This is a genomic window from Nocardiopsis sp. CNT312 (genome assembly GCF_000515115.1).
Lineage (GTDB): Bacteria > Actinomycetota > Actinomycetes > Streptosporangiales > Streptosporangiaceae > Nocardiopsis.
The window spans coordinates 1-55001 of record NZ_AZXF01000017.1 but is presented as its reverse complement, the minus strand read 5'-3'; the positions used below and the strand labels follow the sequence as shown (position 1 = coordinate 55001).

General features: G+C 70.9%; 55 protein-coding genes, 1 tRNA gene, 1 other RNA gene and 5 pseudogenes. 36 read left to right on the top strand and 26 right to left on the bottom strand.

What is annotated here, in order from left to right; all coding sequences use genetic code 11:
* Nucleotides 1-149: 149 nt before the first annotated feature.
* The 14 genes from B042_RS22375 to B042_RS0108095 all read left to right on the top strand — a co-directional run bounded on the left by B042_RS22375 (nt 150) and on the right by B042_RS0108095 (nt 9825).
* Nucleotides 150-452, top strand: a complete 303-nt coding sequence (locus tag B042_RS22375) for a WhiB family transcriptional regulator (RefSeq protein WP_051415543.1) — start codon at nt 150-152, stop codon at nt 450-452.
* A gap of 1 nt (nt 453) precedes the next feature.
* The gene (locus tag B042_RS0108155; RefSeq protein ID WP_028647881.1) at nt 454-804 is read left to right on the top strand and encodes a hypothetical protein; all 351 of its coding nucleotides are present in this window, start codon (nt 454-456) and stop codon (nt 802-804) included.
* Nucleotides 801-1019 (top strand): hypothetical protein, encoded by a 219-nt coding sequence (locus B042_RS0108150; protein WP_028647880.1) that lies wholly within the window; start codon nt 801-803, stop codon nt 1017-1019. The genes B042_RS0108155 and B042_RS0108150 overlap by 4 nt, the downstream gene beginning before the upstream one ends.
* Complete coding sequence (locus tag B042_RS25590; RefSeq protein WP_155988948.1) at nt 1012-1185, top strand: hypothetical protein; 174 nt, start codon at nt 1012-1014, stop codon at nt 1183-1185. Before B042_RS0108150 ends, B042_RS25590 begins: the two co-directional genes overlap by 8 nt.
* Nucleotides 1185-1322: a hypothetical protein gene (locus B042_RS26025; RefSeq protein WP_197024201.1), complete on the top strand. Its 138-nt coding sequence runs from the start codon at nt 1185-1187 to the stop codon at nt 1320-1322. Before B042_RS25590 ends, B042_RS26025 begins: the two co-directional genes overlap by 1 nt.
* Complete coding sequence (locus B042_RS0108135; RefSeq protein ID WP_028647879.1) at nt 1319-2521, top strand: hypothetical protein; 1203 nt, start codon at nt 1319-1321, stop codon at nt 2519-2521. Before B042_RS26025 ends, B042_RS0108135 begins: the two co-directional genes overlap by 4 nt.
* Nucleotides 2521-2787, top strand: a complete 267-nt coding sequence (locus B042_RS0108130) for a hypothetical protein (protein ID WP_028647878.1) — start codon at nt 2521-2523, stop codon at nt 2785-2787. Before B042_RS0108135 ends, B042_RS0108130 begins: the two co-directional genes overlap by 1 nt.
* A complete protein-coding gene (locus tag B042_RS0108125; protein WP_028647877.1) occupies nt 2777-3145 on the top strand; it encodes a hypothetical protein in 369 nt (122 codons plus the stop codon). Before B042_RS0108130 ends, B042_RS0108125 begins: the two co-directional genes overlap by 11 nt.
* Before the next feature lie 59 nt (nt 3146-3204).
* Nucleotides 3205-5214, top strand: a complete 2010-nt coding sequence (locus B042_RS0108120; protein WP_028647876.1) for a hypothetical protein — start codon at nt 3205-3207, stop codon at nt 5212-5214.
* Nucleotides 5215-5437: 223 nt separating this feature from the next.
* A complete protein-coding gene (locus tag B042_RS0108115) occupies nt 5438-5845 on the top strand; it encodes an RRQRL motif-containing zinc-binding protein (protein ID WP_028647875.1) in 408 nt (135 codons plus the stop codon).
* Nucleotides 5842-6759, top strand: a complete 918-nt coding sequence (locus B042_RS0108110) for a bifunctional DNA primase/polymerase (protein WP_028647874.1) — start codon at nt 5842-5844, stop codon at nt 6757-6759. Before B042_RS0108115 ends, B042_RS0108110 begins: the two co-directional genes overlap by 4 nt.
* A complete protein-coding gene (locus B042_RS22370) occupies nt 6756-8261 on the top strand; it encodes a YfjI family protein (RefSeq protein WP_051415541.1) in 1506 nt (501 codons plus the stop codon). Before B042_RS0108110 ends, B042_RS22370 begins: the two co-directional genes overlap by 4 nt.
* A 48-nt stretch (nt 8262-8309) precedes the next feature.
* A complete protein-coding gene (locus B042_RS0108100) occupies nt 8310-8510 on the top strand; it encodes an excisionase family DNA-binding protein (protein WP_036554291.1) in 201 nt (66 codons plus the stop codon).
* Nucleotides 8511-8568: 58 nt separating this feature from the next.
* Complete coding sequence (locus B042_RS0108095) at nt 8569-9825, top strand: site-specific integrase (RefSeq protein WP_028647872.1); 1257 nt, start codon at nt 8569-8571, stop codon at nt 9823-9825.
* A 77-nt stretch (nt 9826-9902) separates the two neighbouring features.
* Here B042_RS0108095 and B042_RS0108090 read toward each other — a convergent pair.
* Nucleotides 9903-9990: transfer RNA gene (locus B042_RS0108090), tRNA-Ser, on the bottom strand.
* A gap of 65 nt (nt 9991-10055) precedes the next feature.
* Complete coding sequence (locus B042_RS0108085) at nt 10056-11405, bottom strand: DUF2252 domain-containing protein (protein WP_036554289.1); 1350 nt, start codon at nt 11403-11405, stop codon at nt 10056-10058.
* 123 nt (nt 11406-11528) lie between these two features.
* On the opposite strand from B042_RS0108085, the gene ffs reads away from it, so the two are divergent.
* Together ffs and B042_RS0108080 are read left to right on the top strand one after the other, a co-directional pair.
* Nucleotides 11529-11624, top strand: an RNA gene (gene ffs / locus B042_RS24830) — signal recognition particle sRNA small type.
* 115 nt (nt 11625-11739) lie between these two features.
* A complete protein-coding gene (locus tag B042_RS0108080; protein ID WP_028647870.1) occupies nt 11740-13791 on the top strand; it encodes a DNA polymerase III subunit gamma and tau in 2052 nt (683 codons plus the stop codon).
* Nucleotides 13792-13819: 28 nt separating this feature from the next.
* Here B042_RS0108080 and B042_RS0108075 read toward each other — a convergent pair whose 3' ends face one another.
* Nucleotides 13820-14998, bottom strand: a complete 1179-nt coding sequence (locus B042_RS0108075) for an rRNA adenine N-6-methyltransferase family protein (RefSeq protein ID WP_028647869.1) — start codon at nt 14996-14998, stop codon at nt 13820-13822.
* A gap of 247 nt (nt 14999-15245) precedes the next feature.
* On the opposite strand from B042_RS0108075, the gene B042_RS0108070 reads away from it, so the two are divergent.
* The 4 genes from B042_RS0108070 to B042_RS0108055 all read left to right on the top strand — a co-directional run bounded on the left by B042_RS0108070 (nt 15246) and on the right by B042_RS0108055 (nt 18873).
* Nucleotides 15246-15590: a YbaB/EbfC family nucleoid-associated protein gene (locus B042_RS0108070; protein ID WP_028647868.1), complete on the top strand. Its 345-nt coding sequence runs from the start codon at nt 15246-15248 to the stop codon at nt 15588-15590.
* Between the two features lie 171 nt (nt 15591-15761).
* Nucleotides 15762-16361, top strand: a complete 600-nt coding sequence (gene recR / locus B042_RS0108065; RefSeq protein ID WP_028647867.1) for a recombination mediator RecR — start codon at nt 15762-15764, stop codon at nt 16359-16361.
* 182 nt (nt 16362-16543) lie between these two features.
* A complete protein-coding gene (locus tag B042_RS0108060) occupies nt 16544-17815 on the top strand; it encodes an aspartate kinase (RefSeq protein ID WP_028647866.1) in 1272 nt (423 codons plus the stop codon).
* Nucleotides 17812-18873: an aspartate-semialdehyde dehydrogenase gene (locus B042_RS0108055; RefSeq protein ID WP_028647865.1), complete on the top strand. Its 1062-nt coding sequence runs from the start codon at nt 17812-17814 to the stop codon at nt 18871-18873. Before B042_RS0108060 ends, B042_RS0108055 begins: the two co-directional genes overlap by 4 nt.
* 75 nt (nt 18874-18948) lie before the next feature.
* On the opposite strand, the gene B042_RS0108050 is transcribed toward B042_RS0108055, so the two are convergent.
* Nucleotides 18949-19692, bottom strand: coding sequence for a GntR family transcriptional regulator (locus B042_RS0108050; RefSeq protein WP_028647864.1), 744 nt, complete (start codon nt 19690-19692; stop codon nt 18949-18951).
* 335 nt (nt 19693-20027) lie between these two features.
* On the opposite strand from B042_RS0108050, the gene B042_RS0108045 reads away from it, so the two are divergent.
* Nucleotides 20028-20372: a PLD nuclease N-terminal domain-containing protein gene (locus tag B042_RS0108045; protein WP_051415540.1), complete on the top strand. Its 345-nt coding sequence runs from the start codon at nt 20028-20030 to the stop codon at nt 20370-20372.
* A gap of 144 nt (nt 20373-20516) precedes the next feature.
* Here the strand turns inward: B042_RS0108045 and B042_RS0108040 are convergent, their stop codons facing one another.
* The 5 genes from B042_RS0108040 to B042_RS24825 form a co-directional block, all read right to left on the bottom strand.
* On the bottom strand, nt 20517-21812 hold the full coding sequence (locus tag B042_RS0108040) for a dihydrolipoamide acetyltransferase family protein (RefSeq protein WP_028647862.1): 1296 nt from the start codon (nt 21810-21812) through the stop codon (nt 20517-20519).
* Between the two features lie 15 nt (nt 21813-21827).
* Nucleotides 21828-22841, bottom strand: coding sequence for an alpha-ketoacid dehydrogenase subunit beta (locus B042_RS0108035; protein WP_028647861.1), 1014 nt, complete (start codon nt 22839-22841; stop codon nt 21828-21830).
* Nucleotides 22842-22857: 16 nt separating this feature from the next.
* Nucleotides 22858-23964 (bottom strand): pyruvate dehydrogenase (acetyl-transferring) E1 component subunit alpha, encoded by a 1107-nt coding sequence (pdhA, locus tag B042_RS0108030; protein ID WP_028647860.1) that lies wholly within the window; start codon nt 23962-23964, stop codon nt 22858-22860.
* Between the two features lie 450 nt (nt 23965-24414).
* On the bottom strand, nt 24415-25098 hold the full coding sequence (locus tag B042_RS0108025) for a GntR family transcriptional regulator (protein ID WP_028647859.1): 684 nt from the start codon (nt 25096-25098) through the stop codon (nt 24415-24417).
* A gap of 159 nt (nt 25099-25257) precedes the next feature.
* On the bottom strand, nt 25258-25452 hold the full coding sequence (locus B042_RS24825) for a zinc ribbon domain-containing protein (RefSeq protein WP_369797686.1): 195 nt from the start codon (nt 25450-25452) through the stop codon (nt 25258-25260).
* A gap of 1207 nt (nt 25453-26659) precedes the next feature.
* Here B042_RS24825 and B042_RS22365 point away from each other — a divergent pair.
* Nucleotides 26660-27391 carry a phosphatase PAP2 family protein gene (locus B042_RS22365; RefSeq protein WP_369797685.1) on the top strand — a complete coding sequence of 244 codons (732 nt, stop codon included), beginning with the start codon at nt 26660-26662 and terminating at the stop codon, nt 27389-27391.
* On the opposite strand, the gene B042_RS0108015 is transcribed toward B042_RS22365, so the two are convergent.
* Nucleotides 27343-28482, bottom strand: a complete 1140-nt coding sequence (locus tag B042_RS0108015) for an FAD-dependent monooxygenase (protein ID WP_028647858.1) — start codon at nt 28480-28482, stop codon at nt 27343-27345. The two genes, B042_RS22365 and B042_RS0108015, sit on opposite strands and share 49 nt — an antisense overlap.
* 74 nt (nt 28483-28556) lie before the next feature.
* Between B042_RS0108015 and B042_RS0108010 the strand changes: the two genes are divergently transcribed.
* The gene (locus B042_RS0108010; RefSeq protein ID WP_028647857.1) at nt 28557-29165 is read left to right on the top strand and encodes a TetR/AcrR family transcriptional regulator; all 609 of its coding nucleotides are present in this window, start codon (nt 28557-28559) and stop codon (nt 29163-29165) included.
* Here the strand turns inward: B042_RS0108010 and B042_RS22360 are convergent.
* The 9 genes from B042_RS22360 to B042_RS26445 form a co-directional block, all read right to left on the bottom strand.
* Nucleotides 29153-30022 (bottom strand): VTC domain-containing protein, encoded by an 870-nt coding sequence (locus B042_RS22360; protein WP_369797684.1) that lies wholly within the window; start codon nt 30020-30022, stop codon nt 29153-29155. The genes B042_RS0108010 and B042_RS22360 overlap by 13 nt on opposite strands.
* The gene (locus B042_RS0108000; RefSeq protein ID WP_028647856.1) at nt 30019-30621 is read right to left on the bottom strand and encodes a DUF4956 domain-containing protein; all 603 of its coding nucleotides are present in this window, start codon (nt 30619-30621) and stop codon (nt 30019-30021) included. The genes B042_RS22360 and B042_RS0108000 overlap by 4 nt, the downstream gene beginning before the upstream one ends.
* A gap of 74 nt (nt 30622-30695) precedes the next feature.
* Nucleotides 30696-31355, bottom strand: coding sequence for a response regulator transcription factor (locus B042_RS0107995; RefSeq protein ID WP_028647855.1), 660 nt, complete (start codon nt 31353-31355; stop codon nt 30696-30698).
* Nucleotides 31352-32908 carry a HAMP domain-containing sensor histidine kinase gene (locus B042_RS0107990; RefSeq protein WP_028647854.1) on the bottom strand — a complete coding sequence of 519 codons (1557 nt, stop codon included), beginning with the start codon at nt 32906-32908 and terminating at the stop codon, nt 31352-31354. The genes B042_RS0107995 and B042_RS0107990 overlap by 4 nt, the downstream gene beginning before the upstream one ends.
* Nucleotides 32898-33221: a hypothetical protein gene (locus B042_RS26020; RefSeq protein WP_197024200.1), complete on the bottom strand. Its 324-nt coding sequence runs from the start codon at nt 33219-33221 to the stop codon at nt 32898-32900. The genes B042_RS0107990 and B042_RS26020 overlap by 11 nt, the downstream gene beginning before the upstream one ends.
* 72 nt (nt 33222-33293) lie before the next feature.
* Entirely contained in the window at nt 33294-34163 is an 870-nt protein-coding gene (locus B042_RS0107980) for a DMT family transporter (RefSeq protein WP_051415549.1), read from the bottom strand.
* Nucleotides 34164-34218: 55 nt separating this feature from the next.
* Nucleotides 34219-35190 (bottom strand): ATP-binding cassette domain-containing protein, encoded by a 972-nt coding sequence (locus B042_RS0107975; protein ID WP_028647852.1) that lies wholly within the window; start codon nt 35188-35190, stop codon nt 34219-34221.
* Between the two features lie 3 nt (nt 35191-35193).
* A complete protein-coding gene (locus B042_RS0107970) occupies nt 35194-36030 on the bottom strand; it encodes an ABC transporter permease (RefSeq protein WP_028647851.1) in 837 nt (278 codons plus the stop codon).
* Nucleotides 36023-36823 carry an ABC-2 family transporter protein gene (locus B042_RS26445; RefSeq protein WP_028647850.1) on the bottom strand — a complete coding sequence of 267 codons (801 nt, stop codon included), beginning with the start codon at nt 36821-36823 and terminating at the stop codon, nt 36023-36025. The genes B042_RS0107970 and B042_RS26445 overlap by 8 nt, the downstream gene beginning before the upstream one ends.
* A 125-nt stretch (nt 36824-36948) precedes the next feature.
* Here B042_RS26445 and B042_RS0107960 point away from each other — a divergent pair, with 125 nt between their 5' ends.
* From B042_RS0107960 to B042_RS0107940, 5 genes are all read left to right on the top strand, one after another.
* The gene (locus B042_RS0107960; protein ID WP_028647849.1) at nt 36949-37713 is read left to right on the top strand and encodes an SDR family oxidoreductase; all 765 of its coding nucleotides are present in this window, start codon (nt 36949-36951) and stop codon (nt 37711-37713) included.
* 113 nt (nt 37714-37826) lie between these two features.
* A complete protein-coding gene (locus B042_RS0107955) occupies nt 37827-38666 on the top strand; it encodes an ACT domain-containing protein (RefSeq protein WP_036554282.1) in 840 nt (279 codons plus the stop codon).
* Nucleotides 38667-38958: 292 nt separating this feature from the next.
* A complete protein-coding gene (locus B042_RS24295) occupies nt 38959-39252 on the top strand; it encodes a hypothetical protein (RefSeq protein WP_028647847.1) in 294 nt (97 codons plus the stop codon).
* Nucleotides 39253-39383: 131 nt separating this feature from the next.
* Nucleotides 39384-40139 carry a protein phosphatase 2C domain-containing protein gene (locus B042_RS0107945; RefSeq protein ID WP_028647846.1) on the top strand — a complete coding sequence of 252 codons (756 nt, stop codon included), beginning with the start codon at nt 39384-39386 and terminating at the stop codon, nt 40137-40139.
* Between the two features lie 421 nt (nt 40140-40560).
* A complete protein-coding gene (locus B042_RS0107940; protein ID WP_028647845.1) occupies nt 40561-40977 on the top strand; it encodes a hypothetical protein in 417 nt (138 codons plus the stop codon).
* Nucleotides 40978-41040: 63 nt separating this feature from the next.
* Here B042_RS0107940 and B042_RS22345 read toward each other — a convergent pair.
* The 3 genes and pseudogenes from B042_RS22345 to B042_RS0107925 all read right to left on the bottom strand — a co-directional run bounded on the left by B042_RS22345 (nt 41041) and on the right by B042_RS0107925 (nt 43751).
* Nucleotides 41041-41902, bottom strand: a pseudogene (locus tag B042_RS22345) (hypothetical protein).
* Between the two features lie 49 nt (nt 41903-41951).
* Nucleotides 41952-42479: a hypothetical protein gene (locus tag B042_RS24820; RefSeq protein WP_155988962.1), complete on the bottom strand. Its 528-nt coding sequence runs from the start codon at nt 42477-42479 to the stop codon at nt 41952-41954.
* Between the two features lie 276 nt (nt 42480-42755).
* Nucleotides 42756-43751, bottom strand: a complete 996-nt coding sequence (locus B042_RS0107925) for a DUF389 domain-containing protein (RefSeq protein WP_028647844.1) — start codon at nt 43749-43751, stop codon at nt 42756-42758.
* 122 nt (nt 43752-43873) lie between these two features.
* Between B042_RS0107925 and B042_RS26440 the strand changes: the two are divergent.
* Together B042_RS26440 and B042_RS26435 are read left to right on the top strand one after the other, a co-directional pair.
* Nucleotides 43874-44217: pseudogene (locus B042_RS26440) on the top strand (PadR family transcriptional regulator); the annotation flags it as partial.
* Nucleotides 44210-44477: pseudogene (locus B042_RS26435) on the top strand (ATP-binding cassette domain-containing protein); the annotation flags it as partial. The pseudogenes B042_RS26440 and B042_RS26435, both read left to right, overlap by 8 nt.
* Before the next feature lie 188 nt (nt 44478-44665).
* Here the strand turns inward: B042_RS26435 and B042_RS0107910 are convergent.
* The gene (locus tag B042_RS0107910) at nt 44666-45400 is read right to left on the bottom strand and encodes an NAD(P)-dependent oxidoreductase (RefSeq protein WP_028647842.1); all 735 of its coding nucleotides are present in this window, start codon (nt 45398-45400) and stop codon (nt 44666-44668) included.
* Between the two features lie 87 nt (nt 45401-45487).
* Between B042_RS0107910 and B042_RS0107905 the strand changes: the two genes are divergently transcribed.
* The 4 genes from B042_RS0107905 to B042_RS25580 all read left to right on the top strand — a co-directional run bounded on the left by B042_RS0107905 (nt 45488) and on the right by B042_RS25580 (nt 48061).
* A complete protein-coding gene (locus tag B042_RS0107905) occupies nt 45488-46156 on the top strand; it encodes a TetR/AcrR family transcriptional regulator (protein WP_028647841.1) in 669 nt (222 codons plus the stop codon).
* 316 nt (nt 46157-46472) lie between these two features.
* Nucleotides 46473-46604, top strand: coding sequence for a hypothetical protein (locus B042_RS26865; RefSeq protein ID WP_255342315.1), 132 nt, complete (start codon nt 46473-46475; stop codon nt 46602-46604).
* A 51-nt stretch (nt 46605-46655) separates the two neighbouring features.
* Nucleotides 46656-47309, top strand: a complete 654-nt coding sequence (locus B042_RS0107895) for a TetR/AcrR family transcriptional regulator (RefSeq protein ID WP_051415537.1) — start codon at nt 46656-46658, stop codon at nt 47307-47309.
* A 392-nt stretch (nt 47310-47701) separates the two neighbouring features.
* Complete coding sequence (locus tag B042_RS25580; protein ID WP_155988942.1) at nt 47702-48061, top strand: hypothetical protein; 360 nt, start codon at nt 47702-47704, stop codon at nt 48059-48061.
* On the opposite strand, the gene B042_RS0107885 is transcribed toward B042_RS25580, so the two are convergent.
* Nucleotides 48048-49580: a tyrosinase family protein gene (locus B042_RS0107885; RefSeq protein ID WP_028647838.1), complete on the bottom strand. Its 1533-nt coding sequence runs from the start codon at nt 49578-49580 to the stop codon at nt 48048-48050. The two genes, B042_RS25580 and B042_RS0107885, sit on opposite strands and share 14 nt — an antisense overlap.
* 256 nt (nt 49581-49836) lie before the next feature.
* Complete coding sequence (locus B042_RS22330) at nt 49837-50436, bottom strand: TetR/AcrR family transcriptional regulator (protein ID WP_051415536.1); 600 nt, start codon at nt 50434-50436, stop codon at nt 49837-49839.
* Nucleotides 50437-50570: 134 nt separating this feature from the next.
* On the opposite strand from B042_RS22330, the gene B042_RS0107875 reads away from it, so the two are divergent.
* Nucleotides 50571-51494, top strand: coding sequence for an SDR family oxidoreductase (locus tag B042_RS0107875; protein ID WP_028647837.1), 924 nt, complete (start codon nt 50571-50573; stop codon nt 51492-51494).
* Between the two features lie 44 nt (nt 51495-51538).
* On the opposite strand, the pseudogene B042_RS24810 reads toward B042_RS0107875, so the two are convergent.
* Nucleotides 51539-52541, bottom strand: a pseudogene (locus tag B042_RS24810) (IS5 family transposase).
* A 220-nt stretch (nt 52542-52761) separates the two neighbouring features.
* On the opposite strand from B042_RS24810, the pseudogene B042_RS22315 reads away from it, so the two are divergent.
* Nucleotides 52762-54130: pseudogene (locus B042_RS22315) on the top strand (IS1380 family transposase).
* Nucleotides 54131-55001: the final 871 nt, after the last annotated feature.

Genomic DNA, 55001 nt, shown 5'->3' with positions numbered 1-55001 from the left:
CCTCTCGTGGGATGACACTCGCAAGAACTTATTGCATATGTCTTGACGCTTATGACATAAGTCCGTACTGTCGAAGACGCATCAGCCCAAGTCCCTGCTTCATAGCCGCCAGCAGGAACCGGGCTTCGCTTCCGATCCGAGGAGGTTCTGTGAGCCCCGACCCGAAGTCCCAGACCACGGCGCGACTCCGCGCCGGTCTGGCCGAACACACGCTCCCGTGCGCCGCACGGCCGGAGCTGTTCTTCGAGCCCGACACCACCGACCTGTTCGGCGAGAAGCCCGCCGCCAAGGAGCTGCGGGAGAACGCCGCCCGGACGCTGTGCGAGTCCTGCCCCGCCCGGGCCCTGTGCCTGGAGCTGGCCCTGCGCGAGTCCCCCGCCGCCGGGGTGTGGGCCGGATACATCGCCAACGAGCTGACCGACATGGGCGACTACCTGCGAGAGGTGGCCTGACATGACCGCCGACCTCACCACGACCACGCCCCCACGTATGACCGCGCCCGAGCTGCTCACGATCGCCTCGGTGATCGTCGGTCAGCTCTCCGGCGACTACCCGGAGCTGACGGTCTCCACCGACCACATCAACGGCCCCAGCGTCGACCTGTGGATGAGCCACGACCACAGCACCGCCAAGGAGCGTCGCCAGCTCATCACCGATGTCTCCCGGACCTTCGACGCCAAGGTCAACGGCTGGGACGACAAGGTGGCCTCGGTCTACGCCTACGACTGGAACGGCACCGGGGTGCGGATCTCGTGCCTGTGCCAGATCACCGACGACACCGAGCGTTCGGAGTCGGACCGATGACCCCCCACGACGTCGTCCGCATGGGCGCCTGGATCACCGCTGGCCTGGACATTCTGCTGTTCGTGCTGGGGACGTGGGCGCTGTGGACCTACCTGACCGACCCTGACCCCTCGTGGGCGCTTCTGGTCATCGCTGCCATTGCCGCGCTGATGACCGTCAAGTCCGTCCTGGGCTACGTCTTCCCCTCCTCTGAGAAGGGAGGCCGCGATGTCTGAGGACCTCCTCGCCGGACTCGTCTTCGGCGCCACCGTCGCCGTCATCACCGTTCTGGCTCTGCTGAAGGTCGCTGAGCTTGTCCGCAAGGTCAAGCGCACCGCCCGCCGCTGGGGCCGTACCCGCCTGGTGTTCAGCCAGACCTCTCGCAGGAGGAGGCGCTCCTGATGGCCGTTCTGATCTCCCTGTTCGCCCTGCTGCTGGTGGGAGCCGTCGTGTGGTTCCTCACTGGTGGCCTGTGGCCCGACCGCCGTGCCGACCTCGACACCATCCGCCGCCTCTCCAAGCTGGGAGACCGCCGATGAACCTCCGCCGTAAGACCAAGAAGACCCAGACCCGCGACGTGGTCACTGCCCTCCAGGAACAGGTCCGGCAGGCTCAGGCCCTCGCGAGCATCCCGCGACAGGACTTGCTGTCCGACCCGCGGCTCAACCCCGCCACCCGGGGTAAGGCCGACGCGTTGGCGGCCGAACGGCTGAGCACCCGCCTGGAGTTGGAGCACCGCCGGGTGCTGCGCTCTGAGCGTGAGACCGACCGCCGCGCGGAGGAGGCGATCCGGGCGGCTCAGGCCGTGGACGCGGCCCGTGCCGCGACCGACCCGGCGTACACGGTTCTGGCCCTGGTGCGGAACCGGGGCCGGTTCGCTGCCCTGTCGCTGGGAGCCTCCATCGTGCTCTCGGTCGGGTCCGCGATCGGGCTGGAGGCGGCTGTGTCCGCCTACCATCTGACCGCCCCGACCGGGATCGGCTACCTCGGAGAGGTCGCCCTGACCGGGATGTCCACCTCCGCGATCATCTGGGCTGGACTGCTCGCCCGCTCGGGTGCGTTTCCGACGGGTGGCCGCCGCGCCGCTCTGATCGCGCTCATCGCGGCTCCGCTCATGGTCAGCATCTTCGGGTCCGCCCTCGGGTCCGGGCCAGTCGGTGCCGTGTGCAGTCTGGGGGCCGCCGCGTTCAGCGCGTTCGCGTACCTGACTGCGGTCACCTCCGCCGACGCCATCGCCACCACCATGGGCCGGATCACCACCACGGCGACCCCGGTCGACGACCCTCCCCATGGGGAGTTGACCCAGCACCACACCGCCGGACAGGCCCTGGAGGTCGTCGGGGAGGAGCTCGCGGAGGAGGCTGCCGACTACCTCCGTGAGCGCAACCGCTCACACGGGCGGCCGTCTGAGCGGGTCCGCTCATCCGAGGACGACCAGACCCGCTCACACGGGAGCACCGCCCCCGATGACAACGGCGACGACACCGACTCTGCACAGGTCAACCACCCTGAGCGGCCGTCTGAGCGGTTCCGCTCACACGGGGAGAACGAAGCGTCCGAGCGGGTGCTGACCGCGCAGGAGCGGCAGCGCTTGGAGAAGCGGCAGCGCGTCCGGAGGATCGCTGAGTACCTCCGCGCTCACCCGGGCGCTCAGACGGGCGAGATCGCCGAAGCGCTCCGTCTGGGTGAGTCCACGGTTCGCCGCCTGCGCCGCGAGATCGAGGACGGGGGCGTCTGATGGCCCGCGCCCTCTGGAGGGTCCGTCTGTCGGCTGCCCTCGCCTTCACTGACCACCTGCTCGCACACGTGGACTCCTACGTCGCCGCGTGCCTGGACATCCGCCCCGTCCGCGTCTGGGGGGCCGAACTGGCCACCTGGCTCGGACAGACCTGGCGGGCACACCTGCACACCGCCCACGTGCGCCGCTACGGCCCCGGAAGGGGCGTCATCGCCGTCGTCATCAACCGCCCGACCAACGAGACCGAGGAGACCCATGAGCGCTGAGTCCCGCTACGCCCAGCAGATCATCACCGAGTTGGAAGGGATCGAGTTCGAGACCGGCAGCGACATCCGCAAGTACACCGAGCGTGTCCGCCGTCTGTCCCGCGCCCTGGCCATGGAGCTGGAGTACTCCGCCCAGGAGCTGGAGGCCTCGCTCAAGGACCTCCCGCCCGCCGACGGCGAGTCCCACATGGCGGTGCGCCGCAAGGCCCGCAGCATCGCCCGCCACCTGCGCCGGTCCGCCGAGGCCCAGAGGACTGTCGGAATCGAGGCCGTCCGCACGTGGGGGTCGATGGTCAAGCACTTCGAGCACCTGATCAAGCCCAAGAAGCGCCGCAAGACCATCGACCTGGAGTCCTGACCACCACTGATCCGGGGGCCGCACCGTGCGGCCCCCGGCCACCCAGAAGGGAGACGAAGATGGCTCGTGACGAACTGGTGGTGCGCCGGGACGGCCGAGAGGTCGCCGTCCGGCGCGGCCCCGGCGCGATGGCCTACGTGCGTCCGTGGCTGACCACCTCGCTCATGGTGCCCGCCGGGTGGGCGGCCCACATGATGTGGGGCGACGCCGGAGGATGGACGGTCGCCGCCGCGGCTGGCGTCACCGCCGCCGGCGGTGTGGTGACCTACTTCGCCCACCGCCTGACCACCGCGCGTACCTGGTACGCGCACGTGATCTCAACCGCTTCCACCGGCATGGGCACGCTCTGGCTGGCGACCGCCACCATCGCGGGAACGGGTCGTCCCATGCTCGACCTACTCATCCTGACCGGCGGCACACTGGCCGCGGCCTCGAACGTGCACACCTGGTCGGCCGGACAGGGCAACGCCTCCTCCGAAGGAGGGCCGATCGCGCTGCCCTCCTGGGAAGAGATCGCCGAGAAGCTGCACATCAAGGGCGTGACCATGCGCGTCACCAAGCAGACCGACGTGCAGACCAAGGGGCGTCTGACCCTGGCGCCCGGTAAGACCGTGGACGACCTCCAGGACCGCCGCAAGGAACTGGCGTCCGCCTACGGTGTCGCCCCGGGGGCGATCACGATCGCTGAGGACCCCACGCACGCCGGACGCGGTGAGATCACCATCGTGACCAAGGATCTCCTCGGACAGCTCGTGCCGTGGCCGGGGTTGGACCCGGCCACCGTGGGGGTGTCCATCGCCGATGCTCCGTTGGAGCTGGGGGTCTACACCGATGGCGAACCGTACCGGGACATGCTCCCTGGCAAGCACACCCTGACCGTGGGCATGTCCGGTGCGGGCAAGTCCGTGCACGGCAAGATCAAGCTCGTGCAGGTCGCCGCCCGGTCGGACACGTTCGTGTGCGCGATCGACCTGGCCAAGGGCAAGCAGACCCTCGGGCCGGTGGAACGCGCGATCGGGTGGCCCGCCTACGACAAGAAGGCCTCCCGTGCGCTGCTGGACGCACTCAAGAGGGCCGTGCGTGCCCGTGCGGACTACCTGGGAGAGCGCGGTCAGGCTCAGTGGACGGCCGGTTGCGGGCTCACGTTCCTCCACGTGCTCATCGAGGAGGCGGCCGAGGCCGCCGACTTCGACGAACTGGTGGAACTGCTGCGGGTGGCCCGGTCCGTGGGTATCCACATCGAGGTCAGCCTCCAGCGCGCCACCTACGGCAACCTCGACACGGACGCGAGGGCGAACCTCGGTGACGGTGTCTGCTTCGGTGTCAGGGACGACGCGGACGCCTCCTACGTCCTGCCGGACTACGTGATTGCTGCCGGGGCCGAACCGGCTCGGTGGCGCAAGTCCAAGCCGGGAGCCGCCTTCGCCGCGATCGAGTACGCCGACTCCGAGCGGCACGTGGTGCCCGTGAAGATGTTCGGCCCGCCCTCGACCAACCCGGCTGAGGAGAACACGGTTCTGACTCCGGCCGCTGAGTCGCTGACCGACCAGGACGCCAAGCTCGACACGGTCACCCGCGCGGCGTTCGGTAAGGCCTACTCCGACTACCGGGCCGCTCAGGACGGCACCACAGCACCGGACACCGCCGCCGAGCCCGCTCCAGTCTCCCGATCGGTGGACGTCCTCGAGGACCAGGACGAGCCCGCAAGTGACCACGTGGAGCCGATCGTGCTGACCACTCCCGACGACGACCCCGACATCACGGGCGACCTCGACCAGGAGATCACGCCGGTGGAGGGGGAGAACTTCTCCCTGGCTCCGCGTCGGCGCTCCAAGGAGTCGGCTGAGGAGGCTCGCGCGGCGCTCGACGCCATGTTCCAAACCTGGCTCGACCGAGGCCTGACCACCTTCCGCGCTCCGGAGGTCGGTGACGGCTTGCGAGAGATCGGCGTTGATCGCAAGCGCGCGTGGGTCTACCGACAGCTCAACCGACTGGAGGAGGAGGGGCGTATCCGCCACGAGGACGACGGCTCGTGGTCGATCGTCTCGGGGCACCTCGTGGCTGCCTGAGACCGTCTCGACTGTGTCTCCACTGGCTGTCTCCACCCCTGTCTCCACAAGGTGGAGACAGCCGCTGACCTGTAACACCGCGCCGGGGTGTCTCCACCGGCCCGGACACCAAAAAGCGGCTCCGGTGCATAGCCGCCAAGCAACCACCGGAGCCGCGCTCTCAGAAAGAGCACTCCCAAAGGAGCACTTCCATGATGCAGCACTGCGGATCGGGGGTCACGTCGTGACCAACCTCCGCTTCCTCGACCCCGATGGCTCCCGTTACGGACTGCCGACCTACCCATGGGGTACGGCATGGGTCGCCGACGACGACCTGGCCACCCGCAAGCAACTGTCCGCCATGGGGTTGCGCCCCGGCACCTCTGAGCCCGTCGCTCAGCTGATGTGGCGCTCCCGCAAGGCCAAGAACGGTGTCCGCACCGCCGCCCTCTACCGCATCAGCGAGGCCCGACCGAAGGAGGAGTTCACCGAGGCCCGCGCCCGGGGACTGGCCGCCGCGATGCGTGCCCGCCGCACCTGCCCGACCTGCCGCCTGGTGTTCGTCTACGTCATTCCCACCTCGCTGGGTGAGTGTCCGGCCTGCCACGAAGGCGGCACCCCCGAGGACTGGGAGCTGGAGGCAGCGGCATGACCCCGACGAACGTTCTGCCGCACGCCATTGCTGCCGCCCGTCGAGGCTGGTCGGTGTTCCCGCTGCGCACCCGTGCCAAGCGGCCTGTGCGGACCTTCACCGACTGGGAGCGGCACGCCACCCGCGACGAGAACGCCATCCGCTCCTACTGGGGAGCCCACCCCTGCCACAACGTCGCCGTCGCGTGCGGACCCAGCGGCCTGGTGGTGGTCGACCTCGACACTCCCAAGGACGACGACACCCCGCCGCCGGAATGGGAGCGTCCCGACATCACCAACGGCATGGACGTGTTCGTGGCCCTCGCGCATGAGCACGCCAGAGGCGACGCCGCGTTCCTGAACACGTTCGACACGTTCACTGTGACTACACGCCGAGGCGGCACTCACCTGTACTACGCCGCTCCGGAGAACGTGCCCTACCGCAACACCTCCGGTCGGTTGGGGTGGCTGATCGACACTCGCGCCACGGGCGGGTACGTCGTCGGCCCCGGATCCTACGTGGCCAACCCCGACGGGCGCGGCCCCTACACCGTGACCAACCCCGCCGACGTGGCACCGCTCCCCGGATGGCTGGCGACGCTGCTGGAACCGGCCCGGCGTCGCCCGGTCACCTCCGGACAGGTCCACCAGGCGCTCGCGCACCGGCCGGGGATGGCCCGGTACGTCACGCAGGCGCTGCGAGGCGAGGTGGACAAGGTCCTGTCCGCGCGGAAGGGGCAACGCAACCACACGCTGAACCGGGCCGCGTTCGCCGTCGGCACCCTGGTCGGTGCGGGGATGCTCCCCAAGCACCTGGCAGAGGACACCCTCGAACAGGCCGGACTCCGCATCGGGTTGGAACCCTCCGAGGTGGACGCCACGGTTCGCAGCGGCATCCAAGCAGGTATCCGCCGTCCGCGGGGAGCTGCCGCGTGATCCCCGCCGACGGCCACCAGGGCACCGAACGGGGATGGGAGGCCCCCACCCCGCTCGGTGCCCGGGGCACCCCTCCAGCCTTCCCCGCCGACTGCCTGCCCGACTGGGTAGCCGCCTTCGTCAAGGCGGTCGCGGAGGAGACCCAGACGCCTGTGGACGCCGCCGGGTGCGTCGCACTGGCCGCGTTGTCCACCGCCGCCGGGGGACGTGCCATCGTCCAAGTCCGGGGCACCTACACCGAACCGGTCAACCTGTTCACGGTCGTGGCTCTTCCGCCCGCCTCGCGCAAGTCGGCGGTGTTCCGGGCGATGACCGGGCCGATCCTCAAAGTCGAGGCCGAACTCACCGACCGGACCCGTCCACAGATCGTGGAAGCCGAGCTGGCGCGCGAGGTGGCCGCCGGGGTAGCGGAGAAGGCCAAGGCCAAGGCCGTTTCGTCCAAGGGAGCCCCGGACGCACTCGCGGATGCCTCGGACGCCGCTGCCGCGATCGATGGCATCGATATCCCGGTCATCCCGCAGTTGGTCGCCGACGATGTCACCCCGGAGCGGGCCGCGTCCATCCTGTGCGACCAGGGCGGCAGGCTCGCCGTGCTGTCGGCGGAGGGAGGGATCTTCCAGATCCTCGCTGGCCGCTACTCCGGCATGCCGAACTTCGACCTGTTCCTTAAAGGCCACGCCGGGGACATGCTGCGCGTCGACCGCAACGGCCGGAGTGAACACGTCGAATCCGCCATCCTCACGCTCGGACTGGCCGTGCAACCGGACGTGATCAAGGAGATCGCGACCGGCCCCGGCTTCCGAGGCAAGGGACTCCTCGGGCGGTTCCTGTACGCCCTGCCCGAGTCCAACATCGGCACCCGCAACGTCGACCCGGACCCGGTTCCCGCCGACGTCGCCGCCACCTATGAGGAACGGCTGATGCGGATGGTGGTGCACCTGTTCGACTGGACCGACCCCATCCGTCTCCAGCTCTCACCGGAGGCCGACGCGCTTCGGCTCGACTACGCCCGCAAGCTGGAGCCGCGGCTTCACCCGCGCACCGGGGACCTCGGGCACATGTCGGACTGGGCTGGCAAGTCTGTCGGCGCGATCGTGCGCATCGCCGCTCTGCTGCATCTGGCGGATAACCCGGTCGACGGTTACCGGCTCCCCATCGGGGGCGAGACCATGGCCGCCGCGATCCGGATCGGGGAGTACTTCACCCGCCACGCCGAAGCCGCGTTCGACCACATGGGTGCCGACCCCGAGACCGAGCGCGCCCGACTGGTCCTGGACTGGCTCCGCCGTAAGAAGCCCGCCCGGTTCACCGTTCGCGAAGCGTTCTCCGGCCTGCCGCGCGGCACCTTCCCCAAGGTCGCCGACGTCCTCCCCACCCTGGAACTGCTGGAGGGCTACGGCTGGATCGCGATGGAGCCCCCGCCCCCGCGCAACCCGAAGGGAGGTCGTCCGCCCTCGCCCGCCTACCAGGTTCACCCGCAGATCAGCGGCCCCGGCGCATAGCCGCCAAGCAACCACCGGGGCCGCACTCCCAGAAAGGAAGCACTGTCCATGACCGCTGAGAAGAAGCTGCTCCGTGTCGAGGAGGCGGCGAAGCTGCTGGGAATCGGCCGAACGCGCGTCTTCGAGCAGATCAAGCTCGGACGCCTGCGCTCCGTCAAGATCGGCACCTCCCGCCTGGTGCCCGCTGTCGCCCTCGACGAGTACGTGGCCCTGTTGCTGGAGGAGAGCACCCAGGACCGCGCGGCGTAACCCCCCGCGGGGCCGCGCCGCCGCGGCCCCGCTCCGAATTTCTCAGGAGCGAGACCACATGACGGACAAGCCGAAGCGCACCCGGCAACCGAACGGGGCGTCGTCCATTTATCTCGGCAAGGACGGACGCTGGCACGGCCGCGTGACCGTGGGGGTCAAGGACGACGGGACCCCCGACCGTCGACACCTGTCGCGGAAGAGCCGGAAGGACCTGACCAAGGCCGTCCGGGAGCTGGAGAAGAAGCGCGACGAGGGGAACGTCCCCGAGGCCGGGAAACGGTGGCGAGTGGCCGCCTGGCTCACGTACTGGCTGGAAGAGATCGCCAAGGACTCGGTGAGCGAGTACACCTACTCCGGCTATCGGGTGGACGTCCACCATCACCTCATCCCGGGTGTGGGTGGGCACTGGCTCGACAAACTCCAGCCCGAACACCTCGAACGCCTCTACAAGAAGATGCAGGCCAACGGCAGCAAGCCCGGCACTGCCCACCACGTCCACCGCACCGTCCGGGCCGCGTTGAACGAGGCCAAGAAGCGCAGGAAGTTCGTCGGCGACAGCCCCGCCGACCTGGCCAAGCCCCCGAAGGTCGAAGAGGAGGAGGTCGAGCCGTACACGGTCGAGGAGATCCGCCGCGTCCTGGAGCTGGTCGCCGACCGCCGCAACGGAGCCCGGTGGGCGATCGCCCTCTCCCTGGGGCTCCGCCAGGGCGAAGCCCTCGGGCTGAAGTGGTCCGACGTCAACCTTGCCTCGGGCACCCTGCGGGTCCGCCGGAGCCTGCTTCGCCCCAAGTACGAACACGGCTGCGGGGGTATCTGCGGACGCAAGCCGGGCCTGTGCTCGCAGAAGGTCCGCACCAACCCGCTGACCAAGGACACCAAGTCCAAGGCGGGTCGACGCCCGGTCGGTCTGCCCGACCCCGTGGTCGCGCTCCTGCGGCATCACAAGGAGATCCAGGGCAAGGAGCGGGAGGCAGCACAGGACCACTGGAACGAAGGCGGGTGGGTCTTCACCGACGAGTTCGGGCGATCGCTCAACACCAACACCGACTACCGGGAGTGGAAGGCCCTCCTCCGGCAGGCCGGGTTGCGCGAGTCCCGCCTGCACGACGCACGGCACACCGCCGCGACCGTGCTCCTGATCCTGCGGGTGCCCGACCGGGCCGTGATGGCACTCATGGGTTGGTCATCCGCCTCCATGGCCAAGCGCTACCAGCACGTGGTCGATGAGGTTCGCGCTGACGTCGCCGACCGCGTCGGAGGGCTGATCTGGGAGGCTCCCCAGGAGGGGGAAGAAGGCTCCGCAGCGGCCAACTGAGACCACAACTGAGACCACCGACGACGAAGCCCCGGAGCGCTGACGCGCTCCGGGGCTTCGTTTCGGCTGGTGAGCCGTGGCGGAGGATAGGGGATTTGAACCCCTGAGGGATTGCTCCCAACACGATTTCCAATCGTGCGCCCTAGGCCACTAGGCGAATCCTCCGCCGACAACTCTACAGGCTCACGGGGGATGGTTCGAACGGTCACTCCGTGGCCGGTCCGCGCGGGTCAGCTCTGGCTGGACAGGACGCCCTTGATGGTGTTGTTGCGGAAGGCGTCGACGAACAGCGCGTGGTCGGCCCGGGCCTGCGCGGCGTAGGCGTGTGCGAAGTCTGCGCACCACGACGCGAACTCCTCATCGCGTCCGTCGAGGACACCGGCCACGGCCTCCTCGACCACGTCGCTCACCAGGCCGGAGTCCGCGTGCGAGTCCGACACGCAGTGCGCCTTGGCGGTCGCGCGGCCCAGGTAGTCCAGGACGGGGGCGATCTCCGACGGCTCGGTGAGCCCGCTCCAGTCCAGGTCGTTGGTGTAGGGGGAGATCTCGCTGACCACGAAGCCGGCGCCGTCGATGCTGGTGTGGCCCAGCAGCGGGTCGGCGTGTGCCTGCAGCGCCCGCTGGGACACGGCGGTGCGGTGGCCGTGGTGCTCGAAGGCGTCCATGATGTACTGGTCGGTCACCACCCGTGACGGTGCGGCGACGTTCCCCTGCTTCATGGACAGGACGATGTCGTTGTCCCACGCCTCCGAGCGGCCCTCGATGAGCAGGGTGTAGGCGGGCAGCCCGGCGGAGCCGATACCGAAGCCGCCGCTGCCCACGACGTCCTTGACCGTGTACTCCAGCGAGGAGAAGCGCTGGTCCTCGGGGATGGTCTCCAGGTAGGCGTCGTAGGCGGCGAGGGCCTTCTCGCGCTCCTCGTCGCCCAGGCGGCGCACGCGCGGCCCCTCGCGGAACCGGCGGTCGTACCCGTCGCGCTCGGTCATGGCCGACAACATCGCGGCGCGGCTGTTCAACCGGGTCTGCTGGAGGACGTCGTGCACGGTGCCGTCGGTGTTGCCCAGCTTCAGGGAGAACTCCGAGTCCCCGCCCCGGTCGGCGAACTCGCGCACCTGGGCGGTGTAGGCGCGGACGTAGCGCCGCACCAGGGCGGAGATGTCGTCGTCGGACAGGGCCTTCTGCCACCCGAGGAGCGCGATGCTGGCCGCGAAGCGCAGCACGTCCCAGGTGAAGTGGCCGAGGTAGGCCTCGTCGAAGTCGTTGACGTCGAAGACCAGGCGGCCCGTGGAGTCCATGTACGTGCCGAAGTTCTCCGCGTGCAGATCGCCTTGGATCCACACGCGCGAGGTCTGCTCGTTCGCCCACGGGTCGGGCATGCCGGCCACGTCGGCGTAGTAGAGCGGTGCGGTGCCGCGGTAGAAAGCGAAGGGGTTCGCGGCCATCTTGCGGAACTTGACGCGGAACGCGGCGGGCGCGTCCCCCATCAGGTCGGCGAAGGCCGTCTCCAGGGTGTCCACGATGAGTTCGCGGCGCTCAGGTGAGTGGTCGGTGGATGCTTCAGGGGTGAATATGGTGCCCATGATGAAATGAGATGTCCCTGTTCCTCCACATGTTCAGGCGCGTTGAGTCACATGTGCACAGGCATGGCGGCACGGGTGGGCCGGGGGGTGACGGAAGGCCTCCGGGTTCGGTTACACTCGGATTCAGACCCCTCGTGCGGCGTCATCCTATGAACCTCCCCAGGGCCGGAAGGCAGCAAGGATAAGTAGGCTCTGGCGGGTGCGCGGGGGGTCCTTCGCTTTCCCTCCTCCCCTCCACGGGCCGGACCCCACACGTCTTCCGGATTCGAACCCGAGCTGTCATCGTGTGCGGGTTGAATGGGGGCGTGGCAGGGACCAGGGGAGTGATCACACCGTGAGCATCGCGCTGTACCGCAAGTACCGTCCGGCGACATTCGGTGAGGTGCGCGGACAGGAGCACGTGACCGACCCTCTGCGCCAGGCGCTGCGCAGCGGCCGGATCAACCACGCCTACCTCTTCAGCGGCCCGCGCGGCTGCGGCAAGACCACGAGCGCCCGCATCCTGGCGCGCTCGCTGAACTGCGTGGAGGGCCCCACCCCCGACCCCTGCGGCGCGTGTGAGTCCTGTGTGGCGCTCGCCCCCGACGGCGGCGGCAGCATCGACGTCATGGAGATCGACGCCGCCTCCCACGGCGGTGTCGACGACGCCCGGGACCTGCGGGAGCGGGCCTTCTTCGCGCCGGTCGGATCGCGCTACAAGATCTACATCATCGACGAGGCGCACATGGTGACCCGGGAGGGGTTCAACGCGCTGCTCAAACTCGTCGAGGAGCCCCCTCCGCACCTGAAGTTCGTCTTCGCCACGACCGAGCCCGAGAAGGTCATCGGGACCATCCGGTCGCGCACACACCACTACCCCTTCCGGCTCATCCCGCCGAGCACCCTGAAGGCGCTCTTCGAGGACCTGCTCAGGCAGGAGGGGATCCCCTACGACCCGGCGGCGCTCCCGCTGGTCGTGCGGGCCGGGGCCGGTTCCGCGCGGGACGGGCTCTCCGTGCTCGACCAGCTCATCGCGGGGTCGGGTGAGGAGGGGATCACCCGTGAGGGCGCGGTGTCCCTGCTCGGCTACACCGATTCCCACCTGCTCGCCGAGATGGTCGACGCGCTCGGGGCACGGGACGGGGCCGCCGTGTTCGGCCTCATCGACCGCGTAGTCGAGGGCGGCCACGACCCGCGCCGGTTCACCGCCGACCTCCTGGAGCGCTTCCGTGACCTCGTCGTCCTGGCCGCCGTCCCGGACGCCTTGGACAAGGGGCTGGTCAACGTCGCGCCGGAGGCGGCCGAGCGGATGCGGGACCAGGCGTCGCGGCTGGGGCCTGCCGAACTCACCAGGGCCGCGGAGATCCTCAACCAGGGGCTGACCGAGATGCGGGGGGCGACCGCTCCCCGCCTGCTCCTGGAACTCATGTGCTCACGGGTCCTGCTCCCGGCCGTGTCCGGGGACGACGCCGCGGCCCTCGTGGCGCGCCTGGAGCAGGTGGAGCGCCGTCCCGCCGCGAGTGCGCCCCCGGCCCCGCAGCCGACCGCGCCCCCGGCCTCCGGAGCCGCGGCATCCGCGCCGACCGCGCCTTCCGCCGGCCCGTCGCGGCCTCCCTCCGAGCCCGTGTCCCCGGCCCCCGCACGGCAGTCACCGCCGCGGCCCCAGACACGGTCGTCCGAGCCCGACGGGTGGGCCGCGCCGAGGCAGGCCCCTGCGGCCCCGGAGGCCCCGGCCCCCTCCTCAGGCGGGGGTGTGGACCTGAACACGCTCCGGGGAGCCTGGGAGCAGGTCCTGGAAGCGGTCAAGGGCCGCCGCAGGTTCACCTGGATGGTCCTGACCGGCAGCAACGCCCACCCGGTCGGGGTGGAGGGCAACACCGTCCTGCTGGCCTTCAACCGCCCCAACGACGCCAAGGGCTTCACCAACAGCGGGGGCGACCAGCTTGTCGCCGACGCGGTCCGGCAGGTGCTGGGGATCGAGGTGCGCGTCGCGGCGGCCGGAACGAACCCCGGGGGCGCGCCCACGCGCCGTCCCGCGCCTGCCGAACCCGCCGGCTGGGATCCGCCCGCGCAGCGGCCCTCCGCGCCGTCCCGGCCCGAGCCCGCACCGGCCGGTCCCCCGCCGGGCAAGGTGGTTCCCGGACTTCAAGCGCCCCCGCCCGACCCGTTCGAGGACCCTTCGGCCGCGCCGCCGCCGGAACACGTGGATTCCCCGGAGCCGACCCGGAAACCGGAGTCGGCAATGCCGGAACCCGCCCCCGCGGCACCGTCGGTCGGTGCCTCCCCGAGCGGCACCGGAACCCGTGGGACCTCCGCCGTCCCGTCGGCGGGCGGGGCCTCCCTCATCGAGTCCGAACTCGGTGGCCGGGTGATCGAGGAGATCGAGCACGAGGCCCCCGCCGAGTAGCGGGCGGGGCGCCTGGTACCGCAGCGGATCACGACCGGACGGGTGGTCCGATCCGCCAGCTCCGGCCGTCGGGGGAGTCCAGCCACACGCGGTGGACCCCTTCGCCGTCCACCGACAGCCCGAAACGCTCCGGGGGCGGGCAGCTGAGCCCCCGCCACGTGTCCAGGGCGTCCTCGAACTCGTCCCAGATGCTGCGCGGTCCGCCCTGCTCGATCATCCACGAGGTTCCGTAGGGGTAGATGCGCACCCAGGAGCGCCCCGCCCGGTCGCACGCCCAGAGCCCGGTCCCCGTACCGATCCACCTCTGCCGGATCCGCCAGTCCGGCACCATCACGGACAGTGCGAACGCGGACGGGAAGGCCATCAGAGCCACGAGGGGATCACTCTGGGTCAGACGGTACTCGTCCGGCTGCTGACCGGAGTCCCGCGCCGACGGGCAGGGCGGTCCGGGCGTGCGCAGGGGTACGAACCCCACGCCTCCCCGGAACGTGCCGACCGCGGAGCCGTCCCGGCCGCATGTCACACGGGTGAGGACTCCCGCGCACTCCAGCAGGCCCCAGGGGCAGACGATCAGACCGCCGGGGCGGGTCTGCCGCAGCCAGGCGGGCGGGATGCGGCGCACACCGCAGGTGGAGGTGATCCGGTCGTAGGGCGCGTCCGGCGGCCAGCCCTCGTAGCCGTCGGCGTGGTGGACGGCGGGCAGGTAGCCCTGCGCCCTCAGCGTCGTGCGGGCTGCCTCCGCCAGGTGCTCGTCGACCTCCACGCTGGTGACGGCGGAGTCCCCCAGCCGGTGGGCGAGCAGCGCGGTGTTCCAGCCGGTCCCCGTGCCGATCTCCAGGACCCGCTGTCCCCGCGCCAAGTCGGCCGCCTCCAGGATGTGCGCCAGGACCGTCGGTGCGGCGCTGGAGGAGGTGGCCGACCGTGCCACCGCGGCACGCCGGGCGGCGCGTCCGGTTCCCCGTTGGCGGGGGAGCCTGCGTTCCTCGACCCGGGTGCCCACCGCGTCGTCGGTGTAGACCGCGGAGAGCCACCGCTCCGGACTGTTGGCGGCGTTGAGCGGGGTGCCGTGCGGGGTCAGGACGCCGGAGCCGGGTACGTAGCGGTGCCTGGGGACGGCACGGAAGGCCTCGATGAGCGCTGGGTCGCTCAGAGTGCCCTCCGTGATCATCGCCTCGATCAGAGCCGTGTGGCGCTCTTTGGCGGTCAACACGTCGTCCCCCGTGACTTTCGGTGCTTGTCGGTGCCGGTGGGGCGCCAACGGCACCGTTGTGCCCAGCTGGACGCACCCTCAACCGAAAGTGACACCGAGGCTACTCTTCGGGGGGCTGTGGAGGTGTCGGCTGGGCCGGGAACGGAAGGGACGTTCCCGGCGCGTCCGAGCGGTTACCCTCACAGCGAGAGCGACACCCAGCACCACGAGTGCGGCGAGGAGTACGGACGTGAACCCTGGCGGAATGGACATGCAGGCCCTGCTCCAGCAGGCCCAGCAGATGCAGCAGCAGCTCGCCGAGGCCCAGAAGGCGCTCGACGAGGCCGAGGTGGAGGGGAGTTCCGGCGGCGGCCTGGTCAAGGTCAAGCTGAGCGGGCGCGGGCAGGTGGAGGACGTCACGGTCTCCGCCGAGGCGATCGACCCGGACGATGCCGAGGAGAGTGCCCAGACGATCGCGGACCTGGTCCTGGCTGCCATCCGCGACGCCGAGTCGCAGGTCGAGCGGATCCAGCAGGAGAAGATGGGGCCGCTCGCCGAGGGCATGGGCGGGGTGCCCGGCGGGGGGATGCCGGGTCTGCCCGGCTTCTGAGACGTCGGCCACGGGGGCGGCGGTCCGGCCGGGTGCCCGGCGGGTCGCCGCTCCGGATACGGTGGGGAGTGGACTCTCGTTCTCCGGGAACAGGGCCCGTCGACGGGATGCCGCGGGCACTGTCCGGCGGGGGCGGGTTCCCGCGACACACTGATCGACGAGCGGGCGGCGATGTACGAAGGCGTTGTGCAGAATCTGATCGACGAGCTCGGGCGGCTGCCCGGCGTCGGTCCGAAAAGCGCGCAACGCATCGCCTTCCACGTGCTGGCCTCGGAGGACGCCGACGTCCGGCGCCTGGCGGGTGCGCTGACCGAGGTCAAGGCGAAGGTCCGCTTCTGCTCCGTCTGCGGCAACATCGCCCAGGAGGAGCAGTGCCGCATCTGTCGTGACGCGCGGCGCGACGCCGCCGTCATCTGTGTGGTCGAGGAGTCCAAGGACGTCGTCGCCATCGAGCGCACCCGTGAGTTCCGCGGGCGCTACCACGTGCTGGGCGGCGCCATCAGCCCCATCGAGGGCATCGGCCCCGACGACCTCCGCGTCAAGGAACTCATGACCCGTCTGGCGGACGGCCAGGTGACCGAGCTCATCCTGGCGACCGACCCCAACTTGGAAGGGGAGGCCACCGCGACCTATCTGGCGCGGTTGGTCAAACCCATGGGGCTCAAAGTGACCCGTCTGGCCAGCGGCCTGCCGGTCGGCGGCGACCTGGAGTACGCCGACGAGGTCACCCTGGGACGTGCTTTCGAGGGCCGTCGCAGTCTGGAGTTCTAGCTCACATTTCGCCGTAATCCGCCGGAAACGCGAGTAACCTCCGTTTTCCGGGGTAGGCCCGAGTGCTGGCGTGGGAAGCCGACACGCGCCCTCGTTGCAGGTCGGACGGGGTGCGGCGAAGGCGGCTGGCTACACTCCCATTGTTTATCCGACTTGATCCCAACTCCTCAGGAGCATCGATCGTGGCCCTAATCGTGCAGAAGTACGGTGGGTCTTCCGTGGCTGACGCGGAAGCCATCAAGCGAGTAGCCCAGCGGATCGTCGCTCAGAAAAAGGCGGGATATGACGTGGTCGTCGTCGTGTCCGCCATGGGTGACACGACCGACGAACTGCTGGACCTGGCCGAACAGGTCTCTCCGATGCCGCCGGCCCGCGAACTCGACATGCTCGTGACCGCGGGTGAGCGCATGTCCATGGCCCTCGTGGCGATGGCCATCGAGAACCTCGGGTACGAGGCCCGTTCCTTCACCGGATCACAGGCCGGTGTCATCACCACGTCGTTGCACGGCAACGCCAAGATCATCGACGTGACCCCCGGACGCATCAGTGAGGCCGTGGACGAGGGCGCCATCTGCATCGTCGCCGGTTTCCAGGGCGTCTCCCAGGACACCAAGGACATCACCTCCCTCGGACGCGGCGGCTCCGACACCACGGCCGTCGCACTCGCGGCGGCCCTGGAGGCCGACGCCTGCGAGATCTACAGCGACGTCGACGGCGTCTTCACGGCCGACCCGCGCATCGTGCCGAGCGCGCGCCGCATCCCCCAGGTCTCCTATGAGGAGATGCTGGAGATGGCCGCCTGCGGCACCAAGATCCTGCACCTGCGGTGCGTGGAGTACGCACGGCGGTACAACATCCCCCTGCACGTCCGTTCGTCGTTCAGCCAGAAGCCCGGGACCTGGGTCGTTTCGGAAATCGAGGAAAGCGAAGGCATGGAACAGCCGATCATCTCCGGGGTCTCCCACGACCGGAGCGAAGCCAAGATCACCGTCGTCGGCGTGCCGGACAAGGTCGGTGAGGCGGCCACGATCTTCAGGGCCCTCGCCGACGCCGAGATCAACATCGACATGATCGTCCAGAACGTGTCGGCGGTCTCCACGTCCCGCACCGACATCTCCTTCACCGTCCCCAAGGAGTCGGGCAAGACCGCCGTCTCCTCCCTGAAGAAGGTGCAGGACAAGGTCGGGTTCGAGTCCCTGCGCTACGACGACAAGATCGGCAAGGTGTCGCTGATCGGCGCGGGCATGCGATCCTACCCGGGCGTCACCGCCCGCTTCTTCGACGCGGTCGCCGGATCCGGCACCAACGTCGAGATGATCTCCACCTCGGAGATCCGCATCTCGGTGATCGTCGAGGAGTCCCAGATCGACGCGGCCGTCCAGGCCGCCCACAGCGAGTTCCAGCTCGACGCCGACCAGGTCGAGGCTGTCGTGTACGGAGGTACCGGCCGATGAGCAACCGTCTTCCCACCCTCGCCATCGTCGGCGCCACCGGTGCCGTCGGCAGTGTCATGCTCGACATCCTCACCCAGCGTGAGAACGTGTGGGGCGAGATTCGTCTGATCGCCTCTCCGCGCAGCGCGGGCAAGGTCCTGAGCGTGCGCGGCGAGGACGTCGTCGTGCAGGCTCTGGCCCCCGAGGTCTTCGACGGCGTCGACGTCGCCATGTTCGACGTGCCCGACGAGGTCTCCAAGGAGTGGGCCCCCGTCGCCGCCGCCCGTGGCGCGGTCGCGGTCGACAACTCCGGTGCGTTCCGTCTGGACGAGGATGTTCCGCTCGTGGTGCCCGAGGTCAACGCGGACCAGGTTCGCAACCGCCCGCGTGGCATCATCAGCAACCCCAACTGCACCACGCTGTCGATGATCGTGGCCATCGGCGCCCTGCACCGTGCCTACGGGGTCACCGACCTGGTGGTCTCCTCCTACCAGGCCGCCTCCGGAGCCGGCCAGGAGGGCATCGACACCCTGCGAGACCAGATGGCCAAGGCCGGTGCCGACCGCAGCCTCGGCGAGAAGGCCGGCGACGTGCGCGCCGCCGTCGGCGAGCTGGGACCGTTCCCGGCTCCGTTGGCCTACAACGTCGTGCCGTGGGCTGGCTCGCTCAAGGACGGCGGCTGGTCCTCGGAGGAGCTGAAGGTCCGCAACGAGTCCCGCAAGATCCTGGGCCTGCCCGATCTGCGCGTCTCCGCGACCTGCGTGCGTGTGCCGGTCATCACGACCCACGCACTCACCGTCCACGCCACCTTCTCCGAAGAGGTGACCGCCGACGCCGCGCGCGAGCTCCTCGGCTCCGCCGAGGGCGTGGTGGTCCAGGACGACCCGGCCAAGGGCGAGTTCCCGACCCCGGCCGATGTCGTGGGCACCGACCCGACCTGGGTCGGCCGCATCCGGCAGTCGCTCGACCACACCAACTCCCTCGAACTGTTCCTGTGCGGGGACAACCTGCGCAAGGGCGCCGCGCTCAACACCGCGCAGATCGCGGAGGTCGTGGCCAAGGAGTTCACCCAGGCCTGACACGCGTCATCCGATGCACGGGGGCCGTGGCGCTTGTCGCCACGGCCCCCGTCCGCTCGTGTCGGATGGGGCCGCTCAGTCCTCGCCGGGGTCGTCCGGGCTCCGCGGTCGGGAGAGTGTGAGGTTGTAGAGGAGACTGCAGTGCTCCGCGACGGCGAGGAGGTCGGAGGTCTCGACCGGCCGCCCGCCGCTGTAGTGCGTGCGCTCGATGACCAGTACGGGGACCCCCGGAGCGGATCGCAGGAGCACGGCCTCGGAGTCGCGGAGGGCACGCGTGCGCACCTCCTCGATGATCCGGTCGACGGTGTGGCCCGCCGCGTCGAGGCGGTTGACCAGGGAGTTCCTGGAACCGGTGCCGAACGGGGTGTGCGGGGTCCCGGCCGTGAGCGCGGCGGGCTCCCAGGACCGGTGCAGGGTGACCGGTACGCGTGCGGACAGTCCGTACGAGGTGGTCCGGTACACGGGGTCGCCTTCGCGTATGCGCAGACGCGAGTTCAGGGGCGGGGCGCACCGCTCCTGCTCGGTGCCGATGTCCTCGTAGCCGAGTCGCTCCGCTCCGGACCCCGAGGAGGCGTTCGTGCGGCACAGCCGGAACGCCTCGGGCGGGGAGCGCACGAAGTAGCCGGAGCCGGGGCGCGCTTCAACCAGGCCCTCGGTGACCAGGAGCCGGAGCGCGGTGCGGGAGATCTGTTCGCTGACGCGGTAGGTACGTGCCAGGCGGGTCCGGGAGGGGAGCCGGGTTCCCGGGGGCGTCTTCCCGCGCAGGATCGGGTCGCGTAGTTGTTCTGCCAGCCAGAGATACCGGGGTTGCCTGGTCACGGTCATACGGCCCCGGACGCCGCACCCCCTGTGCCCGAGGCCGTTCTGTGTTTCCGGCACGGTGTGGGTCGGTGCTCTCGGGGGCCGGTGCCCGGTGGTGTTGAGGGAGTGAACCTGCCAGATCGCCGAAGCTCGCCCATGTCTCCAGTAAAGCAGCGGGAGGGCCGGACGGAGGGCGATACCGGGGAGTAGCCGGTCTCGGACGTCGACGGACCGTGGAAACGGAACCGCGTTCTGCCGTGGAGAAACACCGTCGGAGCGCGGTGGTGGGAGGGCGTCCACTCATTACACTGACGCTGAGTGTCGTTATTGCTCCCGTATGTGAGGATGTCAAGGTGGAATACTTCGCAGATGCCACAGGCGCCACGGATGCCTGGTTCGCCGGAACCGGCGGTGTGGTCGCACTGGCCATCGGCCTGGCGGTGCTGGCCCTGTCGATCGCCGCGATCCTCTCCACGCTGGTGGACCGGAGGACGACCGCGGGCGGCAAGTTCCTGTGGATCGTCTTCGAGGTCTGGTTCCCGGTGTTCGGCGCCGTCGCCTGGTTCGCCGTCGGAAGGAAGGGACACCTCAACCGCTTCCTCGGCATCGCCAAGGGCAGCGGGCGCCACTCCGCTCCGGCCAGCGTCGGCCAGCACAGCGACGCGGTCGTCGACCAGGTCGGCCTGGGCCACGCCTGAGAGCGAGGGCCGTGGCTTTCCGGGGTCTTCCGTCCACAGGCTGTGGGTGCGGGTTCGTGCCTCGCGTGAGGTGGCTCCGGAAACAGCGGACGCCCCGACCGTCACCGGCCGGGGCGTCCGCTGTGCTGAGCTCGCGGTCCCTTGCTAGAGGATGATCCGCATCGGCTCCTCCAGGATCTCCGCGAGGTCCTTGAGGAACGCCGCGCCCACGGCGCCGTCCACCGCGCGGTGGTCCACCGACAGCTCCAGCGAGATGCGGTTGCGCACCACGACCTCGCCGTCCACGACCACGGGCTCCTGGCGCATCGCGCCCACCGCCAGGATCGCCGCCTCGGGCGGATTGATCACCGCGGAGAAGCTGTCCATGCCGAACATGCCCAGGTTGGACACGCTGAACGTGCCGCCGCTCATCTCCTGCGGCTTCAGCTTGTTGTCGCGTGCCTTGCCCGCCAGTTCACGGGTGCGGGTGGAGATCTCCGACAGCGTCGCCTTGTCCGTGTCGTGCAGGACCGGCACGACCAGGCCCGCCTCCACCGCCACGGCCACGCCGACGTTGATCCGGTGGTGTTGGAGAAGCGTGCCGTTCACCCACGACGTGTTCACCACCGGGTGTAGCTTCAGCGCGGTCGCGCTGGCCTTGACGATGAGATCGTTGAAGCTGATCTTGGCCCCGGTGCTCTCCAGTTGTCCGTTGATCTGGGCACGGAAGGCCTTCAGGGCCTCGGCGTCGATCGTGCGGCGCAGGTAGAAGTGCGGCACCTGCTGCTTGCTCTCGGTCAGGCGGCGCGCGATCACCTTGCGCGCGTTGCTGACCTTGAGCTCCTCGGAGGCCCGGAGGTCGTCGGAGGCCGGGGCCTGCGGCGCGGCGGCCGGTGCGGCGGCGGGCTCCTCCCGAGCGGGAGCGGACGCGGTGGGCGCCGGGGCCTGGGCGTCCCCGGACTCCCGGGCCGCCTCGATGTCGGCGCGTACGATCCGGCCCTTGGGGCCCGAACCCCGGATCTTCGTGATGTCCAGGCCGTACTCCTTGGCCAGACGGCGGGCCAGAGGCGAGGTGCGCGGACGCTCCCCGGACGGCGGCGTGGTGGGCGCCTCGGCGGCGGGCTCCGGGACAGGGGCGGGCGCCTCCTCCTTCTTCTTCTCCCCCCGCTCCTCGGACTTCTCCGCGGCGGGTTCCGGGGAAGAGGACTCCTCGGGAACGGCGTCGGGGCTGTCGGCGATCACGCCGATGACCTCGCCGATCGGCACGGTGTCGCCCTCGGAGAACGACTGTTTGACCAGGAAGCCGTCCTCGTAGGCCTCGTACTCCATGACGGCCTTGTCGGTCTCGATCTCGACCAGGACGTCACCGGAGGCGACCTTGTCGCCCACCTTCTTGACCCAACTGCTGATGACGCCTTCCTCCATGGTGTCGGAGAGGCGCGGCATGTGGATTTCGCTCATGTGTGGGAACTCCCTCTACCCGACCCGCTTGCCGACGGCGCTCAGGGTCTCCTTGATGGCGGTGCTGATCGATGCGACCGACGGCAGCGCGGCCGTCTCCAGGGGCTTGGCGTAGGGCATGGGGACCTCGGCCATGGCCACCCGGCGGACCGGTGCGTCGAGGTAGTCGAAAGCACCCTCCTGGATGGAGGCGGCGATCTCCGCGCCGATCCCGTAGGTGAGCCAGTCGTCCTCGCAGATCACGGCGGCACCGGTCTTCTTGACCGAGTCCACGAACGTCTGCCGGTCCAGGGGGCGCAGGCTGCGCAGATCCACGACCTCGACGCTGATGTCCTCCTCGGCCAGCTTCGCGGCGACCTGGTCGGCCACCATCGCCATCCGGGAGTAGCCGATGAGGGTGATGTCGGTGCCCTCGCGGACGACGCCCGCCCGGCCGATCGTGGCGACGGTGTCGCTGCCCGCCTCGGCGTAGTCCTCGGGCACCTCGCCCTTGGAGTTGTACAGGCCCAGGTTCTCCAGGAACAGGACCGGGTCGTCGTCGCGGATGGCCGCGCGGAGCATGGCGGAGGCCTCCGCGGGGGTGCTCGGGGCGAGCACCTTCAGGCCGGGGATGAAGGAGTAGAACAGTTCGATGTTCTGGGAGTGCGTCGCGCCGAGCTGCTGGCCGCCGCCGCCGGGCGTACGGATGACCATGGGGACGCTGGTCTGGCCGCCGAACATCCCGTAGATCTTGGCGGCGTGGTTGATGATCTGGTCGATGGCGATGAGGGAGAAGTTGATCGTCATCAGCTCGACGACCGGGCGCAAACCCAGCATGGCGGCACCGACGGCCGCGCCGACGAACCCCTCCTCGGCGATGGGGGTGTCCTTGACCCGCCGGGGGCCGAACTCTTGGAGCAGGCCTTCGGTGATCTTGTAGGAGCCCTCGAAGACACCGATCTCCTCGCCCATGACGAGGACGTTCTCGTCACGGACCATCTCGGCGCGAAGGGTGTCCCGCAGAGCCTGGCGGTAGGTGATCACAGACATGTGGCTGGTTCCTTCTCTACTCCGCGAACACCGGGTCGGCGGGCATGCGCCGCGACTCGTTGGGCACCGGGGTGGCGTACGTGTAGTCGAAGAGCGTGGACACGTCCGGCTTCGGGCTGTTCTCCGCGAAGTCGGCGGCCTCGGCGACCTCGGCCTTGACCTCGGCGGCGATCTCGTCGCGCTTGTCGTCGGTGAGGACACCCGCCTTCGTGAGCTTGGCATCGAACAGGGCGATGGGGTCGTTCGCCTCCGCTCGGGCGGTCTCCTTCTGCTCCTGGGTGCGGTACTTGGCCGGGTCGACGACCGAGTGCCCCTTCTGCCGGTAGCTCCAGGCCTCCAGCAGGAACGGGGTCTGCTCCTGGCGGGCGCGCTCGACCAGCCTGCTGGCGGTGTCGCGGACGGCGAGGACGTCGCGGCCGTCCACTCGCTCGCCCTCGATGCGGAAGGCGGCTCCGCGCTTGTACAGGTCGGGCTCGGCGGAGGACATCTCGACGGTGGTGCCCATGCCGGTGAAGTTGTTGATCACCACGAAGACGATGGGCAGGTCCCACAGCTTGGCGATGTTGAGCGACTCGTGCCAGGCGCCGATGTTGGTGGTGCCGTCGCCCATCTGGCACATGACGACCTCGTCGCCGCCCTTGTACGACACGGCCAGGGCCGCGCCCGTGGCCAGCGGAAGCTGACCGCCGACGATGCCGTAGCCGCCGAGCATGCGGGTCTCGGTGTCGTACATGTGCATGGAGCCGCCCCAGCCCTTGGAGACGCCGTCGGAGCGCCCGTAGAGCTCGGCCATGACACGCTTGGGGTCCATGCCCTTCTCGATCGCGTACCCGTGGTCGCGGTAGTTCGTGAAGAGGTAGTCGCGCTCCTGGAGGGCGGTCATCAGGCCGACGACCGTGGCCTCCTCTCCCAGGTTCAGGTGGCAGTAGCCGCCGATCCGGGCCTGGGTGTAGGCCTGGGCGGTGCGTTCCTCGAACCGGCGCACGAAGAGCATCCGGCGGTAGTAGTCCAGGAGGGTGTCGGGGTTCTCCTCGGAGACGCCCGGCGTGGTCTCCTTGCGGGTGCGTCGCCGGGTCGCGGTGGACCTGGCGGCACCGGTCCTCGGCTTGGCTTTGTCAGCCATGGTGTGCCTTTCTACGTGGTGAGGGCCCGCGTCCCCGGCCTGTGGGCCGTGGTGCGGGCCTGCCGCGACCCGCTGTGGGGCGGGGGCGCGGCGTGCGCCGCCGCCGGGCTCGATCGGCGGTGGCGCGTGCGTGGCTGTCGCGGGGCGCGTCCGGGAGTCGTGGCTGGTCCTTCCCGGGCGTGGGGCGATGGCGGGTCACGTATGCAGTTGTCGACCGGACCCTTGACCGCATTGCTTCCCGGTCCGGACTCCGCGTATGCGTGGCGCGGTCTCCGGCGGCCCGGGTTCGTCCACCGGCCGGACGGACGACACCGGGTTCTTCCGAGGATGGTGCGTGTGACACGGGTCTCGCATACTCTACGGACTGATCGATGATCGATCAATACGACCTTACGGCAGATCCCGGAAAAAACGCGCGCGGCCCCTGACGCGCCTACGGCGGGACGGGGGTCAGTGCCCCAGGGCGCTCTCGTGGGTCCTGAGGGCCGCCTCCACGTAGTCGAGGACGTGATCGCTCACCATCTGGCCCACCGACGGGTCGCCGTCGCGGAACGCGAGGGTGATCCGGTCGTGGTCGGCGGCCTTGGCGTGCAGTTCCATGTCCAGCCACCGCACCGACAGGGCCGTCCACACCTCAACCCCCAGCGACTCCCATGTGTGCAGCAGCACACTGTTGTCGGCGGCGCGCACGATCTCGCGATGGAACTCCACGCTGTGCCGGATCTGCTCGTCGACGTCGCCCCGTGCCGTCGCCTCCTTGAGGGCCTCCACCTCGCGCTCCAGCGGAGCCGGGTCCGCCGCGAGCCGGGGTGCCGCCAGGCGCGCGGCGACCAGTTCCAGGCCCGCGCGGACCGGGTAGATCTCCGCCATGTCCTGGACGCCGAAGGCGCGCACGCGGGCGCCCTTGTTCGGGACGGTCTCGATCAGTCGCAGGCCCTCCAGCTCGCGCAGGGCCTCGCGGACGGGGGCCTGGCTCACCTTCAGTTCCGTCGCCACCCGGCGCTCCACGATCCGCTCGCCGGGCTGCCACCGGCCGGACAGCAGTCCCTCGACCAGTACCCGTCGGATCTGTTCCCTGAGCGGCTCACGGGCGAGCTTCGAGGGATCATCCGGCAACTGTGGGAGGTCGACCATCCAGCAGGGCCCTTCCGTTCCATGGCCCGCGCACGGTGTGCGCGCGGACTCGACCGCTCGGCGCCATAGGCGCTCAGTCAACGTGACCCGGTCCTGAAGGACCGGGCTTGGAGGGAGCGCCCGACCGGCCGCCGGGCGGGCCCCTCCGTCCAGACACCCCTACGGGGCGGCAGGGACGCGTGACTCACGCCCCGTGGTCCCGTCCCGTCGGGCGATCACGCGGGAGGCGTTCCGGTCGGCGTGGGCGACGACCCCGCACCCCCGGCAGGCGAAAAGGGCCTGGCCGACCCGGTCCCTCTTCTCGATGCGGCGGCACTCGGCGCAACCTTGAGCACGTTCCGCCTCCCATGCCACGAGGAGATCCAGTGGACCGCGTCCGGAAGCGGTCCACCGGACGTGGCCTTCACCGTGACCGGCTCGGCTCTTCCTGTTGTCGGTCTGACGGGGCTGCGGAGTTCGCTTGACGCTGCGGCCCGCGTTCTCGCTCCCTCCGAAAGGGCTCGTGACACCCCGCTCGGCCGGACGGGTCCCCCCGCACGGCTGGGGCCTGCCGCCGGGCGCTCCGGCGCTTACCCGGACGGGACTCACACCTGCCGGTCCGACACAGCTTCCATGACACACCACGGGTCCGACTCTAGGGCCTGTGCCGCCCTGTTGGGGGGCTGAACCCCGACATACGCGGGGCCGCACGCTCGTCCGCACCCTCCCAGGCCCGCGTGGTCTTCACACCCGGGTACCGGCGCGGCCTGTTCACCGGCGAGATCCTCCGACGCCGCGAAACCGGCAGAAGCGATTCCGCACGGCTCTGAAGGGCAGGGGCTCCTCGCTAGACCATGCTGAAGGGTGCCGCACGTGCCCGGGGGCCCGAACGACGTGCATCGAAACCTCAACGGAACGCTCACGAAGGTGTTGCGCCGGAGTGAACCCGAAGGGTCCGTGGCGGGGGATCCGGGGAAAGCCGGTGGTCGCGGGAGCCGTGCGCGACCGACCTGGCCGGTCACGGTTCAGGCTGCCCGGGTAGGCTCAAGAGCCGACAACGTTCACTCACGCGTTGGGCGGGGGTGTCCCACAGAAGGCGAGACAACCGAGGTAGGCCCCGACGAGAGCGCCCTGACCTGCGCTGACCTTAATTTTGGAAGAGGGCCGGCGCACAGTCGGCGCTTCCGGACGTCCAGTCAGTTCCTCGGATTCCGGGCCTCGCGGACACAGTGTGGTGAAACCGCCGGCCGGGTCGGGCCGTCCAACGGGTAACAGTCGGGGAACCCCGGCGAGCACCAGCCCCGTATCGGCCCTGAGGACGTCAGGATCAGTACCGACAACCACGGCTAGCCCCGTCCCACGCGCTCCAGAGAGCGTCCGGGTGAGCCCCGACGTGTGAGACAGCACTGAGCACATGACGCACTCTTCGCAGATCCGGCAGAGGTCCATCGACGTGGCAGAGCCACACGAGAGGGATCGGCGGCCTTCGGCAGCGGGACCGTACAGCGGCCCCATCCCGGCGGTGCGTACCACGGGTACGGATCCGGGGGTCCCGGTCGTGCGCGCGATCAAGTGGCCGAGTGTGAGCGAGATCGCCTGGGGGATGGCCTCGGACCGGGTCGCCATCATCCTCGCGGTCGCGCTGATCGTGATGACGATGCTCTCCGCGGGGCCGCTGCACCCCGTGGACAACTTCCTCAACGAACTGCCGCGGCCCTTCTGGGACACGCTGCGCACGCCGCTCATCCACTGGCCGGACACGGTCGCCTCGCGTGCGGTCGCCCTTCCGGTACTGACCGTCACCGCCGTCCAGCTCGCCTACTGGCACCGGAGCTGGCGGCCGATCGTGCTCGGTGCGGTCGGTGTCATCGGCATGATGTCGATGGTGGCGTCCATGAAGCTGCTCTTCAACCGGGGGCACGCCAAGGACTACGACCCGGACTTCTTCGAGGGCATGGGCAACGTCGCCTTCCCCTCGGGGCACGGCGCCAACGCCATCCTCATCTACGGGCTGGTGCTGTTCCTCATCATCAGGTTCGCGGCGGCCCGGCGGCACGTCGTCAGACGCCTGGGGTACTGCATCGCCGGTATCGCCGTTCTGCAGTCCGTCGTCTCGGTCTACCTGCACTTCCACTGGTTCACCGACCTGGTGGCCGGGATGATCGCGGGCGGGTTCGCCCTGCGGGTGACCATCCGCCTGGACCGGATGTTCCCGCACGGGCGCACGGCCGAGTGGTGGCCCTGGTACGGCCGCGACGGGGAGGGTCAGCCGGTCGGCGGCCGCCAGCCGAACAACCCCTCGAGGGACGCGTAGGCCAGGCCGTTCGGAAGCCGCGCCGTCAGGGCGAGCGTACGGTCGCGCAGGGTTCGTGCCACCGGGTTCCGGGCCAGCGACACCCTGGCGAAAGCGGCCGAGCGGCGCGCGATACCCGAGGCACGCGGCATGCGGGCTCGCGTGTAGCCGGCGAGGTCCCGACAGACCTCGTCGCCTCCGCCGACGCTGTGCGCGAGGGTGACGGCGTCCTCGATGGCCTGACACGCGCCCTGGCCCAGGTTCGGGGTCATGGCGTGCGCGGCGTCGCCGAGCAGGGCGACGCGGCCCCGGTGGTAGGCGGGCGGAGGGGTGGCGAGGTGCCAGACGTCTTTGCGTAGCACGGAGCCGGGGTCCGCGCGGCGCAGTGCTTCGGAGAGGGGGCCGTGCCACTGGCCGAAGCGCCGGAGGAGATCAGTGTGCTCGTCGCGGGAGCCGGAGCCCGCTGGTGCCCAGGCCATGGCGTAGAGGTAGGCGTCTCCGCCGAGGAGCGGCATGAGTCCGAACGAACCCTCCGGGCCCCATGACTCCGACGCGGTGGGCACGTCGACGTTCTCGGCGAGCAGGCGCCAGGCCGTGGCACCCGAGTACACGGGGCCGGGATGGTCGGGGAACAGGGACGCGCGGGCGCGGGACCGGATACCGTCGGCGGCCACCACCAGACCGGCCTCCCGCTCCCGGCCGTCGGGTGTGGTGACGAGGGCGGGCCGGTCGGGGCCGCCCTCGTCCACGAGGCGTGCGGCGCTCCCGGCGGTCACGGGGACTCCGGCCAGGATGCGCATGAGGTCGGGGCGGCGCACGACGGCGATGGTGTCGCCGAAGCGTTCCCGGGTCTCGTCGACGGCGGCCGGGACGAGCCACTCCCCGCGCCAGGAGCGGATGCCGACCGACCCGGGGGCGGCCAGTGAGCGGACGGAGTCCCCCAAGCCGAGGGTGTCCAGGGCACGCAGTGCGTTGGGGGCGACGGCCAGGCCCGCCCCCGTCTCCCATGATTCCCGGGCCTCCAGTACCTCGACGTCCCATCCCCGGTTCCGGAGGGCGCGGGCGGCGGTGAGACCGCCGATACCCGCTCCGATGATGATCGCCTTGCGCATGTCCGCTCCCGTTTCCTCTACTCCTGTAGAGCTACTACTCTACAGGAGTAGAGGAAGTGGTTTGAGGGGGGACCATGCAGAACCGGAGTACACGGCGCGACCTGATCGCCGACACCGCGCTGGACCTGATCGCCGAACGGGGGCTGCGCGGCCTCACCCACCGGGCGGTGGACGAGGCCGCCGGGCTCCCGCCGGGATCGACCTCCTATCACGCACGGACACGGCTGCGGCTCGTGGAGGCCGCACTGCTCTGGCTGGTCGACCAGGAGGAGGGCCTGGGGCGGCGGATCCTGGGGCCGGAGCCCGTGGACCGTCCCGGGGTTGCCCGGGTCACGGCGCGCTTCCTGCACGAGGCGCTCACCGGGGGGCGGCGCAGGACGCTGGCCCGCCTCGAACTCGCGTTGGAGGCGGGACGCAGCCCCGACCTCCGGGAGGTCTACGACCGGTCCGGGGCGCGGCTGCGGTCGGCGGTGCGGGCGGTGCTGGCCGACCACCTCGGGTCCCCGGAGCCGGAACGGCACACGCGTGCGCTCCTGTCCTGGATGGAGGGCGTGCTCTTCTACTCACTGGTCGGCGCGGGCTCCGCTGCCCCACCGGACGAGGAGGAGTTGCGGGCCTCGGCCCTGGAGGTGCTCGACGGCCTGCTGGGGCCGGACCGGCTCCGGGGGTCTCACCCTGGGTGAGTGGATGTTTCACGTGAAACACCCACCGTCACCCCTGGCCCGGGTGCAGCCGGTGCACCCGGGCCGCTCGGCGTCGTCGCGCGCGGAGCCGCGACGCCCGGGGCCCGGTCCAGGCAGTACCGCACGGAGCGGTGCCACCGGTTGCCCGGGAGCCCCGGTTCGAGCGCGGCCGTCAGAGCGGTGTACTTGCTGAACCCCGTGGCGCGCACCCCGAACTCGTGGAGCCGCCGCTCGGTCGGGGTGCGGCCCCCGGGTGTCTTGACCTCCACCAGGACCACGTCCGGGCGCATCCGCACGGTCCGGCCCCCGCGGATCCCCGCCAGGCCGGTGTCCAGGGTCACGCGCTCGCCGCCGCCGAGGGCGACCAGGGTCGTCCTGCGGTAGTCGGTGACCGTGCCGGGCCGCAGGTCCCCGGGCGGCTCCAGCCCGTACCGGCGCAGGGTCCGTTCGACGAACGCCCGGCTCTCCGGGACCAGTAGGTCCTGCGGTCCGGCGTGGTCGATCCGCGTCTTGTCGGTGCCGCCCCGGCCGTCCTTGGTCTTGACCTCGCACATCCGGGCCCCGGTATCCACGTAGGAGCGCACCCGCACCTTGAACCGCCGTCTCCGGCACCGACGGTGGTCGTGAAAGGTCCGCAGGTCCGGGGTGTCCATGTAGGTGGAGGAGTAGCGGAACGAGTTCCGGCCGCCGATGGTCAGCACCCCGAACGAGGCTGCGGCCCCCGCGAACACGGCCGGCACCAGTTCCACCGGTACGAGGTAGGTGCGGCAGACCCGGGACACCAGACGGGCGCGCTCGTTCACCTCCGCCAGCGGCATCGGTGCCAGCCCGTCCAGGCCGGGCAGCGGCGCGCTCACCGTCGGCCCGTCCGGGCCGACACGCCGCCCCGCCGCGACGGGGAGAAGGCCGGTTCGGTCGGGGCCGCGCGGAACCGGACGTCGACGACCATCAGGTCGCGCACGTAGTCCACCTCGGCGACCTCCACGTGCTCCACGCCTCCGCGCAGCCGCGCCTCCAGGTCCTGGCGCAGCGACACCGGGTCCTCGTGTACCACGTCCAGGGTGACCAGGCGCCGCTCGCGCCGGGCCAGCAGTCTCGGGTGGTCGGCCACGAACATCACCCCGAGCAGGAGCGCGTTGATCCCGAGCAGTGTCCACGGCGCCGATGCGGCGACCGCGTTCACCAGGCCGAGGGCGATCGCGGTGAAGTAGTAGCCGGTCTCGCCCTGGCCGATGGTGTCCGACCGCAGGCGGAGGATGGCCAGGACCCCGAAGAGCCCGAACCCGACCGCCAGGCCGACCTCCCGCTGGGTCAGTACCGAGACGACCGCGAAGATGCCGGTGTTCAGAGCGAGGTAGGCCAGCAGGAGGTCGCGGCGGCCGTGGCGCCGGAAGTAGAGGCAGTAGGACAGCAGGATGATCGCGGCCAGGTCGACCGCCAGAGCGAACCAGAACATGGCCCCCACCCTTCCGGCCGACCGTGACACCGCCGTGAGCGCCACATGAGAGGGCCTTCATGAAGGCGCGGGCGTCACTCCAGGAGCCGGTACCCCATGCCGCGCACCGTCGTGATCCGGTCCGCCCCCACCTTGCGGCGCAGCGCCCGCACGAACACGTCCACGACGTTGGACCCGGGATCGTGGTCGTAGCCCCACACGTGGGACAGCATCTGCTGACGGCTGAGCACCTGCCCCGGATGGCGCATCAACAGCTCCAGCAGGGCGAACTCGCGGGCCGTGAGGTCGGTGGCCGCACCCGCCACGTCCACCCGCCGCGTACGCAGGTCCAGGGCGAGCCCGCCCGCCCGCAGCACCGTGGTCTCCACCGTCCGCTCCGGGCGCATGCGCAGCCGCACCCGCGCGAGCAGCTCCTCGAACCGGAACGGCTTGGTGACGTAGTCGTCCGCCCCGATCTCCAGCCCCGTCACGGTGTCGCGCACGCCGTCGCGCGCGGTGAGGATGACCACGGGGACGTCGACGCCCAGCGCCCGGACCCGCCGCAGGACGTCGAACCCGTCGGTGTCCGGCAGCCCCAGGTCCAGCAGCATCAGATCGAACCCGCCGGTGACGGCGTAGTCGACCGCCTCGGCACCGGTGCCGACCACGGTGGCCGCGAACCCGCTGGCGGCCAGGCCCTTGCACACGAAGGAGGCGATGCGCTCCTCGTCCTCAACGATCAGGACCCGGCTCACGCGTTCTCCCTTCCGAGGGGGACGACGAGGGTGAAGGTGGAGCCCCGTCCCGGCACCGACCGCAGGTCCACGCGGCCGTGGTGGGCCTCGGCGATGGCGCGGACGATGGCCAGCCCGAGCCCGGCGCCCCGGTCCGAGCCGGCAGGGCCGCCGCGCGCGAAGCGCTCGAAGATCCGGCCCTGGTCCTCGGGCGGGATGCCCGGCCCCCGGTCGGCGACCCAGATGAGCACGTCGGAGCCGCTCACGGTGGAGCCGATCCGGACGGTGGACCCGGGCTCGGTGTGCCGGACGGCGTTGGCGGCCAACTGCACGACCGCCTGGGTGACGCGCTGGGGGTCGAGCCGGGCGGTGTCCTCGGCCACCGCCTCCAGCCGCCAGTCCCGATCGCCGAGGCGGCGCGCCTTGGCGTCGATGTCGCTGGTCAGCTCGGCCAACGACACCTCCTCCGGGCGCAGGAAGTCGGTCCGCCGGGCCTTGGCGAGCAGCAGCAGGTCCTCCACGATCCGCGCCATCCGGTCCAGTTCGTCGGTGACCAGGCGGACCACCTCGCGGCGCTCCTCCGGATCGTCGCCCATGAGTTCGAGGTGGCCGCGGACGATGGTGATGGGCGTGCGCAGCTCGTGCCCGGCGTCGTCCAGGAAACGGCGCTGGTCCAGGAAAGCACCCTCCAGACGGTCCAGCATGTGGTTGAACTGCTCGGCCAGGGCCGCCACGTCGTCCTTCCCTGACACCTCGATGCGCCGGGTGAGGTCCTCCTCGGTGATGTGCGCGGCGGCCTGGCGGACCAGGCGGACGGGGGCCAGGACGCGGCCCGCCACCCACCAGGCCGCACCGCCGGCCAAGAGGAGGCCGGCCATGCTGACCAGGGCGACCGTCCGCACGGTGGCAGCGACCTCGGAGCCGCCCGGTTCCGTGAAGTATCCGATGACGAACCAGCCGTCGGGACCCTCCCCGGGAGGGTGGACGAGGATCTTCTCCCACGCCAGCGCCCCGGCCGGGGTGTCGAGGGTGCCGCGCGCGTCCGGTGGGTCGAGGATCGCGCCGGACAGCTCCGGGTCGGCGGACACGTCGTAGAGGGGTTCGGGGCCCTGACGGATCCGCCCCTCGGCCGTCGGTGAAGGGCTGCCCGGCCCCGTCGGGAGCGGGTCCACCCAGCCGAAGAGGATCTCCTCCCGGGCGGGGTACTGCCGTTCCAGGTAGACCGTGATGAGGGTGTGCACGTCGGTGAAGGGTGCCCCGGTGTCCGGATCCCGGCCGACCTGCGCGAACTCCTGGAGTTCGGCGATCTCCTGGGTGAGGGCGCGGTCGGTCTCGTCCCGGGCGCTCTCGGCGAGCGCGCTCCAGGTGAGGCCGTTGACCAGGACCAGGACAGCGGACATCAGGGCGAGGACCCACCCCGTGATGACGAGCCGGGCGGGGACGCGCCCGCGCCGGCGCGGTTCGGGCGGCGGACCGTCCATGACCACCGTGGGCAGGACCGACGTGTCCCGGGATGAGGGGGCGACCGTGCTCTGCTCCGGTTGGTGCGGACCGGAGGAGGCGTCAGTCGTCATCGTCGTCTCCGTCGTCGTCCAGGCCGTCGCGGTCATCGTCGTCGTCCGGCTCGTCATCCGAGTCGTCGTCATCGTCGTCATCGTCATCGACGCACGGGACGACGGAAGGGGCCTCGGTGACGGGAGGGGGCGGCACCACCACGTTCGCGTCGGGCGTCTCGGCGGCCCGGTCGGACGGGGACTCCCCGAGGGTCACCTCCTCGGGCGTCCGGGCCTGGGGATCGGACCCCTGCGACGCCCACGCGAACACACCGCCTCCGATCAGGGTCGCGGCGATGACGGCACCTACCAGGAAGAATACGGGTGATCTCATGGGAACGAGCATGGCGGTCCACGGCGGGGGCCCACGTGAAGCCCACATGAGGAAACCTTCATGAGGCACCGTTCAGGCGCGTGGTGACACGGCCGGGGCCGGCGCGCCGTCGCGGGGCACGGTGAGCAGTCGGATGCCGTACCCGGCCAGGACCGCGCACACCACGGCCACCCCGGCCCCGGACCAGCCCCCCGTGTAGGACTCGCCCATGAACGCCACCCCGACCACGGACGCCGCCACCGGGTTGGTGAACGTGGTGATGCCCAGCGGCGCCCCCAACTCCATGCCCTGGTAGGCGGCCTGAGCCAGGAAGAGCCCGAACACCGCGATCACCGGGGTGGCCAGCGCGGCCGGGTGCACCAGCCCCGCGGCGCCGGTCGCGGCGATGACGGCGACGGCGGTCTTGACCGTGGCGGAGGACACCCCGAAGGCGACCCCCGCCGCACCGGAGAGCAGATAGCTGCGCCAGGACGCCGACGGGAGCCGCCCGGCGATCCACGCGGTCACCGCCAGCGCGGCCGTGGTCCCCGCCCCCACCAGGAGCGAGTCGGCGGCGTCCATGGTCCCGCCGCCGCCGTTGGTGACCGTCACCGCGAGCAGGACACCCAGCGCCGCCATGGTGAACGCCGCGCCGCGCCACTCCTCACGGGTGACCCGCCGACCGTCGAGCCGCGCCGACCAGGGGATGCCGAACACCAGGACCAGGACGCCGAGCGGCTGGATCACGGTGAGCGGCGCGAAGGAGACCGCCCCCACCTGGAACCCCGCGCGCCCGCCGTTGAACACCAGCGACACCCACCACAGGGGGTGCCGCAGCAGTTCGGCGACGCGGTGGCGGTCGGTGAGCGGGGCGCGCACCGCGACCGCGAGTCGGCGCTGCGCCACCGCCGCCGCCGTGTACGCCGCGCACGACAGCAGCGCGAACACGATCCCCAGCCACATTCCCATGACCGCCATCATGCCGCCCACCCGCACACGGGTGCGCCCGGGGCCGTGCCTACACCGCCGAGGGCGACCCGGCCCGGTACAGGGCCGCCACCACGCTCTCGATACCGGGTTCGCGCAGGGTCAGGTCCACGACCTCGTGGGCTCCGGCGACCTCCGAGATCACCCGCGCCGGGTTGGCCGACAGTTCCAGCCACTGTCGGGGCCCCTCCACCCGGGTGCAGTGCCCGCCCGGAACCTCGATCGGCGGCGCCGGGGCGGCCAGGTCCACCACCAGGACGCGGGGCGCCGGCACACTCGCGCGCAGGCCGTCGAGCCCGCCGTCGTAGGCGATCCCGCCCCGGTCGACCACCACCACCCGCTCGCACAGCCGCTCCACGTCGCCGAGGTCGTGCGTGGTGAGCAAGATCGTCGTCCCCTCCCGAGCGTTGAGCCGCAGGAGGAACTCGCGGATCGTCGACTTGCTCACCACGTCCAGCCCGATGGTCGGCTCGTCCAGCACCAGCAGCCGGGGGCCGTGCAGCAGTGCCGCCGCCAGGTCCCCGCGCATGCGCTGGCCCAGACTGAGCTGGCGCACGGGTGTGGACAGGAACGGGCCCAGCTCCAGCACCCCGGTGAGTTCGGCGAGACGGCGTGCGTGGTCGTCGGCCGGGACCCGGTACAGGTGCCGGGTCAGCGCCAGGCTGTCCCAGAGCGGCAGGTCCCACCACAGGCTGGTGCGCTGGCCGAACACCACCCCGATCCGGGAGGCCAGCCGCGTGCGCTCGCGGGAGGGATCCAGCCCGGTCACCCGCACCCGGCCCGAGGTCGGGGTGAGGATGCCGGTGAGCATCTTCATCGTGGAGCTCTTGCCCGCGCCGTTGGGCCCCAGGTACCCGACGATCTCGCCGGGGTGCACGGTCAGATCCACGTCGCGGACGGCGCTGACGGTGCGCCTCCGGCGGCGCGGGAAGCGGCCCTCACGGACTGTGAAGTCCCGGCCCAGGCCGACGGCCTCGACGACGGGTGCGTGTTCTGGGGACATGGGTCAACTCCCGGTGGATCGGTAGCGGCGCAGCCCGGACCGCCACGCCGCGGCGGCCAGGACGCACGACAGGACAGCCACGGCGGGCGCGGCCCACCGCAGAGCGGCGGGCAGCCCCGTGGGGTCGGGCCGGTCGAGCAGGTACAGGGCGGGCTGCCAGCTCACGAAGGCGAGCGGGACCGCGAACGTCACCGCCCGCACGATGCCGCGCCCGTACAGGGCCAGCGGGTACTCGGTCAGGGCCTGCCCGCCGTAGGTGAGGGAGTTGGCGGCCTCACGGGCGTCGGTGGCCACGAACTGCGTACACGAGGCGGCCAGCCACACGGCGCAGCAGAGGGCGATCGAGGAGGCCAGCAGCACCGGCAGCATGAGGGCGCGGGAGACGGTCCAGTCGATGTCGCACACCGTGAGGGAGACGGCCAGTACCGCCAGGGCGGGGACGACCTTGCCGAGCCTTCTCGGTGAGAACCCGTCGGTGGCCAGTTGGACCAGCGGTGACACCGGGCGCACCAGCATCGCGTCGAAGGAACCCGTCCGGATGTGCTGCCCGAGTCGCTCCACCGAACCCATGAGCAGGTCGGCGCAGCCGAACGCCGTCGCGGCCAGCGCGTAGACCAGCAGCCCCTCGAAGACGGTGAAACCGACCAGCGTGCCCGCGTGCCCGAACACGATGGCGACCGCGCCCATCTCCGCGGCCGACGCCAGCACGACCATGCCGGTCAACAGGAGCAGGGAGGCCGGGTACTGGGCCAGTGCCCGGCACCACGTCCACGCGAGGCGCACATAGGTCCGCAGGGTCCACGCCAGGCGCTCCGGGGCCGGGGCATGCGTCTCAGCCACCCTGGACCACCACCCGGCGCGTCGCGCGCGTGGCCGTCCAGGCACCGAGGGCGAGCAGAACGACGGCCCAGGCCGCCTGGACCGCCAGCCCTCCGGGTACACCGCCGCCGGGCAGGGTGTCCTTGCCGAGCAGCACATCGGCGGGGACCTGGACCATCGACGCCCACGGCAGCAGCCGCAGCACCTCGCCGATCGCGGCCGGGAACAGCGGCAGGGGCAGCAGCATCCCCGCGGCCACCGGGCCCAGCAGGCCGGCCACCGCCCACACGCCACGGGTGTCCAGGAGCCAGAAGCCTGACAGCGCGTACAGGTAGCGCAGCCCGAACGAGACGACGACGGCCAGCGCGAACGAGGCCAGGACGGCGGTCCAGCGCAGGGCGCAGTCGGGCAGCCGGAGGTCGAACAGGAGCGCCCCGACACCGAAGGTGGGCACGGACCGGAAGAGGAGCTGGAACGCGGCGCGGCCGAGGTCGTCGAACAGCCACCACGCGGTGAGGGACACCGGGCGCAGCAGGTCGGTGGCGACGGCCCCGCTGCGGACGCGTTCGTCCAGGTCCAGCGGCGGCCCCATGACGGCGACCGCGGCGATGAGCGACTGGGCGACGAAGACCTGGGTGACGGCGTCGCCGGAGTCGTAGCCGTTGATCTGCGGACGCACCGCGAACAGCGCGAGGAGCACCAGCGCGTTGATGACGCCGAAGACGCAGTTGGTGAGCAGCCCCGCGAACGTGGCGGCGCGGTAGGCGGAGTAGCGGCGCAGCCCCAGGGCGAACACCGCGGGATAGACGCGCACGGGCGTACACTCCCTGGCGGATCGGGATCGTGCTTGCGGAAGGTGGGCACGTCCCTGGTCTCGCACAGGTCCGGGTCGCCGTGAGTGGCAGACGCTAGCACAGTCCCAGCGGGGAAGGGGAAACGATGACGCCGACCGACACCGGGGGACGCGGGGTCGTGGTCGTGACGGGGGCCGGGTCCGGCCTGGGCCGCGCCACCGCCGTGCGGCTGCTCGCCGACGGCTACTCCGTCGTCCTGGCGGGACGGACCAGGGTGACCCTGGAGGGCACCGCCGACGGGCACCCCCGCGCGAGGGTCGCCGAGACGGACGTGGCCTCGCCCGACTCGGTGCGCGCGCTCTTCGACACCGTCCGGGACCGGTTCGGCCGGGTGGACGTCCTGGTCAACAACGCCGGGGTGTTCGGCCCCGCCGCGTCCGTGGACACGATCACCGACGAGGGCTGGGCCGAGGTCGTCGCCACCAACGTCAGCGGGGCGATGTACTGCGCCCGCGAGGCCGCCCGGCTCATGAAGGAGCAGACGCCCCGGGGCGGCAGGATCATCAACAACGGGTCGGTGTCGGCGCACGTGCCGCGCCCGGACAGCGTCGCCTACACGGTCAGCAAGCACGCCGTCTCCGGACTGACCGCCTCCATGAACCTCGACCTGCGCGGCCACGGGATCGCCTGTACGCAGATCGACGTGGGCAACGCGGCCACCGAGATGGTGGCGGGGATCGGCACCGGGGGAGGGGCCCTCCAGGCCGACGGCTCCCGCAGGTCCGAGGCGGTGATCGACCCGGAGCACGTGGCGTCCACGATCGCCCACATCGTGTCCCTGCCCGCCGACGTGTCCGTGCCGACGGTGACCGTCATGGCGCGGGAGATGCCGTTCGCCGGCCGGGGGTAGGTGTGCGAAGCCCGACGGCGCAAGGCAACCCGTGACGCTTCTCACGCAGAGTCGTTACCTGGACTTCACAGAGTGACGAACCGCCGCAACGCGCGGCGGGCACCGTGAACGGTATGGACGATATCGAAGGCCACCACGCATCCGATGACCACACGCGCCCCGGCTTCCTCGGCCGCGAGGCGCTCGACCTGGGCGTGCTCCTCCTCGCCGCTGGGGCCGCGCACGTGCTCGTGCTCTCCCTGGGGCACAGCGACCACGGCGTCCAGCTCCTGATCGCCATGGGGGCGCTCCTCGTGGCCGCCACCGCACTGCACCGCTGGCACCGGCACCGCAGCGGGGCCAAGAAGCGCGCCCGCGCGGTGGGCCTGGGTCCGCCGCGCGCCCCCCGGCCCCGCACACCCGAGTCCGGGGAGCGGCTGTGGAGCGTGCGCGTCACCCTCGCCGACGTCCCCGGCGGGCTGGCCGAGCTCACCGCCCGCTTCGCCGCCCTCGGGGTCGACATAAGGCACATGCACGTCCACCCGGGCGGGGCGGAGACCACCGACGAGTTCCTCGTCAACGCCCCGGCGCACCTGGCCGAGGAGGACCTGTACTCGGTGGTCCACGGTACCGGTGCGCGTGAGGCGATCGTGCGCCCCGCCGACGTCCACGAGCTCAGTGACACCACGAGTCGCACACTCGCACTGGTCAGCGCCCTGGTGGAGGGTGCCATGACGCTGGAGGGAGCCCTGCTGTCCCTGGCCTCGGCCCAGGACGTGGAGCGCGTCGACGCGCCGCCGGAGGGCATGGAGGCCGACGACGCCTCCGGCACCACCATGGCCCTGGCCGCCGCGGACGGCGGCGTCCTCGTGGTGCGCCGGGTGGGCGTGCCGTTCACCGCCGTGGAGTTCGCCCGCTGCCGGGCCCTGGTCCGGGTGTCGGAGTCGTTGCGGGCACGGGCCCGCCGCTCCTGAGAGTGACGCCCTTCATACAGAGGCCGGGCGTCCGTCACCCGGTGTTCGGTGCTTTCTGATGGGCTGCGCACGGACGTGAGCGCGTCCGAGATCCCCCGGTCCCGAGCCCGACTACTTCAACCTCCTCTCGTGAGGAGCCAGCATCCCCGTGCCAATGGTGTGTGCGGGGCCGACCGTTCCGCCCCGCAGGGACGCCCGTTCCCTTTGGCGCGTTCGACTGTGAAGATCACCGTGCAGGCCAAGCCGCTCCCGCGATGCCGCCCAGGAGGCGGCATCGCGGGAGACGCTGGCGTTGCGCGGCCGGGTGGCCCACCACGTCTCGCGCCGCGCCCACCACAGCGGGGCGCGGGCCGAGGCCCCCTTGCGGTACCTGGTCTGCGGCGGGGTCAAGGCGATGGGGCTGTCCGACCGGCCCGCGATCCACCGCGTGCGCAGGACCGCCCACGTCTGCGCCATCCTGGAGGCCCACCTCAAGGCCGGACACCGCGGCCTTGATGGCTCGAAGCGGCGCACCCGGGCGGAGGAGAGGCCGGTGCTGTTCCGCGCGGACGCCGCGCAGCCCTTCGGTGACCGGTGCCTGTCCTGACAACTGGACGCGCACCGTGCCCGTCGCGGCCGCATGAAGGGCATCGGCTGCACATGCTCACCCGAACGGGCGAAGCTGCTGGCCGAGTACCGGCGGGGACGGACGCACGCGTGAGACGAGAGGAGCCGGGCATGCCCTTCCGCACCGCCTCCCGGCCCGGCCGGGACGACCACCCCAACGAGGACTTCGCCGCGGTGGGTGCCGACTGCGCGGTGGTCCTCGACGGGGTGACCGCGCCGCCGGGGATCGACAACGGCTGCTCGCACGGGGTGGCGTGGTTCGCGCAGGCGCTCGGGGGGCGTCTGTTGGCCGGGATCGAAACGGGGCTGCCGTTGAACGGGGCCCTGGCCGGGGCGATCACCGGCGTTGCCGCCCTGCACGCCGACACCTGCGACCTCACCCGTCAGGAGAGCCCGTCGGTCACGGTCGTCGCGGTACGGGTACGCGCCGACGTGTTGGAGTACCTGGTGCTGTCCGACTCGGTGCTGCTGGTGGAGCAGGGGGACGGGGTCCGACTGGTGGCCGACACGCGGCTGGACGACCTGCGGCGGCGGCTGGCCGCGGAGGGCGGGACGGTTCCGGTCCGCACCTTGCGCAACGTGCCCGGGGGGTTCTGGACGGCGGGTGCCGATCCGAGGGCGGCCGACGAGGCGGTCACGGGGACCCTGTCGCCGGGGCGGTTCGCCGCCATGACGGACGGGGCGGCCCGGGCGGTCGAGGTGTTTGGCGCGTGCACATGGGAGGAGGCGTTCGCACTGGTCATGACGGAGGGGCCGGACGCGCTCGTGGACCTGGTGCGGACACTGGAGCGGGCCGATCCGGAGGGGAGAGGCCACCCCCGGGGGAAGGCCCACGACGACGCCACGGTGGTCACCCGGTCTCCGTGAGTGGGTTTCGGTCTTCTTTTATTCGTAATTTTGGATCTATCTTTTTCGGTATGAGGAACTCCTGATCCCCTATTGACAGGAGAAGCAGAAGGAGTGATCTTCCGCATTCTCCGGGTGGCGTCGCCCGAACGCCCTATCGTTCTTTCTCGGTACTTTTCGGGCCGTTGAGCAGCGATGACGGCCTTGAACGGCGTGTTCCGTCCGGAAGGTTCGCGACGTTTCGACCCCCCCGGAGCGCCGGACACTTTTCCGTGTCGTGTCCATCCGGTAGATTTCTCCGTAACCGATCAGTCGGGCTTCGCTCCGCAGCGTCCACCCCCCTGATCCCGGTTCCTCTTCCCTGACACGTACGCGCACCCCGTCCCTCCGGCGGTGCGTACAGTCCGTGCTCCCCGAGTGCACCCGCTGGAAAGGAGACGGTGTGAGCCCTGCGGACGTCCTCGAGCCGACCGGCCCCCAGAAATCCCTCGCGGGCACCGGTTGGCTGGACCAGTTGCTCGCCACGCCCACGGGGCATGTCGTCGAGCGCCCCGTCCGCGTGCGCGACCGCGACGGCTACCACCACCGCCCGGACCCCACGCACGCCACCACCCCCGCCGAGTTCCTGTTCACCATGCGCCGCTACCTGGTCTGGGCGGGGGACTGGTCCTACCGGGACCTGGAGTACCTGTGCGGCGGCGCGGTCAAGGCCGCGACCTTCCAGGACGTACTCGAAGGGCACCGGCTGCCGCGCTACGTGTTCCTGATGGCCTTCGTGACCGCCTGCGCCGGTGAGGACGAGAGCGAGCGCCGCCGCTGGGTCGACGCCTGGCGGCGCATCCACCGCACCTACCTCTGAGCAGCGCCGGGCACGGCACGCGCGACGGCTCCGGGACCGTTCCCGGAGCCGTCGGGGCGACGGTCAGTCGAAGAGGTCCTCGGGGCGGTCGACCGTGGCGGCGCGGCGCATCCAGGTGTGGAGGGTCTCCAGGTCGGTGCAGTCGGTGATCCTGGCGCGGACGTCGTCGGTGACGGTGAGGCGGCGCGCGTCCAGGAAGACCAGAAGGCTGCTCGCGGCCTCCTGGGTGCGGCCTTCTTCCCGGCCGATGCCGACGTACTTGCGGGCGAAGCCGCTCTGCCACTGGTAGGTTTCCACGGCCATCATGCCCTCCAGCTCCTTCCGGGCGGCCTCGTTCAGGCCGGCCAGCACATAGTCATAGTTAGAACGCACGGTTGTCGCCTGCCGTGGAGTCGAGTGCCTCCACGACCGCGCGCAGGGTACGGGGGTCGGTGCCGCCGTGCGCCCGGGCGGAGAGCACGGCGAGTTCGGGCAGGGCCCGGGCCTGGTCCGGGTCGGTGACCACGGGCATGCGTTCGGGGCCGATGGCCAGCGGTACCAGGTCGAACCCGGGGTGGCCGGTGCGGATCGGTGCGCTGCACCAGCGGGCCAGGGCCTCTGTGGGGCACAGCACCACCAGCAGGGTGGGGCACTTCAGGCGTGTGTGCAGGTTGACCAGGTAGGCGGGCCAGGTGAGGCGCTTTTCGAGGTCGCGGCCCATCTGGCGTTCGACGGCCACGGCCATCACCTCGCGTGTGCCGTCGCGGAGGAGGACGGCGCCGTCGCTGTTGAGTTCCCTGGGGTCGCAGTCGGTGAGGACTGAGCTGGTGTTGAGGATCTCGGTGTGCGGTGGCACGTCCATCCCGAGCGATTCCAGCAGGGCGGGGGCCAGTGCGGGTTGGTTCTGGATGATCCGCAGCGGGATCTCGTGTTCGCGGGTGGGCAGAGGGTGTCCCCTGTGTTCCTTCGGGGGCGGGAGGCGGCTGGTTCTGGGGTCAGGCGGCCGCTGTGGCGCGGTTCCGTCGGTCCTGCCGGCGGCGGACCAGGCGTGGGGGTGCGTCGGACTCGCCGGGGCGGGGCTCCAGGGGTGCGGCGAGCAGGTCCCCGGTGAAGGCCGGGCGCGGCGCGGGGAGCTGTGGATAGGCGGGTGCGGCGTGGGCGGGGGTGTAGGGGGCGCGGCGTCGGGCGGTCGGGACCCGGGCGCGGCGCGGACCGGGGGTGGCGGCGCGGGCGCGCAGGCGGCGGGCCGGGTGGCTCTGTGCGTAGGCGAGTTCGCGCTCGTGGGCGGTGTAGTAGGGCCGGACGGGGGCGGCTTCCCGGAGGGGCGGCACCCTGCGGGGGCGGGAGGGGAGTGGCGCGGGAGGTGCTGCGGCCTGCGGTGCCCCGGACTCGGGGGCGGCTGGGGCGGGTGCCGGTGCGTAGTGGCGGACCCGGGCGGAGCGGCGGCGTGTGTGGCGGCCGCGCGCGGGGGCGACGAGGTCGCGCAGGGAGGACCGGAGGAGGGCAGCGCTAAACTGAGCCATGTCGGCAATCCTTGTCGTGAAAAGAGTTGTAGTTGCTGGCCACGGCCCCGAGCGCTGAGAAACGCTGCGGGGTCATTCTTATGTTCGGTTCTTTCGAGAAGAAGCGTAGGGCATGTTCGGGGCCGATGGTGCCACTACCGTGAAGTCATCTCCTTTGGTCCTTGATTTCGTTGTCTTCCCAGTTCATGGCCTATTTCAGGCTTAGATATAAAGCAGTATGAATTGCTGCGCATGCCTGATTTGTTCATGGTTGTTCGGGGGGATTTCGGTGGATTCTCAGCCGCCCACGGTCCCGGCTTCCACGACCTCGCCGTGGTCGCTCTCCACCACCACGTGCACGCCGCTCGGCACCCTTCCGTTGAGCGCGGTGAGCAGGTCGTCGGTCGACGGCAGGTCGTCGGGGGTCCGGACGTCGATGTACATCGTCTTCGACACCATGTCGACGTCGCTGACGGAGGCTCCCGGGGTCTCGGAGAGCCACTGTTCGGCCGCCTTCTTGGCGTGCCCGCTCCAGGAGGCGATGAGGAACGTGGTGGTGGTGTTGACCGCCATGGGGATGAACACGGCGATGAACAGCAGGACCAGGACGGCCCGGGTCCGGCGGGCGGTGTTGCGCCTGGCGCCGCCGGGGCCGTAGCCGACGAACGCGAACACCACCATGCCCGCGGTGGCCAGGCCGAAGAAGTTCGACAGGAACAGCACGAGCGCGCCCAGCGCGGGCCACAGCGCCCCGTGTTCCAGGCACACCCCGACCACGATCAGCGGTGGAACCAGGGAGATGGCGATGGCCACCCCGGGCAGCACGGCCGCGACGTCGCGCCGGGCCAGTGCGACGGCACCCGCGAAACCCGTCGCGATGGCGGCCAGCAGGTCCATCAGGCGCGGTGACGTGCGGCCGGAGATCTGGCTGTTGGAGAGCAGGTCGTAGCTCTGGGGCAGGGACAGCGACATCACCGTGCCGACCCCGATCACCATCAGGCAGCCGAGGACGACGACCTTGAACGACCCGGTCCCGCGCCGTTGCAGGGAACCCAGCGCCATCCCCATGATGGGGGTGGACAGCGGGGCGATGATCATCGCCCCGATCACCGTGGCCGTCGCGTCGGTGATCACCCCCGCAGCCGCGATGACCGACGACAGCAGCAGCATGGTCCAGAATGAGGAGCGCTTGGCCCGCGCGTCCCCCACGGACAGGTCGAGGTCCTCCGCCAGTTCGTCCACGGTCCTGCGCTGGGACTCGGGGACGACGCGTTCGAGAATTGCGCTGAGCATGGGCCGAGTATCGCCGCCGGTGCCGCTCGGACCAGGGGTGACACGTCGGGGACCGCGGTCTTCGCGCCGTGTGCGCGCTGTGGATCCACAGTCTCGGCGGCCACTATGCACACAAGGTATGCATGGTCGCGGTCAGGCCACTCGCGCAGACCCTTCTCGGGTTACTGGAGACCAGCCCCCAGCACGGTTACGACATCAAGCGCGGTGGCGACGAGCGCTTCGGCGCGGCCGAACCCCTCGCCTGCGGCCGGGTCTACGCCACCCTCTCCCGCCTGCTCCGCAACGGGCTGTCGAGGTGGAGGCGGGAGGGCACGGCTCCGGCCCCGAACGCAAGCGCCACGCCGTCACCGAGGCCGGTGCCACCGACGTCGAACGGTGCCTGTCCCGCGCGGAGAGCCCCGAACCCCACCTCCAGGGCACCCTCCACACCAAGGTCGTGCCCGCTCTCCCCGGACGCGGGCGGGATCGTCGCCGTCACGGGCCCCTCTGGCTCCGCCAAGTCCACCCTCCTGTCCTGCCTGGCCGGGGTCGTCCGCCCCCGACACGGGCCGGATCGGCTACGCCGGGACCGACCTCGCCGCGCTGCCGGACACCCGGCTCAGTGCCCTGCGCCGCACCGAGTTCGGGTTCCTCTTCCCGTTCGGCCAGCTCGTTCCCGAACTGTCCTGCCTGGAGAACGTCGTCCCGCCACGGTGCGCGGCCGCGCCACGGCGCCGGGCGGGGAGATGGCGGTGTTCCAGGCCATCCACGCGTTCGGCCTGTCCACCGGCCTGGAACCGGACAGCGGTCGCGTTCTCGCGCACTTCCACAGCCTGCTCGACTGAGCCGGCCTTTCGGGGAGGGCCGCCGGAGCGCTGACCGGCGGCCCTCCCGCCGCCTCCGGGGCCTGAGCCAGCCTCACCGGGCCCGGCCGCTCACACCGCTCCGGTGCCAGCGGCGTGGGCGAGGGCCGAGGGTGTGAGCCTGCCGACGATGGCCGGGGCCTCGTGGACGAGGGACTCGTCCTCCACCGCCTCGACCATGAAGCGGGCGTAGTCCACGCGCCGGGTGATGTTGCTGGCCAGGACGGGGTCGCCCACGTGTCGGCTCCACACCGGCAGGCCCTGGCTCTCGCCCTCCTCCAGGTCGCTGCCGCGCACCACCGTCCACCGGGTGCCGCTGTCGAAGACTCGTCGGCACGCCTCCACCTGGTCGCCCACGTCTATGATGCGCAGGAGCTTGGCCAGCCGCCCGAGTACGGCCTCGTACAGCTTGAACCGGCGGCTGTACACGTCCTTGCCGTCGAGGCTGATGTGCCAGCCGCAGGAGAACACCAGGCGGGCGCCGGGCCGCGCGTGGTCGAGTACTGCCTGGGCCGTGCCGGAGGCGTAGTGGTGCACGCCCCACGGCACCAGCACCGTGAGCACGGCGTCGCACCCCTCCACCGCCCGGGCGATGACCGCCCGGTCGTCGGTCATGCCGGGGACCACCGTGATCCGGCCTTCGAACTCGGCGAGCTTGTCCGTGCTCCGCTCCCGGCAGACCCCCGTGACCCCGTATCCGCGCTCCAGCGCGTGGCGCACCATGTGGCGCCCGAGCTTCCCGGACGCGCCGACCACGCAGATCCTCTTCCCCGTCCCCGGAAGTCCGGCCCGTTCTCCGTGTGCCATCGCCCTCTCCCCACTCTCGACTTACATCGTAAGTTAAAGCCTTGCGGTGTAAGGTTGTCAAGGTTCGCGCACGAGGAAGGGAGACCTGTGGTCACAGAGCCGGATGGTGCGACGCGCCGCGACCCGCTCAGCGAGGAAGCGGTACTGCGCACGGCGGTCGCCATGGCGGACGAGTCGGGCACCGGTGTGCCGAGCATGCGCGGGCTCGCCAGGCGGCTCGGGGTCGAGGCCATGTCGCTCTACCACCACGTCCGCAACAAGGAAGCGGTCCTGGACGGCATGGTCGACCTTGTCTTCGCCGAGATCGAACTCCCGTCGGAGGGTGCCCACTGGCAGGAGGCGATGCGGCGGCGGGCGGCCTCGGCGCACGGCGCCCTGCTCCGCCACCGGTGGGCCGTCGGCCTGATGGACTCGCGGGCCAGCCCCGGACCCGCGACCCTGCGCCACCACGACGCGGTCATCGGCTGCCTGAGGTCGAACGGCTTCTCGGTCGCCGGTGCGGCACACGCCCTCTCCGTGCTGGACGGCTACGTCTACGGCTTCACCCTCCAGGAGCTCAGCCTGCCCTTCGCCTCGCCCGACGAGTTCGAGGACGTGGCGGGATCCATGGCGCAGCGGGTGTCCCGGGAAGAGTTCCCGCACCTGGCCGAGATGATCGCCGACCGGGCCGCCGGCTACGACTACTCCGAGGAGTTCGGTATCGGGCTCGACCTGATCCTCGACGGGCTGTCGCGGCGGCGCGAGCACTGGCGCTGACCCGTCCCCGTTCGGCTGGTCGCGCTGAGCGTCCTGGGCGCGATGGGGCACTTCGCGGGGGACATCGTGCGGGCCTACGTCGGCACCCGCCCACGGGGCCTCCCGGTCCTGTGCGAGGGCGCCGGTGTGAGCGAGTCGGTGATCGAGGCCGCGCACCTGTGGAACGGCACCGCCGCCCCACCCCCTGTGTGCCCCGAGGCGACCGCCCGCTTTCGAGGGGGCCGGCCCGCTGGACGTGCGGCGGCCACGTGCCTCCCACCCGGCCTTCGGCCACGGCGTCCACCAGTGCCTGGGCCAGCGTTCGGCACGGGCGTAGATGAAGGCCGGGCTGGGCGAGCCGCTGAACCGCCTGTCCGGGCTGCGCCCGGCGGTCCCGGCCGAACAGGTGCCGCTGCCCGACGAGAGGCCTGTCCTCGGAGTGCGCTCCCTGCCCGAGACCTGGTCCTGACGGCCCTCCCGTAGTCTGGCCGACAAGTCGGTCGTGGGGGAGGGCGTCACTGTGGTTCGGTCAGCACGGTCGGCCACCGCGGTTCTGGCAGGTGCCGGACGGCGGGAGCTCAAGAAGGCGGCCACCCGCGCCGCGCTGCTGGAGGCGGTGCTGCGGCTGGTCGAGCGACACGGAGTGGAGGAGGTGACCGTCGAACGGATCACCACCGAGGCCGACATCGCCCCACGCACCTTCTTCAACTACTTCTCCGGCAAGGAGGAGGCGATCGTCGCGCCCCTGGAATTCAGTGCCGAGTCGCTCATCGCCGGGTTCCGGGACCGACCGCGGACCGAATCGGTTCTGACCGCCCTGCGCCAGGCCGTGCTGACCGTGCTGCCCGACACCGACCTGGGTCGGGAACGGGTCTGCGCTCTGCGGCTGATCGTGCGGGCGCCCTCCCTCACACCCCAGCGGCTGGCCGTGTTCTCCGCCCAGGAGAAGGTGCTCTCCGAGGCAGTCGCCGAGCGCGTCGGGGCCGTGCCCGGTGATCTCTACCCCGATCTGTGCGCGGCGACGGCTCTGACGGCGATGCGCGTCATCGTGGAGGGGTGGCTGGACCAGGCCGAGGACACCGGCGCCGCCCCTTCCCTGGCCGTTCTGCACGAGAGGGTGGAGGAGATGTTCGCCGCCCTCGCCGCAGGGCTTGACCGGCCGGGCTCGGAGTGAGCGCGGCACCGGCAGCGCGCGGTCGAGGAACCGCTCGGCCATCCGGCGGTAGCCGCCGGTGCCGGGGCGCAGGCCTTCGGGCAGGGTGCGGGCGTCGCCGGGTCCGAGCAGGCCGAGGCCGTCCGGCGTGCCCCAGGCCGACGGCGGCCCCGTCAAGGCGCCCGTCTCCGTCGCCTCTGACCCGCTACCGTCGCCGCTGACGCTGCCGGACGTCTGCCACGCCGTCCACATGGCCCGGGTCGCCCCGGGCAAGACGGTCAGCGCGGGCGGCGACGGAGCCGCCGGGCTCTCGGCCGTGCTCGAGGCCATGCGGAAGGGCGCCGAGCGGATCATCCTCATGGGCCGCCCCGAGGCCGGTACCGGCCTCGGGGATCGGGCGGGGCACCACCGACGTGGTCCCCGAGCGGGGCGGGGAGGGCCTGGCCAAGGCCATGGAGCCGACCGGCGGCCAGGGCTCGCGCGCGGCCCCGGAGGCGGTCGGCCGCATGCCCGCCTACGAGGTGTCCTACGGTGTGCTGCGGCCCGGAGGCGTCCTTTCCCGCGTGGACGTCCCGCAGTACGAGGAGGCCCCGATCGGTGCGGGCCCCTGCTCGGCGAGAACGCCATCCCCCAACGGCGGCCCCGCACCTTCGGACGGCCCCGCCGCCGACGCGCTCGCCTCCTGGGCCGCCCACCCAGGAGGCTGCCCGGGAGGCGTCGGTGGGGGAGTAGCGCCTCGCTTGGCGGCCGGGCCGAAGGTCAGACCAGTGTGAACGTGGCGCGTGCGAACCGGGGGCCGGAGCCGGCCGCCGACGGACTGTCGGCCAGCACCCGGAGCACCGGAACCCCGTCCCCGGACCAGGCCGGGGTACCCCTCAGCCACCGCAGCTTCTCGGTCACGTCGAAGCTGAACGTCAGCCCTTCCCCGTGCGGCCCCCCTCCGACGTTCTCGAAGAAGGTCAGCAACCCCACGAAGGCGAAACCCCTCGGGTCGGTGTCCTGCCGGTCGTCGCCGAGGAAGACGCTGAAGGGCGGGCAGGGACCCCGGGAGGCCTGCACACCCTCGAAGGTGAGCAGGACCCGGCCGCCGCGGTCGCCTTCCGCGGCCCTGTGGAGCACCTCCGTCCCGCCTGGTGTGGGCACGGCGGTGACGGTGGTCCGTGCGGTCAGGCGTGTCTCCTCCTTCGTGGCCGCGACCGGCGTGTCCGTCCGCCGTGGCGGGAGCGCGGCCGGAGCGAACCTCGCCCCGGCCGTGCCCGTGCCGTCGGTCAGCGAGTCGTAGGTGGAGGCGTCGGAGGGAAACGCGAACAGGTCGCCGCGCAGAACACGCCTGGACCCGTCCGCGTCACGCAGCAGATAGGGCTCGTCGGGCCCCCGGCGGCCGTGGCCGGGCCGTACCGTCGGCCACCGCCAGCCGGTGGGCAGGGTGTGCGAGGGGTCGGACAGCCAAGCGTCCCACAGGCGGTCGATGTTGCAGTGGTGCAGCCAGAACAACGGGTCCCCGGCGGCCGTGGGGGTCCGGCCCATCAGTCCGCCGACCGCGCTGTGCACGGCGTCGTGCGGCTGCCGCTCGAACATGCGGGAGAACCCGAGGGGAGCACCGGGGGCGTCCCGGGGCGGGCGAAAGTGCTGCTGTGCCATCGCCTCACCCGGATCCACCTGGGCTGGGGAGAGGGGTTCGGCGTCCCTGGACCGGCCCCCGGAGTCGTGCGGGGGCAGGTAGAGCGGGTTCTCCTCCGACCTTCCTCCGGGGCCGCGCAGGGTCCGCTGCCGAAAGGGGAGCGGGATCCTGCGGTACTGCGCCGAGCCCCTGCCGGGTTCCCGGTGGGCGTAGTTCCAGTACGGGAGCGCCCAGTCCGCCTGGTCGCTCCGGCCCAGTTCCTCCACAATGACGCGCCGGACGATCCGCTCGAAGTAGTGGAGGTACCAGCGGTGCCAGGGCAGGAAGTACCGGTCGCCGTGCGCGCACTGCCCCCACTCGGGCGGGTCGCCGGCCCTGCGCGGTCCGGGTTTGCCGTGGGTGTACCACTGGAACACCCACGAGTCGTACCGGCGCGGTGTGCGGTCCTGCCGCTGCATCCAGCCCACGGCCCTGGCGTACCAGTACAGGTGCGGATGCCAGGCACCGGTCTCGGAGTCGAAGAGCGTGGCCACGTCCCGGCGCACGGAAGGGCCCAGGTGCCACTGCCGAGGCCGAACCGGTGCCGCGGCCTCGGCGGTGCCGCCGAGGCCGGCGCTGCCGGCGAGGGCGCCGGCGCCCGCCAGTAGGAGGGAGCGTCTGGACAGGCTCATGCGGTTCCTCCGGGAATGGTGGTCGGGACCTGGGCACACGCATCCCTCGCACCCCCGCGGAGCCGTCGCAGAGAGGCCACGGTTCTCGGCAGGGAGCGGAGAGCAACCCAGATTGCTCACTCTGAGTGATTGTAGTTACTAAGAGTGATAACTCTGGGTTGCTCCTGTGCGGTTTCCGGTGTTGCGCCGACTCACCGCTCCGAGGGGTGTCGGCGAATGGCCGGTGTCCGGCCCGGTGCCACCGGGGCCGACGCATTCATCGCGCGCTCTCCCGGGCTGTGGGTCCCGCGTCGTCGGGCCCGGTGAGGCGCCTCGCGCCGTCCAGGGTCTCCCGAATGTGCTGAGCGAGGTGGCGGCGGCCGGGGTCGTTGACCCAGCGCTCGAAGGCGACCTTGAACACGGCGATCCCGATTTCGGCCGCGAGTGCGGCGGCGGTGGCCTCCAGGCCGCGTGCGCACAGCGCGTGGGTGAGAGCGGAAGCGATCGCGGCGAGTTTGGCCAGTTCGCGTTCCTGGAGTTCGGGGTTGGCGGTGATGACGGCCTGACGTTGCCGTACCAGCTCCGCGCGTTCCTCGAAGCCGGGAGCGGCTTCGTGCAGGGCATGGGTGATCGCCTGGAGCGGCGAAAGCGCTGCGGGGGCGGTGGCCGCGGCGTCCGCGAGGGTCTCGGCGAGGGGGTTGCCGCCCGGGAAGAGGACCTCCCGTTTGTCGGCGAAGTGCCGGTAGAAGGTCCGTTCGGTGAGCCCGGCGCTGTCGGCGATCTCCGCGACCGTGGTGGCGTCGAAGCCCTTGTGGTTGTAGAGCTCCAGTGCCGCTTTCTCCAGGCGGCCCCGGGCGTCGGGTTTCCATCGGCTCATGCTGTGACCCTACACGGCGATGGCAGGGTCTGACATTGCACTGACGACAGGAACTGTCATCAGTGCTACAGTGATGTCATTGACTGACATCAAGGTCCCGTCCTCGCGGGACCCGCATCGGGAAGGCATGCACCATGCGCGTATTCGTTACCGGAGCCTCCGGGCACGTCGGTTCCGCCGTCGTCCCCGAGCTTCTCGACGCGGGGCACCGCGTCGTCGGCCTGGCCCGCTCGGATGAGTCCGCAGCCGCATTGACGGCTGTCGGCGCACAGGCGCACAGAGGCGACCTCGACGACCCCGGCAGCCTCGCCGAGGCCGCGGCCTCGGCCGACGGCGTCATCCACCTGGCCTTCAAACACGACGCCATGTTCGCCGGCGACTTCGACAGCGCGGTCGCGGCGGATCTGCGTGCCATCGAGACGCTCGGGCACGCACTTGAAGGCACCGGAAAGCCCCTGGTGAGCACGTCGGGAACCATGCTGCTGGCCTTCACCGGCCTGGAAGGCGCCGCCACCGAGGCGGATGCCCTCGACGCGGGGCCGCGGATCGACGCCGAGAACGCCGTGGTCGGGTTCGCGGAACGCGGCATCCGGTCGTCCGTCGTCCGGCTCGCCCCGACCGTGCACAGCAAGCTCGACCGCCACGGCTTCATCCCGGCCCTGATCTCCATCGCCCGGGCCAAGGGCGTCGCCGCCTACGTCGGTGACGGCACCAACCGCTGGCCCGCCGTGCACACGCTCGACGCGGCACGCCTGTACCGGCTGGCACTGGAATCCGCACCCGCCGGAGCGCGGCTGCACGCCGTCGACGACCAGGGGATCCCCTTCCGGGACATCGCCGAGGCCATCGGCCGCCGACTCGACCTGCCGACGGCCAGCATCCCCTCGACACGGGCCGAGGACCACTTCGGCTTCCTGAGTGCCCATGTCTCGGCTGACAACCCGTCCTCAAGCGCGCTGACCCAGGACCTCCTCGGCTGGAAGCCCGCCCAGCCCAACCTCATCGAGGACCTCGGCCAGAGCCACTACTTCGACACCCCGGCGGGCACCACGGGCTGAGCCCGTCCCCGTACCGCCCGTCTAGGGCGTGTGTGAGGTTGTGATCATCCGGTTGTCCGCGTGAGATCGTTGATCCAGATCATCGAAGCCCGCAGATGCAGGCCCGCGTCGTAGCTCTGGGGGTCTTGTCATAGCGGGTGGCGATGCCCCGCCAGGCCTTCAGCTTGTTGATCATGCGCTCGACAGTGTTGCGGTCCTTGTACAGGCCGGTGTCCCAGGCGACGGGCCGACCGCCCCGGCGGCCCTTCTTTTTCCGGTTCGCCGCCTGGTCCCTTTTCTCCGGGACGACGGCCTTGATACCGCGTCCGCGCAGGTAGGCACGGTTGGCGCGGGAGGAGTGCGCCTTGTCCGCGGCCACAGCGGCGGGCCGGGTGCGGGGGCGGCCCGCGGGCAGCCGGACACGGACCTTCTCCAGCACGGGCACGAACCGCGGGCTGTCGGCGGCCTGCTCGGCGCTGACCACGATCGACAGCGGGCGGCACCTGCGGTCGGACGCAAGGTGGGCCTTGCAGGTCAGTCCGCCCCTGGACCTGCCGAGCAGGGCCTGTTCCAGGCGGGCTCTACGTCTGCGCCCGAGGCGCCGCCGCTCTTCCCGTTCGGAGCCGTCCTGGTCGTCTTGTCCGTTCCCTCCCCCTGGGCCGCCCCTTTTTTCCGGGCCTGCTCCTGTTCCCGCACGGCTTCGGCCAGGGCGTCCACGACCTCGGGCGCCATCTGCATCCCGGCTGCGTCGTGGTGCGCACGGGCGGTCGTGGAGTCCACGCTGACCAGCGACAGGTCCGCCTTGCCCTGCCGGGCGGCCTCGGCGATCAGTCCTTCCAGTAGAGCGGTGAACACGCCGGCGTCCCGCCAGGCGCGGAAGCGGCCGTAGACGGTGGGCCAGGGGCCGAACTCCTTCGGCATCTCCCGCCACTGGGCGCCGGTCCGGAAGCGCCAGATGACTCCCTCGAACTGGTCGCGCAGCCGGACCGGGTAGGGGCCGTACTCGCCGATCGGCAAGTACGGCCTGATGAGTTCCCACTGGTCGTCGTTGAGCTGTCGGCGTGTCACACCGGCGTTCTACCGCGATCGGACCTGATTCCGCAGCGGAACGCGAACATTGATCACAACCTCACACACGCCCTAGTGGGCAGGTTTTCTTGGTCGTTAACCTCGGGCTTTCACGTCGGGTATGAGCGAGGTGCCCCCACCAACACGAAAGGTGCTTCTGGCCTGGGACAATAAAGGTTCTCGAAGCCTTTGACCCACACAGAACAGAAGCACCTTTCAAGTGAAGACTACCGGCCCCTACCCCAGCGTGCATGCCACCAACGACGGCACGGGCACCACCTCTCACGCGGGAGCCATCCTGCTCATCGAAACCGCCCGCAAAACCGGCCTGGCCACCGCCCTGGCCCGCTGGCGCAACCCCCGCGCCCTCCACCAGCCCGACAAGGTCTGCACCGACCTGGCCCTGACCCTGGCCCTGGGCGGTACCTGCCTGGCCGACATCGCTGCGCTGCGCTCCGAGCCCGCCCTCTACGGGCCCGTGGCCTCCGACCCCCACCGTCTCCCGCATGATCACCGCCCTGGCCACCGAACCCGACAAAGCCGTCGCGGCGATCCGCACCGCCCGAGCCCACACCCGCCATCGTGTGCGGGCCCTGGCGGGACAGAACGCACCGCCCACCGACCAAGGGCAGGTGACCATCGATCTGGACGCCACCATCGTCATCTCCCATTCCGAGAAGGAGAACGCAACCCCCACCTGGAAGAAGACCTTCGGCTACCACCCGCTGCCGGCCCTCCTCGACCACGGAGAAGAAGGGACAGGTGAGCCGCTGGCCGTCCTGCTGCGCCCCGGCAACGCCGGATCCAACACCGCCGCCGACCACATCCAGGTGGTCAAAGAGTCCCTGGCCCAACTGCCCCGCGCCCACCGGCGGGGCCGCAAGACCTTGGTGCGCACCGACACCGCGGGCGGCACCCACGCCTTCCTCGACTGGCTCACCCGGCGGGGCCGGTGGCTGTCCTACTCGGTGGGCATGACCATCACCGACGACATCCACACCGCCATCACCCGCGTCCCCGTCCACGCGTGGACCCCGGCCTACGACGCCGACGGGCAGGTGCGCGAGGGGGCCTTCCTCGCGGAGATCACCGGCATGACCGACCTGACCGGCTGGCCCAAGGGGATGCGGCTGATCGTGCGCAAGGAGCGTCCCCACCCCGGAGCGCAGCTGCGCATCACCGACCACGACGGCAACCGCCTCACCGCTTTTGCGACCAACACCCCGGCCGGGCAGCTCGCCGACCTGGAGTTGCGTCACCGCCGTCGGGCCCGGGCCGAGGACCGGATCCGCTGCGCGAAGGACACCGGCCTGCGCAACCTGCCGCTGCACGGTTTTGCCGCCAACCGTATCTGGATGGAACTGGTGCTGCTGACGATGGACCTGGTGGCGTGGATGCAGCTGTTGGCCCTGGGCGGGCCGCAGCGGCGCTGGGAGCCCAAGAGGCTCCGCTTCCGGCTACTGGCCACCACAGCCCGGCTGGTGTCCACCGGCCGCAGGCACCTGCTGCGGTTCAGCTCCCATTGGCCCTGGTCAGGGCTGATCACCGACGCGCTCGGGCGGTTGCGTGTCCTTCCCGACCCGATCTGAGTCCTTCGTCCGACTGCCCGTGACGACTCTGGAGCCCTGCCGGGAGTGGTGGACCCCGCGCGAGACCCGACGCGACGAACGGGTACCTGCCATGCCCGGAAGCGGAAAACGTCCGGTATCAGAACCAACAAGGGGCCCTCAGCTTGCTGACGGCCCCTCGTGAAAGATCGAGGCTACCCCATCTACCAGGGGCTTGTGTGCCACGAATGCGGGAGATCGGCGGTGGTAGCGGCCGGTCGAGCGTGGTGCTGCACGGGAGATGAAGGATTTTGGCCCTTCGGAGCCGCTTTTCGGGAGGAGGCTTCAAACCGCCCTCCGCTGCGTTAGCTGAAGACTGTCGTGGTGAGCGGGAGGGAAAAGACGCCCAAGAGGCGTCAGGTGGGGATCAAGAAGGCGTTGCATCGAAAGCCCCGTGAAGGGTTCACCGCGTAAGCGTCGTTAGGTATGAAGTGACATCGAAACCGGGCCTTTAAGCTCAACCCGGGACCAGTCTGGCGGGCGCCCGAGTATTGGCCAGGCGGTGTCCGGCGCAGAGGTGGCGCGATCTTGATCTGCTGCTCTCGTGTGGAACGTGGGATGGCGCGTCCCGACACAGCCGTGTCCTGGAAGGGCCGGGGCGAGAGGGAGTTCCCCAAGCGTCTGAAACGCAAGGGGGTGAGTACCGTCGCGGGACGCGCAGGCGGACNGGCTCGTAGTAGTGGAGATCCTCCCACTTGATGCGGTGGGGCGGGGAGCGAAGGGGCCGGCTCGACCGTGGTTCGTTGATGGGATCAACCGGGCGCTGAAGCGGCCGGGAGGAGTCGCATGGACGAGCAGAGGCCATCAGGCAAGCCGTTCGGCATTTCCAAACAGGAGGTCTGGGACGCTTATC

Excerpts from the sequence above, each read along its gene's own strand:
- B042_RS0108155 (WP_028647881.1), top strand. The coding sequence starts at position 454 with ATGACCGCCGACCTCACCACGACCACGCCCCCACGTATGACCGCGCCC.
- B042_RS0108150 (WP_028647880.1), top strand. The coding sequence starts at position 801 with ATGACCCCCCACGACGTCGTCCGCATGGGCGCCTGGATCACCGCTGGC.
- B042_RS25590 (WP_155988948.1), top strand. The coding sequence starts at position 1,012 with ATGTCTGAGGACCTCCTCGCCGGACTCGTCTTCGGCGCCACCGTCGCC.
- B042_RS26025 (WP_197024201.1), top strand. The coding sequence starts at position 1,185 with ATGGCCGTTCTGATCTCCCTGTTCGCCCTGCTGCTGGTGGGAGCCGTC.
- B042_RS0108135 (WP_028647879.1), top strand. The coding sequence starts at position 1,319 with ATGAACCTCCGCCGTAAGACCAAGAAGACCCAGACCCGCGACGTGGTC.
- B042_RS0108130 (WP_028647878.1), top strand. The coding sequence starts at position 2,521 with ATGGCCCGCGCCCTCTGGAGGGTCCGTCTGTCGGCTGCCCTCGCCTTC.
- B042_RS0108125 (WP_028647877.1), top strand. The coding sequence starts at position 2,777 with ATGAGCGCTGAGTCCCGCTACGCCCAGCAGATCATCACCGAGTTGGAA.
- B042_RS0108120 (WP_028647876.1), top strand. The coding sequence starts at position 3,205 with ATGGCTCGTGACGAACTGGTGGTGCGCCGGGACGGCCGAGAGGTCGCC.
- B042_RS0108110 (WP_028647874.1), top strand. The coding sequence starts at position 5,842 with ATGACCCCGACGAACGTTCTGCCGCACGCCATTGCTGCCGCCCGTCGA.
- B042_RS0108100 (WP_036554291.1), top strand. The coding sequence starts at position 8,310 with ATGACCGCTGAGAAGAAGCTGCTCCGTGTCGAGGAGGCGGCGAAGCTG.
- B042_RS0108095 (WP_028647872.1), top strand. The coding sequence starts at position 8,569 with ATGACGGACAAGCCGAAGCGCACCCGGCAACCGAACGGGGCGTCGTCC.
- B042_RS0108085 (WP_036554289.1), bottom strand. The coding sequence starts at position 11,405 with ATGGGCACCATATTCACCCCTGAAGCATCCACCGACCACTCACCTGAG.
- B042_RS0108070 (WP_028647868.1), top strand. The coding sequence starts at position 15,246 with ATGGACATGCAGGCCCTGCTCCAGCAGGCCCAGCAGATGCAGCAGCAG.
- recR (WP_028647867.1), top strand. The coding sequence starts at position 15,762 with ATGTACGAAGGCGTTGTGCAGAATCTGATCGACGAGCTCGGGCGGCTG.
- B042_RS0108055 (WP_028647865.1), top strand. The coding sequence starts at position 17,812 with ATGAGCAACCGTCTTCCCACCCTCGCCATCGTCGGCGCCACCGGTGCC.
- B042_RS0108040 (WP_028647862.1), bottom strand. The coding sequence starts at position 21,812 with ATGAGCGAAATCCACATGCCGCGCCTCTCCGACACCATGGAGGAAGGC.
- B042_RS0108035 (WP_028647861.1), bottom strand. The coding sequence starts at position 22,841 with ATGTCTGTGATCACCTACCGCCAGGCTCTGCGGGACACCCTTCGCGCC.
- pdhA (WP_028647860.1), bottom strand. The coding sequence starts at position 23,964 with ATGGCTGACAAAGCCAAGCCGAGGACCGGTGCCGCCAGGTCCACCGCG.
- B042_RS0108025 (WP_028647859.1), bottom strand. The coding sequence starts at position 25,098 with ATGGTCGACCTCCCACAGTTGCCGGATGATCCCTCGAAGCTCGCCCGT.
- B042_RS0108015 (WP_028647858.1), bottom strand. The coding sequence starts at position 28,482 with ATGCGCAAGGCGATCATCATCGGAGCGGGTATCGGCGGTCTCACCGCC.
- B042_RS0108010 (WP_028647857.1), top strand. The coding sequence starts at position 28,557 with ATGCAGAACCGGAGTACACGGCGCGACCTGATCGCCGACACCGCGCTG.
- B042_RS0108000 (WP_028647856.1), bottom strand. The coding sequence starts at position 30,621 with ATGTTCTGGTTCGCTCTGGCGGTCGACCTGGCCGCGATCATCCTGCTG.
- B042_RS0107990 (WP_028647854.1), bottom strand. The coding sequence starts at position 32,908 with ATGACGACTGACGCCTCCTCCGGTCCGCACCAACCGGAGCAGAGCACG.
- B042_RS26020 (WP_197024200.1), bottom strand. The coding sequence starts at position 33,221 with ATGAGATCACCCGTATTCTTCCTGGTAGGTGCCGTCATCGCCGCGACC.
- B042_RS0107980 (WP_051415549.1), bottom strand. The coding sequence starts at position 34,163 with ATGTGGCTGGGGATCGTGTTCGCGCTGCTGTCGTGCGCGGCGTACACG.
- B042_RS0107975 (WP_028647852.1), bottom strand. The coding sequence starts at position 35,190 with ATGTCCCCAGAACACGCACCCGTCGTCGAGGCCGTCGGCCTGGGCCGG.
- B042_RS0107960 (WP_028647849.1), top strand. The coding sequence starts at position 36,949 with ATGACGCCGACCGACACCGGGGGACGCGGGGTCGTGGTCGTGACGGGG.
- B042_RS0107955 (WP_036554282.1), top strand. The coding sequence starts at position 37,827 with ATGGACGATATCGAAGGCCACCACGCATCCGATGACCACACGCGCCCC.
- B042_RS0107945 (WP_028647846.1), top strand. The coding sequence starts at position 39,384 with ATGCCCTTCCGCACCGCCTCCCGGCCCGGCCGGGACGACCACCCCAAC.
- B042_RS24820 (WP_155988962.1), bottom strand. The coding sequence starts at position 42,479 with ATGGCTCAGTTTAGCGCTGCCCTCCTCCGGTCCTCCCTGCGCGACCTC.
- B042_RS0107925 (WP_028647844.1), bottom strand. The coding sequence starts at position 43,751 with ATGCTCAGCGCAATTCTCGAACGCGTCGTCCCCGAGTCCCAGCGCAGG.
- B042_RS0107910 (WP_028647842.1), bottom strand. The coding sequence starts at position 45,400 with ATGGCACACGGAGAACGGGCCGGACTTCCGGGGACGGGGAAGAGGATC.
- B042_RS26865 (WP_255342315.1), top strand. The coding sequence starts at position 46,473 with ATGAAGGCCGGGCTGGGCGAGCCGCTGAACCGCCTGTCCGGGCTGCGC.
- B042_RS0107885 (WP_028647838.1), bottom strand. The coding sequence starts at position 49,580 with ATGAGCCTGTCCAGACGCTCCCTCCTACTGGCGGGCGCCGGCGCCCTC.
- B042_RS22330 (WP_051415536.1), bottom strand. The coding sequence starts at position 50,436 with ATGAGCCGATGGAAACCCGACGCCCGGGGCCGCCTGGAGAAAGCGGCA.
- B042_RS0107875 (WP_028647837.1), top strand. The coding sequence starts at position 50,571 with ATGCGCGTATTCGTTACCGGAGCCTCCGGGCACGTCGGTTCCGCCGTC.